Source organism: Apilactobacillus micheneri, from assembly GCF_002993975.1.
In the GTDB taxonomy this organism is placed as follows: Bacteria; Bacillota; Bacilli; order Lactobacillales; family Lactobacillaceae; genus Apilactobacillus; species Apilactobacillus micheneri.
Genome location: NZ_POSO01000001.1, coordinates 346,027 through 403,697 on the forward strand (window position 1 = coordinate 346,027; position 57,671 = coordinate 403,697).

49 protein-coding genes, 2 tRNA genes, 3 rRNA genes and 2 pseudogenes (2 of these 56 only partly in view) are annotated in these 57,671 nt (G+C 33.5%); 11 read left to right on the forward strand and 45 right to left on the reverse strand.

Translation table 11 applies throughout. The annotated features are described in order from the left end of the window. The 3 genes from C7N41_RS01770 to C7N41_RS01780 form a co-directional block, all read left to right on the forward strand. Positions 1-116, forward strand: partial view of a hemolysin family protein gene (locus C7N41_RS01770; RefSeq protein WP_105964014.1) — the end only. The gene continues 1,264 nt to the left of window position 1, outside the view; only the last 116 of its 1,380 coding nucleotides appear in the window; its start codon lies off the left edge, out of view; the stop codon is at positions 114-116. 68 nt (positions 117-184) lie between these two features. Next, positions 185-646 (forward strand): class Ib ribonucleoside-diphosphate reductase assembly flavoprotein NrdI, encoded by a 462-nt coding sequence (gene nrdI, locus C7N41_RS01775; RefSeq protein ID WP_105964015.1) that lies wholly within the window; start codon positions 185-187, stop codon positions 644-646. A gap of 46 nt (positions 647-692) precedes the next feature. Further along, positions 693-1,445 carry a nitroreductase family protein gene (locus tag C7N41_RS01780; protein WP_225362838.1) on the forward strand — a complete coding sequence of 251 codons (753 nt, stop codon included), beginning with the start codon at positions 693-695 and terminating at the stop codon, positions 1,443-1,445. A 39-nt stretch (positions 1,446-1,484) separates the two neighbouring features. Here C7N41_RS01780 and C7N41_RS01785 read toward each other — a convergent pair whose 3' ends face one another. Then, complete coding sequence (locus C7N41_RS01785; protein WP_105964016.1) at positions 1,485-2,654, reverse strand: MDR family MFS transporter; 1,170 nt, start codon at positions 2,652-2,654, stop codon at positions 1,485-1,487. A gap of 246 nt (positions 2,655-2,900) precedes the next feature. Here C7N41_RS01785 and zwf point away from each other — a divergent pair, with 246 nt between their 5' ends. From zwf to C7N41_RS01800, 3 genes are all read left to right on the forward strand, one after another. Beyond that, positions 2,901-4,373 carry a glucose-6-phosphate dehydrogenase gene (zwf, locus tag C7N41_RS01790; RefSeq protein ID WP_105964017.1) on the forward strand — a complete coding sequence of 491 codons (1,473 nt, stop codon included), beginning with the start codon at positions 2,901-2,903 and terminating at the stop codon, positions 4,371-4,373. A gap of 81 nt (positions 4,374-4,454) precedes the next feature. Next, complete coding sequence (gndA, locus tag C7N41_RS01795; RefSeq protein ID WP_105964018.1) at positions 4,455-5,894, forward strand: NADP-dependent phosphogluconate dehydrogenase; 1,440 nt, start codon at positions 4,455-4,457, stop codon at positions 5,892-5,894. A 139-nt stretch (positions 5,895-6,033) separates the two neighbouring features. Continuing rightward, positions 6,034-7,572: a multicopper oxidase family protein gene (locus tag C7N41_RS01800; protein WP_105964019.1), complete on the forward strand. Its 1,539-nt coding sequence runs from the start codon at positions 6,034-6,036 to the stop codon at positions 7,570-7,572. A gap of 575 nt (positions 7,573-8,147) precedes the next feature. On the opposite strand, the gene C7N41_RS01805 is transcribed toward C7N41_RS01800, so the two are convergent. The 19 genes and pseudogenes from C7N41_RS01805 to pth all read right to left on the reverse strand — a co-directional run bounded on the left by C7N41_RS01805 (position 8,148) and on the right by pth (position 29,825). Further along, positions 8,148-9,410 carry a cation:dicarboxylate symporter family transporter gene (locus tag C7N41_RS01805; RefSeq protein WP_105964020.1) on the reverse strand — a complete coding sequence of 421 codons (1,263 nt, stop codon included), beginning with the start codon at positions 9,408-9,410 and terminating at the stop codon, positions 8,148-8,150. 104 nt (positions 9,411-9,514) lie between these two features. Continuing rightward, positions 9,515-9,631: ribosomal RNA gene (rrf, locus tag C7N41_RS01810) — 5S ribosomal RNA — on the reverse strand. Between the two features lie 68 nt (positions 9,632-9,699). Continuing rightward, positions 9,700-12,613 (reverse strand): 23S ribosomal RNA (locus C7N41_RS01815). A 170-nt stretch (positions 12,614-12,783) separates the two neighbouring features. Further along, positions 12,784-12,856: transfer RNA gene (locus C7N41_RS01820), tRNA-Ala, on the reverse strand. A gap of 34 nt (positions 12,857-12,890) precedes the next feature. Beyond that, a tRNA-Ile gene (locus tag C7N41_RS01825) sits at positions 12,891-12,965 on the reverse strand. A gap of 88 nt (positions 12,966-13,053) precedes the next feature. Continuing rightward, positions 13,054-14,625: ribosomal RNA gene (locus tag C7N41_RS01830) — 16S ribosomal RNA — on the reverse strand. The 16S, 23S and 5S rRNA genes sit together here with 2 tRNA genes alongside, the layout of an rRNA operon. Positions 14,626-15,080: 455 nt before the next feature. Then, positions 15,081-16,568: a lysine--tRNA ligase gene (lysS, locus tag C7N41_RS01835; RefSeq protein ID WP_105964086.1), complete on the reverse strand. Its 1,488-nt coding sequence runs from the start codon at positions 16,566-16,568 to the stop codon at positions 15,081-15,083. Between the two features lie 99 nt (positions 16,569-16,667). After that, positions 16,668-17,663 carry a tRNA dihydrouridine synthase DusB gene (gene dusB / locus C7N41_RS01840; protein ID WP_105964021.1) on the reverse strand — a complete coding sequence of 332 codons (996 nt, stop codon included), beginning with the start codon at positions 17,661-17,663 and terminating at the stop codon, positions 16,668-16,670. A gap of 87 nt (positions 17,664-17,750) precedes the next feature. Next, positions 17,751-18,644, reverse strand: a complete 894-nt coding sequence (gene hslO, locus C7N41_RS01845) for an Hsp33 family molecular chaperone HslO (protein ID WP_105964022.1) — start codon at positions 18,642-18,644, stop codon at positions 17,751-17,753. Positions 18,645-18,732: 88 nt separating this feature from the next. Next, a complete protein-coding gene (locus tag C7N41_RS07840; protein ID WP_404799007.1) occupies positions 18,733-19,485 on the reverse strand; it encodes an ATP-dependent metallopeptidase FtsH/Yme1/Tma family protein in 753 nt (250 codons plus the stop codon). A gap of 26 nt (positions 19,486-19,511) precedes the next feature. Further along, positions 19,512-20,732: pseudogene (locus C7N41_RS07845) on the reverse strand (AAA family ATPase); the annotation flags it as partial. 137 nt (positions 20,733-20,869) lie between these two features. Further along, positions 20,870-21,412, reverse strand: a complete 543-nt coding sequence (gene hpt / locus C7N41_RS01855; protein WP_105964023.1) for a hypoxanthine phosphoribosyltransferase — start codon at positions 21,410-21,412, stop codon at positions 20,870-20,872. Next, positions 21,405-22,805 carry a tRNA lysidine(34) synthetase TilS gene (tilS, locus tag C7N41_RS01860; protein ID WP_167390223.1) on the reverse strand — a complete coding sequence of 467 codons (1,401 nt, stop codon included), beginning with the start codon at positions 22,803-22,805 and terminating at the stop codon, positions 21,405-21,407. The genes hpt and tilS overlap by 8 nt, the downstream gene beginning before the upstream one ends. Positions 22,806-22,872: 67 nt before the next feature. Then, on the reverse strand, positions 22,873-23,325 hold the full coding sequence (locus C7N41_RS01865; protein WP_105964025.1) for a S1 domain-containing RNA-binding protein: 453 nt from the start codon (positions 23,323-23,325) through the stop codon (positions 22,873-22,875). A gap of 92 nt (positions 23,326-23,417) precedes the next feature. Next, entirely contained in the window at positions 23,418-23,792 is a 375-nt protein-coding gene (locus C7N41_RS01870) for an FtsB family cell division protein (protein WP_105964026.1), read from the reverse strand. A gap of 82 nt (positions 23,793-23,874) precedes the next feature. After that, positions 23,875-24,147, reverse strand: coding sequence for an RNA-binding S4 domain-containing protein (locus C7N41_RS01875; protein WP_105964027.1), 273 nt, complete (start codon positions 24,145-24,147; stop codon positions 23,875-23,877). A 14-nt stretch (positions 24,148-24,161) separates the two neighbouring features. Then, on the reverse strand, positions 24,162-25,727 hold the full coding sequence (locus C7N41_RS01880) for a putative polysaccharide biosynthesis protein (RefSeq protein ID WP_105964028.1): 1,566 nt from the start codon (positions 25,725-25,727) through the stop codon (positions 24,162-24,164). After that, the gene (mfd, locus tag C7N41_RS01885; RefSeq protein WP_181398766.1) at positions 25,717-29,244 is read right to left on the reverse strand and encodes a transcription-repair coupling factor; all 3,528 of its coding nucleotides are present in this window, start codon (positions 29,242-29,244) and stop codon (positions 25,717-25,719) included. Before mfd ends, C7N41_RS01880 begins: the two co-directional genes overlap by 11 nt. 23 nt (positions 29,245-29,267) lie before the next feature. After that, positions 29,268-29,825 carry an aminoacyl-tRNA hydrolase gene (pth, locus tag C7N41_RS01890; RefSeq protein WP_105964029.1) on the reverse strand — a complete coding sequence of 186 codons (558 nt, stop codon included), beginning with the start codon at positions 29,823-29,825 and terminating at the stop codon, positions 29,268-29,270. Positions 29,826-30,031: 206 nt separating this feature from the next. Here pth and C7N41_RS01895 point away from each other — a divergent pair, with 206 nt between their 5' ends. After that, on the forward strand, positions 30,032-30,982 hold the full coding sequence (locus C7N41_RS01895) for an L-lactate dehydrogenase (protein ID WP_105964030.1): 951 nt from the start codon (positions 30,032-30,034) through the stop codon (positions 30,980-30,982). A 134-nt stretch (positions 30,983-31,116) separates the two neighbouring features. Next, on the forward strand, positions 31,117-31,758 hold the full coding sequence (cbpA, locus tag C7N41_RS01900; protein ID WP_105964031.1) for a cyclic di-AMP binding protein CbpA: 642 nt from the start codon (positions 31,117-31,119) through the stop codon (positions 31,756-31,758). Positions 31,759-31,810: 52 nt separating this feature from the next. Here cbpA and C7N41_RS01905 read toward each other — a convergent pair whose 3' ends face one another. The 6 genes and pseudogenes from C7N41_RS01905 to C7N41_RS01930 all read right to left on the reverse strand — a co-directional run bounded on the left by C7N41_RS01905 (position 31,811) and on the right by C7N41_RS01930 (position 37,627). Then, entirely contained in the window at positions 31,811-32,173 is a 363-nt protein-coding gene (locus C7N41_RS01905) for a type II toxin-antitoxin system PemK/MazF family toxin (protein WP_167387726.1), read from the reverse strand. Between the two features lie 3 nt (positions 32,174-32,176). After that, a complete protein-coding gene (locus C7N41_RS01910; protein ID WP_105964033.1) occupies positions 32,177-32,443 on the reverse strand; it encodes a hypothetical protein in 267 nt (88 codons plus the stop codon). Between the two features lie 37 nt (positions 32,444-32,480). Further along, positions 32,481-33,595: pseudogene (alr, locus tag C7N41_RS01915) on the reverse strand (alanine racemase). 102 nt (positions 33,596-33,697) lie between these two features. Next, positions 33,698-35,224, reverse strand: coding sequence for a DEAD/DEAH box helicase (locus C7N41_RS01920; RefSeq protein WP_105964034.1), 1,527 nt, complete (start codon positions 35,222-35,224; stop codon positions 33,698-33,700). Positions 35,225-35,389: 165 nt separating this feature from the next. Continuing rightward, entirely contained in the window at positions 35,390-36,763 is a 1,374-nt protein-coding gene (locus C7N41_RS01925) for a UDP-N-acetylmuramoyl-tripeptide--D-alanyl-D-alanine ligase (protein ID WP_105964035.1), read from the reverse strand. Between the two features lie 75 nt (positions 36,764-36,838). Then, entirely contained in the window at positions 36,839-37,627 is a 789-nt protein-coding gene (locus tag C7N41_RS01930; RefSeq protein ID WP_105964036.1) for a hypothetical protein, read from the reverse strand. 130 nt (positions 37,628-37,757) lie between these two features. Between C7N41_RS01930 and C7N41_RS01935 the strand changes: the two genes are divergently transcribed. Continuing rightward, positions 37,758-38,219, forward strand: coding sequence for a low molecular weight protein-tyrosine-phosphatase (locus tag C7N41_RS01935; protein ID WP_105964037.1), 462 nt, complete (start codon positions 37,758-37,760; stop codon positions 38,217-38,219). A 37-nt stretch (positions 38,220-38,256) separates the two neighbouring features. Here C7N41_RS01935 and C7N41_RS01940 read toward each other — a convergent pair whose 3' ends face one another. The 5 genes from C7N41_RS01940 to C7N41_RS01960 form a co-directional block, all read right to left on the reverse strand. Then, on the reverse strand, positions 38,257-38,502 hold the full coding sequence (locus C7N41_RS01940; RefSeq protein WP_105957348.1) for a type B 50S ribosomal protein L31: 246 nt from the start codon (positions 38,500-38,502) through the stop codon (positions 38,257-38,259). 105 nt (positions 38,503-38,607) lie between these two features. Further along, positions 38,608-39,882, reverse strand: coding sequence for a UDP-N-acetylglucosamine 1-carboxyvinyltransferase (locus C7N41_RS01945; RefSeq protein ID WP_105964038.1), 1,275 nt, complete (start codon positions 39,880-39,882; stop codon positions 38,608-38,610). A 160-nt stretch (positions 39,883-40,042) separates the two neighbouring features. Beyond that, the gene (locus C7N41_RS01950) at positions 40,043-41,659 is read right to left on the reverse strand and encodes a CTP synthase (protein WP_105964039.1); all 1,617 of its coding nucleotides are present in this window, start codon (positions 41,657-41,659) and stop codon (positions 40,043-40,045) included. 186 nt (positions 41,660-41,845) lie between these two features. After that, entirely contained in the window at positions 41,846-42,376 is a 531-nt protein-coding gene (rpoE, locus tag C7N41_RS01955) for a DNA-directed RNA polymerase subunit delta (protein ID WP_370737857.1), read from the reverse strand. Positions 42,377-42,465: 89 nt separating this feature from the next. Next, positions 42,466-42,900, reverse strand: a complete 435-nt coding sequence (locus C7N41_RS01960; RefSeq protein WP_157944941.1) for a DUF1934 domain-containing protein — start codon at positions 42,898-42,900, stop codon at positions 42,466-42,468. A gap of 155 nt (positions 42,901-43,055) precedes the next feature. On the opposite strand from C7N41_RS01960, the gene C7N41_RS01965 reads away from it, so the two are divergent. After that, a complete protein-coding gene (locus C7N41_RS01965) occupies positions 43,056-44,399 on the forward strand; it encodes an HD domain-containing protein (RefSeq protein ID WP_105964042.1) in 1,344 nt (447 codons plus the stop codon). Positions 44,400-44,417: 18 nt separating this feature from the next. Next, positions 44,418-45,236: a sugar-phosphatase gene (gene yidA / locus C7N41_RS01970; RefSeq protein WP_105964043.1), complete on the forward strand. Its 819-nt coding sequence runs from the start codon at positions 44,418-44,420 to the stop codon at positions 45,234-45,236. A 54-nt stretch (positions 45,237-45,290) separates the two neighbouring features. On the opposite strand, the gene C7N41_RS01975 is transcribed toward yidA, so the two are convergent. From C7N41_RS01975 to C7N41_RS02040, 14 genes are all read right to left on the reverse strand, one after another. Continuing rightward, complete coding sequence (locus C7N41_RS01975) at positions 45,291-45,638, reverse strand: DUF3899 domain-containing protein (RefSeq protein WP_105964044.1); 348 nt, start codon at positions 45,636-45,638, stop codon at positions 45,291-45,293. Further along, positions 45,638-46,618: a ribose-phosphate diphosphokinase gene (locus tag C7N41_RS01980; RefSeq protein WP_105957355.1), complete on the reverse strand. Its 981-nt coding sequence runs from the start codon at positions 46,616-46,618 to the stop codon at positions 45,638-45,640. Before C7N41_RS01980 ends, C7N41_RS01975 begins: the two co-directional genes overlap by 1 nt. 125 nt (positions 46,619-46,743) lie before the next feature. Then, positions 46,744-48,117, reverse strand: coding sequence for a bifunctional UDP-N-acetylglucosamine diphosphorylase/glucosamine-1-phosphate N-acetyltransferase GlmU (gene glmU, locus C7N41_RS01985; RefSeq protein WP_105964045.1), 1,374 nt, complete (start codon positions 48,115-48,117; stop codon positions 46,744-46,746). Between the two features lies 1 nt (position 48,118). After that, positions 48,119-48,964, reverse strand: a complete 846-nt coding sequence (gene purR, locus C7N41_RS01990; protein WP_105964046.1) for a pur operon repressor — start codon at positions 48,962-48,964, stop codon at positions 48,119-48,121. Positions 48,965-49,071: 107 nt separating this feature from the next. Beyond that, on the reverse strand, positions 49,072-49,920 hold the full coding sequence (ispE, locus tag C7N41_RS01995; RefSeq protein ID WP_105964047.1) for a 4-(cytidine 5'-diphospho)-2-C-methyl-D-erythritol kinase: 849 nt from the start codon (positions 49,918-49,920) through the stop codon (positions 49,072-49,074). Positions 49,921-50,045: 125 nt separating this feature from the next. Then, positions 50,046-50,300: a Veg family protein gene (locus tag C7N41_RS02000; protein ID WP_105964048.1), complete on the reverse strand. Its 255-nt coding sequence runs from the start codon at positions 50,298-50,300 to the stop codon at positions 50,046-50,048. 85 nt (positions 50,301-50,385) lie between these two features. Further along, positions 50,386-51,273 carry a 16S rRNA (adenine(1518)-N(6)/adenine(1519)-N(6))-dimethyltransferase RsmA gene (gene rsmA, locus C7N41_RS02005; protein ID WP_105964049.1) on the reverse strand — a complete coding sequence of 296 codons (888 nt, stop codon included), beginning with the start codon at positions 51,271-51,273 and terminating at the stop codon, positions 50,386-50,388. A 10-nt stretch (positions 51,274-51,283) separates the two neighbouring features. Continuing rightward, on the reverse strand, positions 51,284-51,835 hold the full coding sequence (rnmV, locus tag C7N41_RS02010; protein WP_105964050.1) for a ribonuclease M5: 552 nt from the start codon (positions 51,833-51,835) through the stop codon (positions 51,284-51,286). Further along, a complete protein-coding gene (locus tag C7N41_RS02015; RefSeq protein WP_105964051.1) occupies positions 51,835-52,602 on the reverse strand; it encodes a TatD family hydrolase in 768 nt (255 codons plus the stop codon). The genes rnmV and C7N41_RS02015 overlap by 1 nt, the downstream gene beginning before the upstream one ends. 90 nt (positions 52,603-52,692) lie before the next feature. Further along, a complete protein-coding gene (metG, locus tag C7N41_RS02020) occupies positions 52,693-54,735 on the reverse strand; it encodes a methionine--tRNA ligase (RefSeq protein WP_105964052.1) in 2,043 nt (680 codons plus the stop codon). Positions 54,736-54,814: 79 nt separating this feature from the next. Beyond that, on the reverse strand, positions 54,815-55,666 hold the full coding sequence (locus C7N41_RS02025; RefSeq protein ID WP_105964053.1) for a DUF72 domain-containing protein: 852 nt from the start codon (positions 55,664-55,666) through the stop codon (positions 54,815-54,817). A gap of 15 nt (positions 55,667-55,681) precedes the next feature. Continuing rightward, on the reverse strand, positions 55,682-56,389 hold the full coding sequence (locus C7N41_RS02030; protein WP_370737856.1) for an NAD-dependent protein deacylase: 708 nt from the start codon (positions 56,387-56,389) through the stop codon (positions 55,682-55,684). Positions 56,390-56,408: 19 nt separating this feature from the next. After that, a complete protein-coding gene (locus C7N41_RS02035) occupies positions 56,409-57,371 on the reverse strand; it encodes an IpaB/EvcA family protein (RefSeq protein ID WP_105964055.1) in 963 nt (320 codons plus the stop codon). 19 nt (positions 57,372-57,390) lie between these two features. Beyond that, on the reverse strand, positions 57,391-57,671 hold the 3' end of the coding sequence (locus tag C7N41_RS02040) for a hydroxymethylglutaryl-CoA reductase, degradative (RefSeq protein WP_105964056.1). 967 nt of this gene lie beyond the right edge of the window; the window shows 281 of its 1,248 coding nt (coding positions 968-1,248); the start codon falls outside the window, past its right edge — the gene reads right to left on this strand; it ends in the stop codon at positions 57,391-57,393.

Consider the following 57,671-nt stretch of genomic DNA (forward strand, 5'->3'; position numbering starts at 1 on the left):
CATTTAAAGTTCTTCATTTTGAAAATTCATTTATTAATTTATTTGAAGTTAATGTAAATGATGATCTTGATTCCAATAATCAAGAAGAAAAGATTAGTGAAGATAACAAAAAATAATCATTATTATAAAAATCTGTTAGAATTAATTTCTAACAGATTTTTTTGTATTGAAAGGAAGCCTTCCATTGAAACCTATTCGTATTCTATATATATCAATCGCTGGTAACACCAAAAATTTCGTTAATAATTTAACTAATTTTGCCAATGAAGAAAACAAAAAAGACAGTAACAACCCCACTATTGAAGCCACTGAAGTTTCAGATCAAACTGATTTTGCACATGAACATAGTAACTTTTTTGCTTTCGTACCCACCTATTTAGATGGTGGCAACGGTATTGATAATGGTGTGAAAGAAATGATGACCAATGCTTTAGGTGAATATATTGCTTACGACAATAATCGTGATTATTGCATTGGTGTTGTTGGATCAGGAAATAAAAATTTTAATGAACAATACTGCCTATCAGCAAAACGCTACGCTGAGTCTTTTGATTGTCCATTCGTTAGTGATTTTGAGTTACGCGGTACTGACCGTGACTTACCAAGAATATATAATTTACTAAAGCAAACTGCTTTGAAAAACTAAAATTTGCTGATAAACTTTTTTAAAATATCTTAAGGAGTTTTGAATCATGGCAATTGATAATGAAGTTTTAAAAACTATTCAAAATCATCGTAGTATTCGTGATTTTACAGACGAAAAATTAACTGATGAAGAAGTTAATATATTAGTCAATGCTGCTCAAAGAACTTCTAACAGCATGAGTGAACAACAATATTCAATTATCAGTGTAACTGATCCTAAGAAGTTGGCACGTTTAGGCGAAATTACTCTGCACCATTTGCCAGATAAAGCTGGTCATTTTTTCTTATTCATTGCTGATCAGCATCGTAATGCGCAAATTATTAAGCATCACAAACCAGATGCTAATTTAGAAGCTCTTCATTCTGCAGATAAATTTTTAGCCTCAGTACATGATGTTGATTTAGCAGTACAAAATACTTTATTAACAGCTGAAAGTATGGGCTTAGGTGGAACCATTATGGGAAGCATCTATAATAATCCCAAAGAAATTATTGAAATGTTTAACTTGCCTGAACTAACCTTTCCAGTTTTGGGCTTAGCAATTGGTCATCCTGCATCAATGCCTGATTTAAAGCCTCGCATTAACAATGAACTTATTCATTTTGAAAACGGATATCAAGAACCTGACATGCAAATTGTCGAAAAATTTGATAAAACATTGAATGAATATTATAAAAATCGTAAAGGTAGTAAGCGAGATACTAACTTCTTCAAAAATATTTGGTCAGATATTGCAAAAGGAAATTATCGTAAGGACTTATTACCTGCAATTAAATCACAAGGTTTCCTACAAGGATAAACAAAAATGCTTTATGTTTAGAACATAAAGCGTTTTTATTTAAGCAGATTTTTTATTTTTATATATTACAATAAGCCATGTCACCATTATAACGGTAGCTGTGAAGATGAATAATGGATTATATCCTAAATATTCAACAAATAGCCCACCATACAAAGGACTAATTGCCCTTCCAGCTGACATTAAAGCATTAAAGACTCCTTGATATTTTCCCTTTTCAGATTTACTAGATAATTGATCAATCCAAGCAGGCACATCAGGTAGTCCAATCATTTCTCCAAAAGTTAAAAATACCATGATCAATAAAAATCCTGTATAACTTTTTACAAATATTAATCCGTAGAAAGAAATTGCAAATATTAAAATCCCAATAAAGACTTGTGTAGAAATTTTTATTTTAGTTTTTTTACTTAAATAGTTAATCAATGGTTGTCCAATAACAATCATTAAACCGTTAACCGTCCAAAGACTAGAATAACTTTCAAAAGAAATGCCCATATTAACCATATGAACGGACATGACACTTTCCCACAAGGTATAACTTAGATAAACACCGAATACCATCATACAAATAGGATAAATCAAATTAATTTTAGAATGTTCAACCGTTTTAACTGGTTGTTTCTTATCAGCTGGAAGTGATTGGGAATCATTAAAATCAACATTAAAGTAAAAGAAAGTCATTAACCAAAGAGCTACATAAAAAATACCGGCAGCAATAAAGACAGTTGCAACTCCATACTTTAATAAATAACCAACCATTGCAGTTCCAATGACTACTCCTAAGTTTAAGCCAATATATAACAGATTAAAAACTGAACGAACATCACGATCTTTAACCGTAGTTGCATAGGAATTCAGTAATGTCAGGTTAATCCCATCACCAAAACCCAAGAACAATAGTAAAATCGCAAATGTTGGCCACCCGTTGAAGAAAATTAAAGCAAGAATTGCAAAGGTTGAGATTGAAATTCCAATCATCGAAGCCTTATAAGCTGACCATCGATCAAATAAAAATCCTCCTACATAATTACCAATAATCATAAAACTAGACATTAATAATAATGAAACTCCTGAAACCATTAAAGATTTATGTAGATAATCATTTATATACATTGTTACTAACGGCCACATAAATGATGCCCCTGAATTAAGTAACAAAGAATACATAAAGATTAATTTCATCCCTAATCCTTTTCTTTTCTTCATAACGATTCCCCCTTTTATGTAAAATATTCATTTATACAATTATAAAGCTTTTGTTGAACACTTTTCTAAACAATTCGCTTATAAAAATAATAAAGCGTTTTCATATCCATTTTGTGTAGAATTAAAACACTTTTTTAATTTCAATTTGTGTTATATAATAACCATGTATATAGAGCGAAATAAATCGTTTATTTAGTTAGACATTTATTGTAGCTTCGTTCAAATTTTGTATAAGGAGTGACGGTATTGGCAACAGCAACTCGTGCCTTGTTCATGCTTTTTGGTGCAACAGGTGACTTAGCTAAACGTAAACTATACCCTTCAATTTTCAATTTATATAAAAAGGGCTACATTGATCAAGAACATTTTGCATTAATTGGAACTGGTCGTCGTGAATGGAGTGACGACAAATTCCACGAAGTTATTGTGGAATCAGTAAAAGACAATGCTGAAAGTGAAGATGAAGCTAAAGGCTTCGCTAGTCACTTTTACTACATGTCACATGATGTAACTAATCCTGAACATTATGATGCACTAAGTGAATACGCTAACAAATTAGATGATAAATATGATATTCAAGGAAATCGTATTTTCTACATCTCAATGGCTCCTAACTTCTTTGGTACTGTCGCTAAGAATCTAAAAGCACATAATTGCTTATCAGATAATGGCGGTTTCAATCGTTTAATCATCGAAAAACCATTCGGTCGTGATTACGAATCTGCTGAAGAATTAAATAATGCGTTAGGTAAATCATTTAACGAAAACCAAGTTTACAGAATCGACCACTACTTAGGTAAGGAAATGGTTCAAAACATCTTAGCATTACGTTTTGGCAACCCACTTATCGAAGGTATTTGGAATAATAAATACATTAAAAACGTTCAAGTTACCCTAGCAGAAAAATTAGGGGTTGAAGAACGTGCTGGATATTACGATGGTGCTGGTGCCCTTCGTGATATGATTCAAAACCACACTATGCAAATGTTAAGCATCCTTACTATGGAAGATCCAGTTTCATTTAAAGATGTTGATGTTCGTAGTGAAAAGATTCGTGCTTTACGTAGCATGAGAATCTACTCACCAGATGAAGTTCGTGAAAACTTTGTTCGTGGACAATATGGTAAAAATGGTGATCAAGCTGATTATCGCCATGAAGACAATGTTCCTGAAGATTCAAATACAGAAACATACGTTGCAGGTAAAGTAATGTTTGATAATCAACGTTGGGCAAACGTACCATTCTATATCAGAACTGGTAAGATGTTAGCTGATAAGTTTACTCGTATTGACATTGTATTTAAAAAACCTCTTATTGATATCTTTGCTGCTTCAGGCAAACAAGAAGGCGACTTACAAAACAATGTTCTAACATTATTCGTTGACCCTGTTAATAAGGTAATCTTACATCTAAATGGTAAGAAAGCTGGACAAGGTATGGAAATGCAACCACTTGATTTAACTCATGTTCAATCAGATGCTGAAAAAGCTGCTACTCCAGAACCATACGAAAGACTTATTCACGATGCCATCCTAGGCGACGCTACTAACTTTGCTAGTTGGGATGAAGTTGGTCGTGCATGGAAATTTGCTGATGTAATTAGAAATGTTTGGGACAATGACCAACCAGACTTCCCTAACTACACTCCAGGTTCAATGGGACCAAAAACTGCTGATGAATTATTAGCACGCGATGGTAACGAATGGATTAAAAAATAATTTATATGACATTTAATATGTAAAATGTTAAAATTTAAGTGTATATTTATACACAATTTTCTTTAAAAAGGAAGGTTTATAATGGCTGAATCAAAAGCAAACATTGGTGTTGTTGGAATGGCTGTTATGGGTAAGAACTTAGCCCTTAACATTGAAAGCCGAGGCTTCACTGTAGGTATTTATAATCGTTCATCTTCAAAAACTGAAGATGTAATGAAGGATCACGCAGACAAAAACTTGGTTCCAAGTTACTCTGTTGAAGAATTTGTTAAATCTCTAGAAACTCCTCGTCGTATTATGATGATGGTTAAAGCTGGTAAAGCAACTGACGCTGTTATCAGTGAACTATTACCTTTATTAGACAAAGGTGATGTTTTAATCGATGGTGGTAACACTAACTTCCACGATACTATGAAGAGAAATGCTGAATTAGATAAATCTGGTGTTAACTTCATTGGTATGGGTGTTTCTGGTGGTGAACTAGGTGCTCTACGTGGACCATCATTAATGCCAGGTGGCCAAAAAGAAGCTTATGACTTAGTTGAACCAATCTTAACTAAGATTGCTGCTAAGGCTAAAGATGGCAAACCATGTGTTTCATACATTGGACCAAATGGTGCTGGTCACTACGTAAAAATGGTTCATAATGGTATCGAATACGGTGATGAAGAATTAATCGACGAAAGCTACAACATTCTACGTAATGGTGCTGGTATTTCAGTTGATGACCTTGCTGATATCTTCAAGGACTGGAACAAGGGTGAACTTGACAGTTACTTAATCGAAATCACTGGTGATATCTTAACTAGAAAAGATGACTTAGGTTCAGACAAGAGCAAGCCTATCGTTGACATGATCTTAGACCGTGGTGCTAACAAGGGTACTGGTAAATGGTCATCAATGGACGCTATGGAAATTGGTACTGATCAATCAGTTATTTCTGAATCAGTTTATGCTCGTTTCATCTCAATGCTAAAAGACGAACGTCTAAATGCTGCTAAAGTTCTTAATGGACCAAAAGCTGCTGAAGTTATTGGTGAAGATGACAAGAAAGACCTTATCGAAAAAGTACGTAAAGCACTATACTTTGGTAAGATTATGAGTTATGCACAAGGTTTTGAACAACTACGTTTCGCTTCAGAAGACTATGACTGGGACTTGAAGTTCGGTGAATTAGCTCAAATCTGGCGTGAAGGTTGTATCATCCGTGCACAATTCTTACAAAACATTACTGATGCCTTTGAAAAGGATCCTAAGTTAACTAACTTATTACTAGACCCTTACTTCTCAGACATTGCTAACAAGTATCAAAGTGCTGCACGTGATGTTGTTGCTTTAGCAACTAAGGCTGGTATTCCAGTTCCATCACTTTCAGCTGCTGTTACTTACTTTGATTCATACCGTGCTGAAGTATTACCTGCTAACTTACTACAAGCACAACGTGATTACTTCGGTGCTCACACTTATGAACGTACAGACCGTGAAGGTAACTTCCATTACCCATGGTACACTGAACAATAAAATTATTATTGTTGATAATTTAGAGAGACGATTAATTTCGTTTCTCTTTTTTTATACCCAATTTATAATTATTATCATTTGCAAACCTTTATAAATAATCATATTATATAGTTATGTTATCAAGAAAGGATGAACATAAATGTCAGAAGATAAAAATACAATAAATGATTACTTCTTTTATGAACCTGCTTTCAATACTCATGATGGAGGTTATGTTCCATTAGAAGAACCAAATATTCCAGAACAAAAATTAAAGATTCCGGAAGCTTTAAAGCCCGACAAAGAAACTGATACTGATATGTATTACACAGTTATTGCTGAAGCTGGTGAATCTCAAATTATGCCTGGTCAAAAGACTAAGACATGGGGTTATAATCAACCATTATTAGGTAAAACAATCATTTTTAAACGTGGCAAAAATATTCATGTCACTGTTAAAAATGAATTATCTGAATTAACCACTTACCACTGGCATGGTTTAAATGTCCCTGGTGATATCGATGGTGGTTGTCATACCCCTGTTTATCCAGGAGAATCAAAGGTTTTAAACTTTAAATGTGATCAACCTGCTGCTACTTTATGGTTGCATGCTCATCCATGCCCATCAACTGCTGAACAAGTTTGGCATGGTCTAGCTACTGCCGTTGTCGTCAAGGATGAACATGAAGCATCACTACCCCTACCAAGAAATTATGGGGTCGATGATATTCCTTTAATTTTACAAGACCGTAAATTCCATGAAGACAATCAATGGGATTACCATGCTGACTATGATCCTGATGGTGTTCAAGGTCCTACTGCAATGATTAATGGTACTGTTAACCCCTATTTTGATGTAACTACTCAAAAAGTTCGTTTTAGAATTTTAGATGGTGCTAACCGTCGTGAATGGAGATTACACTTCTCAGATAATCTTTCATTTACTCAAGTTGCTGGTGACGGTAGTTTATTAGAACATCCAGTTAATTTTACTCACTTAATGTTAACCTGTGCTGAAAGAGCAGAAATTGTGGTTGATTTCAGTGATTATAAACCTGGCGATGAAGTGACATTGTATTCTGATGATGTTCCAATTGTTCATTTTAGAATTCATGAATTTGCTAAAGACGATTCCACACTTCCAGATACATTATTTAAATTGAATGCACCTGAAGTTACTCCAGATACACCAGTGCATAAAATTGTAATGTCCGGTATGGATGAAGAAGTCGCAATTAATGATAAAAAATTCAATATGCAACGTATTGATTCTAAACAAATATTAGGTAGTTGTGAAATTTGGGAAGTTACTAATTCTAACGACTGTGATGGTGGTATGATTCATCCATATCACATGCACGGTTGCCAATTCCAAGTTCTATCACGTAATGGCAAAACACCATATCCTAATGAAACTGGTTTGAAAGATACTATTGCTGTTGATCCTAATGAAACCGTTAAAATTAAAGTATGGTTCGATCATACTGGTGTATTTATGTACCATTGCCACATTATTGAACATGAAGATGGTGGTATGATGGCACAAATCGAAGTCCAAGACCCTAAGAAGCCACAAAAATTCAATTTAATGGACATGGATACCTTAATGAATGCATTTGCTAAGGAACGTGGCGTTAAACCATCAGAACTTAATTTAGGTGGTATGGAATGCTACGATAAAATGAATATGAAGATGTAATTAACTTGATTGCTTAATCATTTTTGTACTATAATTAAATAGTAAAAGAAATAATTATTGATTTTCAAAGGAGGGAAAACAACTATGGCAGAATTACCTTTTGATCCCGGAGCGTCCAAAGATCATTCTATCAAGGGAAAATTATTGTCAAATGTTGTTTCAATTCTTTAAAAATTGAATTGAGACAACCACTGACAGTTAATTTTCCCGAACTCATATGCTTTATTATTTTTTAGCTATAGATTATTTAAGGAAAAATTAACTGTTGTTGGTTATCTCAGTATCCTTTAATTGCATCGAATGACAGTGAATGGTCAGCAATTAATAACAGTAATTTAAAATTTAATATTATTTAATTAACTATTGATGCTTCACCTTTTAGGGAACTAATTGGGGAGGTATGAACAACAGTTTATACCAAACTTACTATTAATTAGATAAAATGAGTAATTATGAGATTACACAGAAATCTTCGTTGAGTTGTGGGAACATGACTTACGCCAAAGTAATTGCTGTTTATCTACGATAATAAAATAAAAGGACTCAGGAATATATCCTGAGTCCTTTTTGTATCTTTATTTAAGTTTTGCCATATAAGCTTTTTCTTTTTTAGTATCAAATTCATTTTCGGATTTACCAATAATAACAGTTGCCAATGAATTACCAATAACGTTAACAGCAGTACGCGCCATATCGATAAAACGATCGATTCCTGCAATAAAGGTCATTCCAGAGATTGGAATATTAACAGTGGATAAAGTAGCTAGTAATACAACAAATGAAGCTCCTGGTACTCCTGCCATTCCTTTAGAGGTAATCATTAAAGTAATTAATAATGTAATTTGTTGCCCAATTGATAAGTGAATACCATATGCTTGAGCAAGGAATAATGCAGCTAATGATTGATAAATAGCTGAACCATCAAGGTTAAAAGTGTATCCGGTAGGAATAACAAATGATACAATTGATGGACTTACACCAAATTTGGTCATCTTATCAATATTTCTAGGTAAAGCTGCTTCAGAACTTGCAGTTGAAAAGGCCAAAATTGCTTCTTCTTTAACAACTTTTAATAAGTCAAAAATTCTAAAGCCAAAGATTCTCGCAGCAGCTCCCATGACTAGAAGTACAAAAATAGCCATTGTAGCGTAAGTTAATAATACAAAGTAACTTAGAGGTGCAAGTGCCGAAAGTCCTAATTCAGCTAAAGTAACCCCTATTAAAGCACAAACTCCAATAGGTGATAGCTTCATGATCCAACCAGTTATTTTAAACATTACTTGAGAAATAGCTTCCATTAGATCAATGATTACTTTTCCCTTTTCACCAATTGCCGATGTTCCTAAACCAAATAATACTGAAAAGACAATAATTGGCATCATATCGCCACTACTAATCGAATTAAAAACATTAACTGGGATAAGTCCAATCAAGGTGCCCCAAATCCCGCTATGGTTAGCGCTCTTAGCCGTTGCTAAATATTGAGTAATATCAGTTCCATGTAAAGCATGAACATTAATAAAATCTCCTGGATGAAAAATATTACCAATAATTAAACCCAAAATAATGGCTATGGTAGTCATAAGTTCGAAGTATAAAATGGTTTTCCCACCAATTCTACCCAATTTATGAATGTCTCCAATACTTGCAATTCCTACTGTTAAGCAAGAAATAACAATTGGAATAACAATCATTTGGATCAATCGGATAAAAATAGTTCCAATACTTTGCATTGCAGTAATTGCAGTTGCATTTTTATAAAAAATTATCCCCAATATAATTCCCAAAATTAAGCCAACAAGTATCTGCCAACCTAAAGAGATTTTAATTTTTTTCATATAAATTACTCCTTATTTATGTACATTAATTGTTATTTTACCATAAAACACAGAATTTTATATAAAAAAAGAGTTTTCGATAAACATCGAAAACTCTCAAAATTGCGCGGCAACTTCCTACCCTTGCAAGAGGCGATCCTCTAACTACTCTCGGCGTTTAGAAGCTTAACTGCTGTGTTCGGCATGGGAACAGGTGTATCCTTCTAGCTATCGCCACCACACTATTTATCTGAAAGAACTTCGTTCTTTCAAAACTAGATATTATTATTCTTTTAGAGAACAACCTTACTTGGTTAAGTCCTCGACCAATTAGTACTAGTCCGCTCCATACATTGCTGCACTTCCACTTCTAGCCTATCTACCTAATCATCTCTTAGGGGTCTTACTTCCATAAAGGAATGGGAAATTTCATCTTGAGGTGGGTTTCACACTTAGATGCTTTCAGCGTTTATCTCAACCATACATAGCTACCCAGCAGTGCCCCTGGCGGGACAACTGGTACACCAGCGGTATGTCCATCTCGGTCCTCTCGTACTAGAGATAGCTCCCCTCAAATTTCCTCGCCCGCGACGGATAGGGACCGAACTGTCTCACGACGTTCTGAACCCAGCTCGCGTACCGCTTTAATGGGCGAACAGCCCAACCCTTGGGACCAACTACAGCCCCAGGATGCGATGAGCCGACATCGAGGTGCCAAACCTCCGTCGATGTGAACTCTTGGGGGAGATAAGCCTGTTATCCCCAGGGTAGCTTTTATCCGTTGAGCGATGGCCCTTCCATATGGTACCACCGGATCACTAAGCCCGACTTTCGTCCCTGCTCGACCTGTCTGTCTCGCAGTCAAGCTCCCTTGTGCCTTTACACTCTGCGAATGATTTCCAACCATTCTGAGGGAACCTTTGGGCGCCTCCGTTAYTATTTGGGAGGCGACCGCCCCAGTCAAACTGCCAATCAGACACTGTCTCCCACCACGATAAGTGGTGCGGGTTAGAGTGTTAGCACAGCGAGGGTAGTATCCCAACAATGCCTCCACCGAACTAGCGTTCCGGTTTCCACGGCTCCTACCTATCCTGTACAAGCTATGTCAACACCCAATATCAAATTACAGTAAAGCTCCATGGGGTCTTTCCGTCCTGTCGCGGGTAACCTGCTTCTTCACAGGTATCTCAATTTCACCGAGTCTCTTGTTGAGACAGTGCTCAGATCGTTACGCCTTTCGTGCGGGTCGGAACTTACCCGACAAGGAATTTCGCTACCTTAGGACCGTTATAGTTACGGCCGCCGTTTACTGGGGCTTCGTTTCTGAGCTTCGCCGAAGCTAACTCATCCACTTAACCTTCCAGCACCGGGCAGGCGTCAGCCCCTATACTTCATCTTACGATTTTGCAGAAACCTGTGTTTTTGATAAACAGTCGCCTGAGCCTTTTCACTGCGGCTGCACGTTAGTGCAGCACCCCTTCTCCCGAAGTTACGGGGTCATTTTGCCGAGTTCCTTAACAAGAGTTCACTCGCTCACCTTAGGATACTCTCCTCGACTACCTGTGTCGGTTTGCGGTACGGGTAGTTAATTACTCACTAGAAACTTTTCTCGGTAGCGTGACATGGCTCACTTCTCTACTATAATTCGATCCTCATCACAGCTTGTCAACMCGCTGAAAAGCATTTCACTCTTCAACTGACTCACTGCTTGAACACACAATCCAATAGTGTGCACGAGTTAGCCTTCTACGTCCTTCCATCGCTCAAACATAATTAACTAGTACAGGAATTTCAACCTGTTATCCATCGCCTACGCCTCTAGGCCTCGGCTTAGGTCCCGACTTACCCTGGAGGACGAGCCTTCCCCAGGAAACCTTAGTCATTCGGTGGATTAGATTCTCACTAATCTTTCGCTACTCATACCGGCATTCTCACTTCTAAGCGCTCCATCAGTCCTTACGGTCTAACTTCGTTGCCCTTAGAACGCTCTCCTATCACATGACTACGTCATGTCCACAATCTCGGTAATATGCTTAGCCCCGGTAAATTTTCGGCGCAAAATCACTCGACTAGTGAGCTATTACGCACTCTTTAAATGGTGGCTGCTTCTGAGCCAACATCCTAGTTGTCTATGCAACTTCACATCCTTTTCCACTCAGCATATATTTAGGGACCTTAATTGGTGGTCTGGGCTGTTCCCCTTTCGACGGTGGATCTTATCACTCATCGTCTGACTCCCGGACATATAAATCAATGGTATTCGGAGTTTATCTGAATTTAGTAACCCATGACGGGCCCCTCATCCAAACAGTGGCTCTACCTCCATGATTCTAAGTCCGAGGCTAGCCCTAAAGCTATTTCGGAGAGAACCAGCTATCTCCAAGTTCGTTTGGAATTTCACCGCTACCCACATTTCATCTCAGCACTTTTCAACGTACACGAGTTCGGCCCTCCGGTGCGTTTTACCGCACTTTCAGCCTGAACATGGTAGATCACCTGGTTTCGGGTCTATCTCAACATACTCAAACGCCCTATTCAGACTCGCTTTCGCTATGGCTCCAATCTTTTCATCTTAACCTTGCATGTTAACATAACTCGCCGGTTCATTCTACAAGAGGCACGCTATCACCCATTAACGGGCTCTAACTGTTTGTAAGCACATGGTTTCAGGAACTATTTCACTCCCCTTCCGGGGTGCTTTTCAYCTTTCCCTCACGGTACTGGTTCACTATCGGTCACTAGGGAGTATTTAGCTTTGGGAGATGGTCCTCCCGGATTCCAACGACGTTCCACGTGTGTCGCTGTACTCAGGATCCTGAACTGAGGTTAAATGATTTCATCTACGGGGCTATCACCCTGTATCGCTTACCTTCCCAGATAATTCGATTATCGTTTAACTTGGTAACTCAAATGTTCAGTCCTACAACCCCAAAGAGCAAGCTCTTTGGTTTGAGCTGTTCCCCGTTCGCTCGCCGCTACTTAGGGAATCGAAATTTCTTTCTCTTCCTGTGGGTACTTAGATGTTTCAGTTCCCCACGTCTGCCGCCAAATTAGCTAATTAATTCACTAATTGGTGATAACCGATTAAGGTTATCGAGTTTCCTCATTCGGARATCTCCGGATCAAAGCTTACGTACAGCTCCCCGAAGCATATCGGTGTTAGTCCCGTCCTTCATCAGCTCCTAGTGCCAAGGCATCCACCATGCGCCCTTCATAACTTAACCTAATTCATCACTACGTGATGTTTGGTTAATTGAGTATTATACGAATAAAACTATTTAAAAAACTCAAAATAACGCGGTGTTCTCGGTTAAAATTGTATTTAATACAAATTTAATTTAGAAATTAATAATATCTAGTTTTCAAAGAACCAAGTTCGACACTTACGTGTCAATGGAGAATAGCGGAATCGAACCGCTGACCTCCTGCTTGCAAGGCAGGTGCTCTCCCAGCTGAGCTAATTCCCCATATATAAAGTTTCGTGGCAATCCACTAGTCCAATGGGCCTAAATGGACTCGAACCATCGACCTCACGCTTATCAGGCGTGCGCTCTCAACCAACTGAGCTATAGGCCCAAAAAGCATAAGCTTTATGTTTGAGAGTAGACCTCTCAAAACTGAATAAGATTGATCAATCTAATGTAAGTTTCCGTAATATCCTTAGAAAGGAGGTGATCCAGCCGCAGGTTCTCCTACGGCTACCTTGTTACGACTTCACCCTAATCATCTGTCCCACCTTAGACAACTAGCTCCCGAAGGTTACTCCATCGTCTTTGGGTGTTACAAACTCTCATGGTGTGACGGGCGGTGTGTACAAGGCCCGGGAACGTATTCACCGTGGCATGCTGATCCACGATTACTAGTGATTCCAACTTCATGCAGGCGAGTTGCAGCCTGCAATCCGAACTGAGAATGGCTTTAAGAGATTAGCTTGACCTCGCGGTTTCGCRACTCGTTGTACCATCCATTGTAGCACGTGTGTAGCCCAGGTCATAAGGGGCATGATGATTTGACGTCATCCCCACCTTCCTCCGGTTTATCACCGGCAGTCTCACTAGAGTGCCCAACTTAATGCTGGCAACTAATAATAAGGGTTGCGCTCGTTGCGGGACTTAACCCAACATCTCACGACACGAGCTGACGACAACCATGCACCACCTGTCATTCTGTCCCCGAAGGAACGCCTAATCTCTTAGGTTGGCAGAAGATGTCAAGACCTGGTAAGGTTCTTCGCGTAGCATCGAATTAAACCACATGCTCCACCACTTGTGCGGGCCCCCGTCAATTCCTTTGAGTTTCAACCTTGCGGTCGTACTCCCCAGGCGGAATACTTAATGCGTTAGCTGCGGCACTGAAGGGCGGAAACCCTCCAACACCTAGTATTCATCGTTTACGGCATGGACTACCAGGGTATCTAATCCTGTTCGCTACCCATGCTTTCGAGCCTCAGTGTCAGTAACAGACCAGATAGCCGCCTTCGCCACTGGTGTTCTTCCATATATCTACGCATTTCACCGCTACACATGGAGTTCCACTATCCTCTTCTGTACTCAAGTCCTTTAGTTTCCGCTGCACTTCCTCAGTTGAGCTGAGGGCTTTCACAACAGACTTAAAGAACCACCTGCGCTCGCTTTACGCCCAATAAATCCGGACAACGCTTGCCACCTACGTATTACCGCGGCTGCTGGCACGTAGTTAGCCGTGGCTTTCTGGTTAAATACCGTCAAAGCGTAAACAGTTACTCTTACACTTGTTCTTCTTTAACAACAGAGTTTTACGAGCCGAAACCCTTCTTCACTCACGCGGCGTTGCTCCATCAGACTTTCGTCCATTGTGGAAGATTCCCTACTGCTGCCTCCCGTAGGAGTCTGGGCCGTGTCTCAGTCCCAATGTGGCCGATTACCCTCTCAGGTCGGCTACGTATCATCGCCTTGGTGAGCTTTTATCTCACCAACTAGCTAATACGCCGCGGGTCCATCCTAAAGTGATAGCAGAGCCATCTTTCAAGTTGGAACCATGTGGTTCCAACTAATTATACGGTATTAGCATCTGTTTCCAAATGTTATCCCCTACTTCAGGGCAGGTTACCCACGTGTTACTCACCAGTTCGCCACTCGTCCCGAATCCAAAAATCATTTATGCAAGCATAAAATCAAATTGGGAGGACTCGTTCGACTTGCATGTATTAGGCACGCCGCCAGCGTTCGTCCTGAGCCAGGATCAAACTCTCATCTTATAGATGAAAAGCTTTTAACTAGCTCATCAAATTAATTGTTTTTTATAAGCGAATTGACTTCGCAATGTTTAATTYCTTATGATCTAAATCATAAGAATCCTTACACATCATCGATTATCAATCTTGTTCAGTTTTCAAAGATCTACTTATCAGTTAACTACTTTTAACAAGTAGCTCTTTAATTATATCAGGTTATCAACTCAATGTCAACAACTTTTTATAATTAAATTTTTGAATTRATTTGTTGCTCTTTGTCATATCAACAACGCAACATTAATTATTATGCCATTTTAACAAGTGAAAGTCAATAACTTTTTGTAATTATTTTTTAAACACCTTGTAACTTCGTTACTAAAATGACAACAGGAATAATAATATCAATAATGAATGCTTAAGTCAATATACAAATAAAAAAAGTTCCTACAATTATTCATTGTGGGAACTTTTTTTTATTATTATTCTTCAGAATTATCTTCTGGTCTCATAGTTGGGAATAATAAAACATCTCTAATTGATTCCGCATTAGTTAATAGCATAACTAAACGATCAATTCCAATACCTAAACCACCAGTAGGAGGCATTCCGTATTCTAAGGCTTCAACATAATCTAAATCTACAGGTTGAGCTTCATCATTACCTTGAGCTTTTTCTGCAGCTTGAGCTTCAAATCTTGCCTTTTGATCAATAGGATCGTTCAATTCAGAAAATGCATTAGCATATTCCATACCAGATACATATAATTCAAAACGATCAGTAAATCTAGGATCATCAGCATTCTTTTTAGCTAATGGTGAAATTTCAACCGGATGACCATAAATAAATGTAGGATCTTGAATCTTAGGTTGTACTAATTCTTCAAAGAATTCATTTATAATATGTCCAACCTTCCAGAAGTCTTTATATTCAATATGATGTTCATCAGCTAATTTTCTAGCATCTTCTAGACTCATTTCTTGCCAGAAATCAACACCAGTATATTGCTTAATAGCATCAACCATGTGTAAACGAGCGAATGGCTTATTAAAATCTACTTTGTCACCTTGATATTCAATAATGCCATCATCTGAAACAACTTTAGATGCAGCTTTAAAAATACCTTCAGTTTCATCCATTACATCATGAAAATCAAAATATGCAATATATGATTCTAATTCAGTAAATTCAGGATTATGATCTTGGTCCATACCTTCATTTCTAAATACACGACCAATTTCATATACACGTTCCATACCACCAACAATTAATCGTTTAAGATGTAATTCAAGGGCAATACGTAAGTATAAATCAATATCTAGTGCATTATGATGAGTGATAAATGGACGAGCATTAGCACCACCAGCTTGATTATGAAGTACAGGAGTTTCAACTTCTGTACAGTCCATTTGATTATCTAAATAACTACGGATAGCTGAGATAATTTTAGTACGTTTTTGAAAACGATCAAAACTATCACGGTTAGCAATTAAGTCTAAATATCTTTGACGATATTTTTGTTCTTTATTTTGTAAACCATGGTATTTATCTGGTAATGGACGCAATGCTTTTGCTAAGAAAGTTACATGGGTTGCTTTAACTGTTAATTCACCCATATCAGTTTTAATAACTTCACCTTCAAAACCTAAATGATCACCAAGATCAGAACGTTTAAAGATATGATAGTTATCTTCACCAACAACATCTTTTCTAACATAAAGTTGAATTTTACCAGAACGATCTTGTAAATCAGCAAAACCAACTTTACCTTTACCACGTTTTGCAACCATACGACCAGCGATAACAACTTTTTTATCTTTTTCTTCTAGTTCTTCTTTTGTTAAATCATTATATGCATCATGCAATTGTTTAGCTAAATGAGTACGTTCGAAGCGGCCACCAAATGGATCGATGCCTTCTTCTCGTAATTCATTCATCTTTTGGCGACGAACTCGCAATTGATCATTCATTTGCTTTTCTTTTGCCACAGTAATACCTCCATCAGAATAAATTATTTTCTATAATAATAATACCATAAATCAGCTTAACCTATTAACATTAATTAAATTCTATACTCGAGTAGCATTTCTTTTAGCTGTCTTTTCAAGAAAATCATCAAAGATATCAATCATTTCTTGTTCTGTATCAGCTTCATTTAAAGCTGCCTTAGTTCTAGCGGAACGTCTAAGGCCTTTTAGATAGTAAGCAGCTTGCCCTCTGAATTCACGAGGACCAATAAAATCACCCTTAATGCCCACTAATCTATGCAAATGTTCTTTGGCAGTTTTAATTGTTTCTTCAACTGATGGGTCTGGTAACATTTCACCAGTTTCTAAATAATGAGCTGTTTGTTTTAACATAAATGGATTTCCTTCAGCAGCACGTCCAATCATTACTGCATCACATCCCACATAATCAAGCATTTCTTTGGCCTTTTGTGGAGTAGTAACATCACCATTACCCATAAATGGGATAGTCAATTTATCAGCAACCGCTTTTAAGACATCCCAATCAGCGGAACCTTGATACATTTGTTTTCTAGTTCTACCATGCATTGCAACTGCTGAAGCACCTGCTTTTTCAGCCATTAAAGCATTTTCCACAGCATAAATATGATCTTCATCCCAACCAGTTCTCATTTTAACGGTCACTGGTTTGTTAACTGCTGAAGTAACAGCTGAAACCATTTCATAAACTTTATTAGGATCTAATAACCATTTTGAACCAGCATCAGTTTTCACGACTTTATTCACTGGACATCCCATATTAATATCAATAATATCAGCGTCAGTCTTTTGATCAATAAATTTAGCACCTTGTACTAAGGTTTCTTTACTACCACCAAATATTTGAATGCTCATTGGATGTTCCTTAGCATCAACATTGATCATATCTAAAGTTTTTTGATTGTTATACATAATTCCACGATCAGAAATCATTTCACAAACAACCAAACCAGCATTAAATTCCTTACAAATCATTCGAAATGCTGTATTAGTTACTCCCGCCATTGGAGCGACTACCACTTGATTTGGGATTGTAACGTCCCCAATTTTCCATTCCATAATTTTCACCTCATATATAAATCAGTCAGATATTTATTCTGCTAGATATAATAGCACAATAAATGTTAATGGTCATTGTTATAATACTTATTTTTTATCATCTTTAGTTGGTTTTTCTAATTTCTTTAAATCATCTTCACTAAAATTATAAATAGTTTGGCAGAAGTTGCAAACTACCTTTGCACCATGATCTTCATCAATCATTGCTTGAATTTCTTTATTGCCAATTCCAGCAATTTCATCAGCAAATTTTTCTTTAGAACAATCACATTTAAATGCAACTGGTAAATTTTGTAAAATGGTTAAATTATCTTCACCAAAAATAAGTCTTAGAATATCTTCTGGTTTTTGCTTAGATAAGAATAATTCTGAAATCATAGGAATTGATTTCAAGCGTTCCTCTAATTTAGCAATTGCATCATCAGAAGCTCCTGGTAAAACTTGGATTAAATAGCCTCCAGCTGCACCAATCGTTCCATCTTGATTTACATAAACAGAAACACCAACTGCTGAAGGAATTTGTTCTGATTGGGCTAAATAATAGGTGAAATCATCACCTATTTCACCAGATACTAAATCTACATTACTAGTATAAGGTTCAGTCCCACCTTGACTCTTCATTACTTGTAATGTTCCATTATGACCAATTGCTCCACCAACATCTAGCTTATGATGTTTATTTAATGGTATATCAACATAAGGATTATGCATATATCCTTTAACATGCCCCTTTGCATCAGCATCAACTACAATTGTGCCTGCAGGTCCATCACCCATAACTTTAACCGTCATGGATTCATTCCCTTTTAGAACTGAAGAAGATAATAATAAACTAGCAACTAAACTACGACCTAATGCAGCGGAAGAAGTTGGCCAAGTATTATGATCTTTTTGTGCTTCAGCAACTAGTTCAGTGGCTTCCATTGCATAAGCTCTAAACATTCCATCTTTAGTAACACTTTTAGTTAAATAGTCTGACATTATTAAGACCCCTTTTATATTTAAATATTTATAAAAAAACGTGAGTTAAATATTTTATTCAACCCACGCTTTTATTTAATCAAATTTATTATTGATTATTATTTGAATCATCAGAATCATCATGATTATTTCTTTCTTCATCATGTTTTTCTAATTCTTCTTTTGATTCTTCAAAAGATGCATTTTCGTCAACATCATTATTTTCTTCTGGCATCTTACCAGTACGATATAAGCTTAAAATTTGTTTTTCATCTAATGTTTCGTACTTAAGCAAGGCATCAGCAATTGCACGATGTTGTTCACGATGTTGTTCTATAATATCGTGAGCTTCACCATGTGCTTCATTGATAATTCTTCTTACTTCATCATCAATAGTTGCAGCAGTTTTTTCAGAATACTTACGAGCATATGGATCTTGAGTTGGACTTTCTAATTGAACAGTACCTAGTTTTTCACTCATACCATATTGAGTAACCATTGCACGAGCTAAGTTTGTAGCTTGTTCAAAATCATTAGAAGCTCCAGATGATTCTGAATCAAAAATGATTTCTTCAGCAGTACGTCCACCCATTAATCCAGCAAGTTGTTCCATTGCATTCTTCTTGGACATCAATTGTTGATCTTCACGAGGAAGCATAATTGCATATCCTCCAGCACGGCCACGAGGAACAATTGTAACTTTATGAACCACTCGAGCATCATTTAATACTAATCCTACAATTGTATGACCGGCTTCATGATTAGCAACAATGTTTTGTTCTTTCTTGCTAACAACCTTATCTTTCTTAGCTGGACCGGCAATAACACGATCTTCAGCTTCGTCTAATTCATCAGGTCCGATACTATCCTTGTTACGACGAGCAGCTAATAAGGCAGCTTCATTAAGTAAATTAGCTAAATCCGCTCCAACAAATCCTGGAGTTTGCTTAGCAATTTCATGTAAATCAACCTTATCAGAAACAGGTTTATTCTTAGCATGCACTTTTAAGATTGCTTCCCTACCACGTACGTCAGGTTGACCTACTAAGACTTTACGATCAAAACGACCTGGTCTAGTCAAAGCAGGATCTAAGACATCAGAACGGTTAGTAGCAGCAATAACAATGACTCCATCATTACCTGAGAAACCATCCATTTCAACAAGTAATTGATTAAGAGTTTGTTCTCTTTCATCATGCCACCGCCCATACCGTTACCACGTTTTCTACCTACAGCATCAATTTCATCAATGAAAATAATGGCAGGACTGTCTTTTTTAGCTTGAGTAAATAAGTCACGAACACGACTAGCACCAACTCCGACAAACATTTCGACGAAATCAGAACCAGAAATTGAGTAAAATGGTACTGCTGCTTCACCAGAAACAGCCTTAGCTAGTAAAGTTTTACCAGTACCAGGAGGACCCTCTAGTAAAACACCATGAGGAATCTTAGCACCTAATTTAGAATATTTCTTTGGATTCTTTAAGAATTCAACGACTTCAACTAACTCTTGCTTTTCTTCTTCTTCACCAGCAACATCTGAGAACTTAACATTACTATGAGTAGGTTTAGCTTTAGACTTACCTACTCCCATGATGCCACCTTTACCGCCGTTTTTACCGCCGGCTTGATTCATCATGATAAAGAAGAATACTAAAATAATTAGCATAGGTACAACTGAAATTAATAGGTTAGTCCAAAAACCACCATTAGTATCAGCCTCTTTAGCATTCATCTTAACATCATTTTTCTTAGCATAATTAGTAATTTCAGAAATTGTACTATTGTTCTTTAAAACATTAGCTTTAAATGATGAAACTTTGGTAGTCTTTTGGGAATTACCAAATAAGAAACTACCACCACTATTAGACTTGGTTTCTTGTGCTTCTCTATATTGACCAGAGATGTTATAAACACCATCAGAAGGTTGAACAGAAAAGTCTTTTACCTTATTATCTTTTAATTGTTTAACAAACTGACTAGATTGAATCTCTTGATTATGAGTTTCTCCTTTATTACTAGTTGCAAAAAAGAATACTCCCATTAAAATCAAGAAAGCAACAATATAGAACAGACTGTTCTTGAATAATCCTTTATTATTACGCATCAATTGCCTCCTGTTCTTAATGTCTTAGACTATTATTTAATAATTTATTATATCACTTTAAAGTAAATAAAGCTTATTGTGATTTTCAAATTTAAGACACAAAACATATATTATCATTTTTTTATTACATAGACTATCTATTTGTTTGAATAAACTTCTGGTTTTAAAACTCCGACGTATGGTAAATTACGATATTTACCATTGTAATCTAAGCCATAACCAACCACAAATTCATTAGGGACTTCTAATCCTACGTAATCAGCTTTAGCTTCAACCACACGTCCTTCTGGTTTATCCATTAAAGTACATACCTTAATCGATTTGGCTCCACGATCTGATAATAGATCTTCTAAATACTTTAAGGTTCTACCAGTATCAATAATGTCTTCAATAAACAAAACATTACGACCATTTACATCAATATCAACATCCTTCATTAACTCAATTGATCCACTAGATTGAGTGCCACCATGATAACTAGATACATCAATAAAATCAATATCCATATATAAGTCTATATCACGAACAATATCAGTCATAAAGAAGATTGCACCCTTCAAGACTCCAATTACTATCGGATTTTCACCCTGATAGTCTTTTGTGATCTGTTCACCCAATCTTTTACATGCATTTTCAATATCTTCTTCACTATATAAGGTCTTAAGAATGTCGTTATTCATTACGTTCTCCTTCCAAAAGCTTTTGTTTGATGATTAAATTATATCTTTTATTAACAGAATTTAAAATAGTGGATTCACTATACCCAATAATAGATAACACCGCATTCTTTGAATTTACTAACGTCTGTGCAGTTTTTCTAAGTTTATTAGGAATTTTTTTGTTAATAAAGACTCTCTTAGCTGATTGATGACCACCATTTTTTAAAGTAATCTTATCTGAATTTTTAGTCATCCTAACAGATAAAGGAAAGTCCTCTTTTGACAAATTAAATTGGGAAATTCTTTGATATTTCTCGGGATGTTTAATTTCCTGATCAGTGATCATAAATAGCTCCCCATTCAATGTAGAAAACCATTGGTTTAATGTTACCACAAACTCATCTTTCTTTGATAAACTTATAAAATTATTTTTATATTTTTGAATACTAAATTCATTATATGACTTATCAAGATAATAATTATTGTTTAATTTAAACCTTACTTGGGGTTTTTGTCTATTATTTAATAGATAAATAATCTCCAAAATTGTATCTTGATTAGCTAAAGAAGAATTATTAACGGGATTTAGCAGTTCTTCCAAAATTTCAAATTGAATATTATCGCTTTGATTAGTAAACTTTTCTAAATTATATTTATCATTTTTAAGTTTCAAATTTTTGATTAATTTTAATAATAATTCCTTATTAGTTCCTAACAATTGATTCAACTGTTTAGCAAAGGCTCCTAAATGTTCAACTACTTTGGGATTTTCTTTTTCCATCATTGGAAGAATTTGATGGCGAATTCGATTACGTTGTACATCAAGTTCTTGATTAGTTTCGTCTTCAAACCATTTGATGTTGTTATCAATTGCAAACTGTTTTAAAGATGCTTTTTTAAAATCTAACAATGGCCTTAATAAAAAGCCATCATTAAATTTTCTAATCCTGTTAATTCCGCTAACTTGTTTAACGTATGAGCCTCTAATGAGCTTCATTATAATGGTTTCTGCTTGATCATTTAAATGATGTGCAGTTAACAACATTTTAGCATTATACTTTTTCATAACCTTTTTAAAAAAATAATAACGAAAATTACGTGCAGCATTTTCTATTCCATTATTTGGATGATCTGATTTAGGCCAAATGCCAATTTCAACATTTAAATCATTTTGCATACAATAATGATTAATGTATTGTTCTTCTATTTCGCTCTGCGACCTTAACTTGTGATTAACATGTGCAACTACAATCTTAGGCCTTAAATCCATAGGTAAGCTTTTCATTAGATATAATAAGCACATTGAATCAACACCTGCAGAAACACCAATTACAACATATTCATCATTATTCCACCAATGATTTTTAGCTATCAAATTGAAAAAATTTTCGCGCAATGTTTTACCACTTTGCATCATTTTTCTCCTTAAAATTTTATAAAAATAAAATGATTAAGGCCAATGCCTCAATCATTTTTTAGTTTTAGCTACGACGACCACCACGGCCACCACGTTTGCCTTCTGTATTTTTCTTAATTGTTGCTAGTCTGCTTTCACTATCTTTTAAGAAGTTATTCATTAAATCATCAAAACTAGCTTTTTTATGGTTATCGTTATGACGGTGGTTATTACCAAAATCACGTTTAGAATTACCATGATTATTATGATTATGTGAATGATGTTCTGGTTTTCTTTCAGATTCTGGTTTTGCCTTTCTGATTGAAAGAGCAATCTTACCATCATCACCAATCTTCAAAACTTTAACTTTAACTTCATCGCCAACTGTTAAAACATCTTTGATGTCTTTAATATAGCTATCAGAAATTTCACTAATATGAACTAATCCTGTTTTATGATCTCCTAAATCAACGAATGCTCCAAAATTAGTAATTCCTGAGACTTTGCCGGAAATTTTTGATCCAACTTCAATTGCCATAAAAAAAATGTTCCTCCTAAAAAAGTAAGTATCCTAAGTATAGCACCATTATTAGTATTATTGTACAAAAAAAATGGTATTTTTATACCATTTTAATTTTGAGTAACATCTTTAGATACATCCCCAGGTAAACCATAAACTGTTTCACCTGGTTTACTATAATAATACTTTTGTCTAATCAATTTTTCCAAATAATCATTATTATAGAGTTGCTTAACATTTTGCTTTAATTTCTTATTATTATCTTTATTATTTTGCAAAACAACCTGTGTATTATTGGTCTTATTTTCCACTCTACTAGATTCATTTTTTGTTGTTATTATTTGATAAACAAGAACTAAAGCGACAACTAAAAATATCAATATTAAAATAAACGCACGTTTTTTACGAGTACGTAAAATTCTTTGATGCCTAGACATCTTAAGTTTTTCATAATCATTATTTAAGTGACGTACCTTATTAGACATTTTTAGTAACCTCCATAGTTGTTATAAACCAGTATAATCATTATTTGCAAAAAATAAAATCATAAATATAAGTTTTTATAAATTATTCATTAGAAAAATCACGTTCATATTGTTCATCTAAGACTGTGTACATACGATCAGCTTCAGCCTTTTTAGTAGTTTCAAAAAGTTGATTAACTTGTAATGTTAGAGTCTTATTACCAAACTTTATAACTAATTTATCGTTAGATTTAATATCAGTTGAAGACTTAGCAACATTACCATTAACTAAAATTCTACCTTGATCAGCAATACTTTTAGCGACAGTTCTACGTTTAATAATTCTTGAAGTCTTTAAAAATTTATCTAATCTCATAAAACTAATCCCTCTTATCTATTTATAAATTTATTAATTATTGGCACCGATTTCCATTCTTCATCACTCAAAATATTAATTTTTTTGGCAACAAATATAAATGAAAGTGCCCCTATTGGTATTAAAATTAATAATCCAATCAATGCTTTTAATCTAAAATTATTGAATGGAATATGCTTAATAACAATATTCGAAAGCCAAAATTCCATAATAACCATTATCATAGCATTTAACATCAATTTAATAGTAAAAGATAATTTATTATTCATCTTTAATTTAAATTTTGAAAAATATAATTCTAAAATTAATACAAAAAGAAGACTAATAATTGTTGAAATACTAGCACCCATAATGCCAATCTTCGCAGTCAAAAATTCAGTTATTATTAATTTTAATAATAAACCGGCCATTATGGAAAATGCAGCAATCTTAAATTGATCAACACTTTGTAAAATACTACTATAAATTGTGATAATCGTTGTTATCAAAATACTAAAGCAATAAACACTAAGTGTATGGCTTTCAGTTTGACTATTAAATAACAATTGATTAATCATTGGCATTAAACTAATCATTCCTGCAGTAATTGCTACCGTCAAGAAAATACTAACACGCATCATCTCATTAGCAATACCATTAAAACTATCATATGCTTTTTTCTTATATGCTTGACTTAATGAAGGTAAAATTGCTGTTGAAAATGAAGTTGCAAATACTAGCCCCAATTGAACTAAAGTCTGACCACGATCATAAATGCCCTTTGATACTTGTGAATCAATTACTGACAGTCCGGATAATACTAGCCCCTTTCTAACAGTAAATGAATCAACCAACTGTAATAAAACCATAATCGAGGCTAATAAACAAAGAGTTCCACCTTCTAATAATAGTTGCTTAGTTAAATTAGGATAAGCCATTTGTTTAATTTTCGGTAGTTTACCAATGTTTTTGCGATAATACATTAATAAAATCGCTAATGAAAAAGCCTCTGCAATTGGTACTGCTAGCATTGCATATTTTCCTACAGTATAAGGACTTAAATGATTAATAAATCCAATATATGCAGCCAATAAAATTACCGATACACGCATCAGTTGTTCAATTACTTGTGAATAAGCGGTTGGTTTCATAAAAAGAATTGCTTGAAAGTATCCACGAAAGCTAGCCAAGAATGGCATAAATAAAAACATCCAACTAACTGCTTTAATTATGCCTACTAAATTAGGATCCCCCATTAATCGAGCAATCTGAAATGCACTAATCTGTAAGGCCATAAATATAATAAAGCCAAAACAAGACAGTGTAATTAATATCTGCCTCAACAAAGCTTTTTTATTCATTTGACTATCTTGTTCGGCAATCACTCTGGATATAAAAATAGGTAATCCTGTTAATGCAAGTGTCATTCCAATCCCATAGATTGGATAAACCTGTTGATAAATGTAAAAACCAACATTTCCAACCAAATTTTGAAATGGGACTCGATAAAAAGCACTTAATACTTTACTAATCAATGAAGCAATTGATAACAACATTGCTCCTTGCATAAGAGATGATAGTTTATTTTCGCTATTTTTCATTATTCAAATTTCCTGTATGTTCTTTATCTAATGCTAGAACCAATTTCATCAATTCATTCATCCATTTATCTTCAGACATAGTTGGCTGAACGGTTAATGCAATTTGCATTTTACCATCAGCGGTCCCAATCATTGAACGAAATTCAGTTGCTGCAATTGCTTTTAGTACTTGCTTACTATCATAAAATTCAGTTCCAATTTTAGATAATGTAATCACAATTTGTTTAGTGCCTCTGGTAATACTTTGCACTAAAGCAGTACTTGCATACATTTTAATTCTACTAATTGTTAATAAATTGGTAACTGCCTTTGGATAATCACCAAAACGATCAATCATATCAGATTGTAATTCGCGATATTGATCATCGTTACTCATTTGCCTAATTCGTTTGTATAATTCAATCTTTTGTTGTGTATCTTGAATATATTCATCTGGTAAATAAGCTTCAACATTTAAGTCCATATGAGTTTCAACTTTAGCATCCGTCTTACGACCGCGTTTTCTAGCCACTGCATCGGAAAGCATTTCTGTATACATATCATATCCAACTGAATCTACAAATCCGGATTGTTGTTTACCTAATAAATTACCAGCACCACGCAATGATAAATCACGCATAGCAATTTTAAAACCAGAACCCAATTCAGTAAAATCACGAATTGCTTCTAAACGATTTTCAGAAACCTCAGTTAGAACTTTATTAGGCTTATACATAAAGTAAGCATAAGCAACACGGTTAGAACGACCAATGCGTCCACGAATTTGATACAACTGTGATAATCCCATATGATCAGCATTTTCAACGAATAGCGTATTAGCATTTGGAATGTCCACACCAGTTTCAATAATAGTAGTAGTTACCAATACATCATATTCGCCATTTACAAAATCATATAGCACTGATTCCAATTGATTTTCCGTCATTTGGCCATGAATATAACCAATTCTGGCATCTGGAACTAGTGCTTGTAAATGATTCACTGTCTTTTCAATATCGGACACTCGATTATGCATATAAAAGACTTGGCCACCACGACTCATTTCTCGATTAATTCCTTCACGAATTGCACCAGCATTTTCTTCCATTACATATGTCTGAATAGGATAACGATTAGCGGGTGGGGTTTCAATCACTGATAAATCACGTACCCCCATCATCGACATATTCAAAGTTCTAGGAATTGGTGTTGCAGTCAATGTTAAAACATCAACGTTCGATTTTAACTCTTTAATTTTTTCTTTGTGTTTTACACCAAAGCGTTGTTCTTCATCTACTAATAACAATCCCAGGTCTTTAAATTTAATATCTTTAGATAATAAACGATGGGTCCCGACAACAATATCAACACTACCATCCAACAAACCATCTTTAGTAGCATTTAATTGTTTTCGAGTTCTAAATCTTGATAAAACTGAAATATTGATAGGAAATCCTTCAAAGCGATTAAGCATCGTTTCATAATGTTGATGCGCTAAAACAGTTGTTGGTACTAAAAAGGCAACTTGTTTGCCCGCCTCAACTGCTTTAAAAGCAGCATGCAAGGCCACTTCTGTTTTCCCATAACCAACATCCCCTACTAACAAGCGATCCATTGGATGTGGCTGTTCCATATCATTCTTAATTTCTTCCGAACTACGCACTTGATCAGGAGTAGGTTCATATGGAAATGAAGCTTCAAATTTATCTTGATATTCATCATCTTTAGGAAAGGCAAAACCTTTTTGAGCAGATCTTTTAGCATAAAGATCAATTAAATCATCAGCAATATCTTCAATCTTGCCTTGAACCTTACGTTTAGTCTTTTGCCATTCACTACCACCTAATTTGTTGACACGTGGATGCCGATCTTCTGATGAAACATATTTTTGAATTAAATTTAATTGTGTAACCGGAATAAATAATTGTGCATTATCACGATAAGTAATCGTAATGTAATCTTGATGTTTACCATCAACCTCCATTGTCTTCATACCTTCGTATTTACCAATCCCATGATTAGCATGCACAACGTAGTCCCCAGGCTTTAGATCAGTATAACTTTTAATTCTTTGTGCATTCGAAAAAGTTTGTCGACGTGGACGTTTTTTATGCACTTTAGAAAACATTTCTGATTCAGTGATAACAACTAATTGATTAATTGGAATTTCAAATCCATTTTTTAATCTTTCTGGGATAACCTGGACTTTATGTGGCAAAATATTATCAGCAGTATTTTGAACGACTTCAATTTCAAAATCATTTAAAGTTTGCGTAACCTTCTGCATACGATTTTTATCTTTAACTAAAATAATTACGGTTTCACCTTGTTTTGACCACTTATCAATTTCAGTTTTTAACAAGGGCATTTGACCGAAGAATTTTTGCATTGGACGCACTTTGATATCTTGCAATTGGGTTAATTTAATATTACCTAAACCTTTTTGAAATAACGAAAACAATATTTCAGCTTGCTTAACTTTATGAAATTGTTCTTTAAAATCTAAAGTTATTTTATCAGTAGATAATAGTTCGGCATGTTCCAATTTATCTTCAGCCCAATTATTTTCATCAGTCATTAACTGACGATCAGAATCTAACAAACGGCTATAATCATCAAATAATATCGCACCATCATCAGGTACATAATCAAATATTGAATTAGGTTGATTGAATAAGTCCTTGGCATATAAAAGCCAATTACTATCAACAATGCCCTTCTTCATATCATCAATAATTGGTTGAACAGCATTAGACAACTTTTGCTTGTCATCATCATTTTTAATTGAAAGTAATCTTTGATTTAAAGTATCGCTAACTTTATCAGAAGCCTTTTTTCTTTCCTCTGCACTAACTACCATATCATTAGCAGGTAAGACCGAAACTTTTTGTGTATTCTCAATACTACGTTGATTAGAGATATCAAAATATCTTAACGAATCAACCTCAGTATCAAAAAAGTCAATTCTGATAGGATACTCTGAGTTTAATGGATAAATATCAACAATCGAGCCTCTAATAGAAAATTCTCCCGGTGCTGCAACCATCTTTTCAGGATTATATCCCATTTGATAAAGCATTGATCTTAGTTGTTCTATCTCAATGTCCATCCCAGTTTCAATAGTTAATTTAGATTGATTAAAACTATCAACATTAGGTAAATATCTCTTAACTCCAGAGACAGAAGTCACTACTATCTTGGGCTTTTTACTTTGCAAAGCATTTAGTGCTAACACCCTAGCAGCTTTAAACTCTGGTGAACTAGTTGCAATTTCTGCCGCCAAAACTTCTTCAACTGGAAATTCTAAAACATCCTCTGGTGGCAAAATATTTTGCAAATCTTCAACAATATCAGAAACTCGCGATAATGAATCGGTCACAATTAAAAACGTCTTTTGTGTAGCTTGCATCAAAGTTGCAATTAACATTAATTTGGCTGAACCAGAAAGTCCAGTTACCAACTGACGATGATTAGGTTTTAAATCTTCAATTATCGAAGAATATTGTGGTAATTGAGAGAAAAATTGTTTGATTTCCAATTTAGTTTCCCCCTCTTGTAATCTTAATTATATTTATTTTCTAAACGGCTAAATTCTTTACCAGCAACAAAATCTTCTAAGGCTGCAACTGAATTATCAGCTGCTTTGTCAAAATCAGGTTTTTGTTCTGTAGTGAATTTACCTAGTACATAATCGACAACACTTTCTTTTGTTGGATGACCAGTTCCCACTCTGACACGGTTAAATTTATCAGTTTGCAAATGGGCAATTAAACTTTTGATTCCATTATGACCACCAGCTGAACCATGATTTCTTAATCTAATTTTGCCAACCGGTAAATCCATATCATCATAAACTACTACTAGATCTTCTAGCGATAGTTTAAAATATTTCATTAATGGGCCTACTGCTCGACCAGATTCATTCATAAATGTTAAAGGTTCAACTAACATAACCTTTTCACCGTCAATTACTCCTGATCCAAATTTAGCTTCCATTTTTCTAGTAGATAAATCAATATCATGTTTTTCAGCAAATTTATTAACTACTGAAAATCCTGTATTATGTCTAGTTCCATCATATTGTGGACCAATATTTCCTAATCCAACAATCATCTTCATATTTAAGCTCTCCTTATTTTAACTAATTATTATAAATTATATCATAATTAAGGCTTTTTTCTGGAATTCAACAATGCAATATAGGATTAATATATATAGAAAATCTTAAGAAAATACGATTTTTTGAGGGTATATCCTTACGAAATCAAATTTTAATGATATAATTTTCATGTAACTTTAAATATGTTTTTGAAGGGATGATTATTGTGGCTTTGAAACATCAAAAAGTCGTTTTAGTTGGTGACGGTGCCGTAGGTTCATCATACGCATTTGCTATGATGCAACAAGGAATCGGCGAAGAATTCGTCATCGTTGATATTATTAGAGATCGTATTGAAGGAGACGCACTTGATCTAGAAGATGCTCAAGTATTTACTGCTCCTAAGAACATTTACGCTGGTGATTACAGTGACTGTGCAGATGCTAACTTAGTTGTTATCACTGCTGGTGCACCACAAAAACCAGGTGAAACTCGTCTTGACCTAGTTGGTAAGAACTTAAAGATTTTATCTTCAATCGTACCAGAAGTTGTTAAATCTGGTTTTGATGGTATTTTCGTAGTTGCTGCTAACCCAGTTGACGTTTTAACATACGGTGTTCAAAAACTTTCAGGTTGGTCAAAGGAAAAAGTTGTAGGTTCTGGTACTTCACTAGATACAACTCGTTTCCAAGTAGCCGTTGCTAAGAAGATTGGTGTTAACCCTGCTGATGTTAATGCATACATTATGGGTGAACATGGTGATTCAGAATTTGCTGCTATCGACGAAGCAACTGTTGGTTCACGTCCATTATTAGACGTAGCTAAAGATGCTGGAGTAAGCAAAGATGACTTACTAAAACTTGAAGATGAAACTAGAAATAAAGCTTACACTATCATTAACAAGAAAGGTGCTACCTTCTACGGTGTTGCTACTGCATTAATGAGAATTTCACGTGCTATTTTACGTGATGAAAACTCAGTATTGCCTATTGGTGCTCCAATGAATGGTGAATATGGTTTAAACGATATTTACATTGGTACTCCTGCTGTTGTTAATGCTTCAGGTGTAAAACAAGTTATTGAAGTTCCTCTAAGTGATGAAGAAAAAGCTAAGATGGATTCTTCCGCTAAAACTTTAAAGGAAACTGCTGAAAAAGGTATGGAATCTTTAAAGTAATATAATTTAATAAAAGAGCCACGTTGAATTTCTCAACGTGGCTTTTTTTATTTGATAAATAATTAATAAATATTAATTATTTATGCTAAAATGAGAATATTAGACATTTTCTAATATTTAAAGGAGTGACATATATGTTATTAAAATCTTTAGTAAAACCAAAGAGTAGATTAGTTACTGTAACGGAAAATGTATCTTTAAAAGATGCATTAAATGTTTTAGAGGAATCAGGATTTAGATGTGTGCCTATTTTAGATGAAACAGGTACTATCTTTAGAGGAAACATTTATAAAATGCATATTTATCGTCATAAGTCACGTGGCGGTGATATGAATTTGCCTGTAACAACTTTATTAAAAAATGCTACAAAATTTATTAGTGTTGACTCAGCATTTTTCCATGTATTCTTCTCAATTAAAGATTTACCTTATATTGCTGTTTTAAGCAAAGAAAACAAATTTTATGGTATTTTAACCCATACTAGATTGTTAGATATGCTATCACAATCATGGAATGTTAATATTGGTAGTTATGTAATAACTGTCTTAGCTCCTGGTAATCGCGGTGATTTAGAAGCAATCTCTAAAATTATAACAAAGTATACATCTATCGCTAGTGTTATAAGTTTAGACGCACAGGAAGGTGAACTTGTACATAGAATCATGTTTACATTACCTGCAAATGTTGATAAAGACTTATTAAATCGAATTACTTCTGCTCTTGACCGTAAAGCATTTAGGGTTGCAGAAATTGAGGATTTAAATGATGAAAGATAATAAAAAGATGCGATTTTATAAATCGCATCTTTTTTTATTTTATGTATTAAAATTACTGAACCCCAACACTTAACTTCAAAGCTTTATCGATACGTTGCATAAATTTATCACTTAAATGATCAACTCGATCATTTAAACGTTGTTTATCGATTGTTCTGACTTGTTCCAATAAAACAACAGAATTTTTTTCAATTTTTGTTCTATCAGCACTAATGCCTACATGGGTAGGCATTTTAGGCTTTGAAATTTTAGCAGTAATTGCAGCCACAATAACAGTAGGACTGTAATGATTACCAATATTGTTTTGAATAATCAATACTGGTCTCATCCCACCTTGTTCTGAACCAATTACTGGTGATAGGTCAGCATAAAAAATATCGCCACGTTTAATTTCAACGTTTGACAATCTTAACATCCCCTATCTAAATCTCATTCTAATCAATTTATTTTCTGCATCTGCTTCACAAGGTGCAAATTCACGAGATATTTCTTGATTAAGATTACCCATTTCGGTATATCCATTAATCATAGAATTAATTAATAAATAGTCATCAAGCATTGGACTAACTTTAACACTTCTTTGGTTATCTAATTTTGCTGAAATACCATTAGCGATTTCATTTAACTCATATTGAGCTGATGAATCTCTGTTAATGTTAAAATAAGTTCCATTATTCAATACCATATATAAATTACTCCTATTTTTCTAAATTATATTTATATTAGTTAATATAAACTCGTTTCAGACGATTAGTAAATAAACAAGCAACCTCATAATGAATTGTATCACAATAATTAGCAATATCCTGTAAAGTTATCTCTTTATCACCATTTTTACCAACAATTGTAACCTTTGTTCCAACAGGTACTTCTTCAGGTAATTTTATCATTAGTTGATCCATACATACGCGCCCCACAATTGGACATTCATATCCATTTACTAACAATGAAAATCCCTGCATTTTCCTAGTAATACCATCAGCATAGCCAATTGGTACTGTTCCAATCCATTGTTGTTCTTTCGTTGTATAAGTAGCACCATAACCAATAGAATGATTAGGACTTACCAACTTACAATGAACAATCTCGCTAGTTAAAGATAAAGCCGGATATAATTTAAATGGAGGTTTTACATATCCTCCCGAAGGATTTAAACCATAACCCGCAATACCATATCTTACCATATTACCATTACATTGACTATGCCACAAGCTGGTAGCAGTATTTGATACATGTACATACTTAGGTCTAGGATTAACAACTTTCATAAAATCATTAAATCTGCTTACCTGTAAATCAAAATATGTCTTGTCATGTTCATCAGCTGTAGCAAAATGAGTAAAAATCCCTTCAAAATCAAAATTATTGTTTTTTTTCAAATAATCAATAGCAGCTTTTAATTCTGTAGTATTTTGAAAACCAATTCTTCCCATTCCGGTATCTAATCCCAAATGAACATGTAATAATAAATTAGTATTTTTTAATATTTCATTCGCACGTTTTAACCACTCCAAAGAAGCAACAGTTACTGAAATATTTTTTGGGCAATTAATGAGACATCTTCAATTCGACTAATCCCTAAAATTAATATAGGCTGCTTAAAACCAGCATCTCGCAATTCAATACCTTCATCTAACATTGCAACACAAAAACCATCAGCACCGGCTTTAACAGCTGTTTCAGCAACTTGAATTGCCCCATGTCCATATCCATTAGCTTTAACTACCATAAACAAAGCAGCATTATTTTGTAAACGTTGTTTTTCAGCATTAATATTTTTATATATGGCACTTCTATCAATAATTAATTCAGCATTACGATGCTTTGCTACCACCATAATATTTATCCTCCAATTAACACTAGTTATAATTTAATTGTATATCTATGATAACAAAAAAGCTATCGACTTATATTATAAATCGACAGCTTTTATTAAAAATTAATCTTTGTTTTTAATTGTAAAAGACTTATTTGGACGACGCTTTGAAGAATGGTTATCATTGTGATGATTACCACCATTACGGCGCTTACCACCATGATTAAATCCACCACCATTACGATGGTTATTATTTCTTCTAAAGTTACCACGACGACCGCCGCCATGGTGCCCACCACCACGATGGAATCCACCGCCACGATGATGCTTGTTACGACTTGGCAATGGTCTTTCAGATGAGATATGGACTTTAACTTGGTTTCTAGTCATCTTACTTAATAGGACTGAAACTAAATCTTTTGCATCATAATCTTCTAATAATTGATCAGCAGTATCAGCAAACTTTTCAACTTTAGTTTTCTTAATTAATGAACCAATTTGTTTAGTAGCAGCCTTTAATTGTCCCTTCAATGCTTCATCAGCTGAAGGTGGCTTCAATGGTAACATTCTAACTTTAGTTAGCTTTTCAATATCTCTCAAGTAACTAGTTTCGTTAGGTTCAACAAAAGTCATTGAAACCCCATGATTACCGGCACGACCAGTACGACCAATTCTATGAACATAACTTTCTGAATCTTGAGGGATATCATAGTTATAAACATGAGTAACTCCTGAAACATCAATTCCACGAGCTGCAACATCAGTAGCAACTAAGACATCAATTTTATCATTTTTAAATTCACGCATAATTTGTGAACGACGATTTTGAGTTAAATCACCGTGTAATCCAGCAGCACGATAACCTCTCAATAGTAGTCCCTTTGATACTTCATCAACACGACGCTTAGTACGACAAAATACAATTGTTACTTTTGGTGCTTGAATATCAAAGAATCTAGTCATTACATCGAATTTTTCAAATTGCTTTACACGAATATAATATTGATCGATTAAATCAGTAGTTAATTCTTTAGCTTTAATTTTAACTTGCTTAGGATCCTTCATGAACTGAACCCCAACACGTTTGATAGATGGTGGCATTGTAGCTGAGAACAATAATGTTTGTCTTTCTTCAGGAACTTGTTTAATGATATTTTCAATATCTTCCAAGAATCCCATGTCTAACATGTCATCAGCTTCATCTAGAACCAATGTTTTAACATTAGCCAACTTTAAAGTACGACGATTAATATGATCTAATAAACGACCTGGAGTACCAACCACAACTTGTGGATGACGCTTCAAATCCTTAATTTGTCTTCTAATATCTGAACCACCATATACGGCAGTAGTATTTACACCCTTATTTTTACCAAAACGACTAATTTCGCTTTGGGTTTGAATAGCTAATTCACGGGTTGGTGAAATAACTAAAGCTTGAACATTAGGATTTTCTAAATCGATATGTTCGATAATTGGTAAAGCAAAGGCAGCTGTTTTACCAGTACCTGTTTGGGCTTGTCCCAAAACATCTTCACCTTTTAATGTTAAAGGAATAGTTTCAGCTTGGATTGGGGTGGCTTCCTTAAAACCTTTTTCCTCAATTGCTTTTAATAAGTCTTCTGAAAGACCTAACTCTCTAAACTTCAAATATGTTTCCTCCTAAACGAAACATTTTATACAATACCATCACTAACTTGAGAAAAATCCGTTCCCACCATTACGTTAATGATTTGATTATAAAAATTCCGATAATCTAAAAAATGTAACTAGCCTATATTAAACCTTTTATCCACAATTAGCAAATAAATTAACTTAAACTTCAGTTAATTTATTTAGTATTTTTTCCAAATGAATTCCATGACTAGCTTTTAATAATACATCATCATCTTCATAAATTTCTGAATTCAACTGATCAAATAATTGGTCTAAATCACCTGTTTTAAAATAATGTAATGATTGTGGCTCATATTTATTAGATAATTTATCTGCTAAATATTTCATTTCATCACCAATCAAATAAACACTTTTAATAATTGATGGATCTAATGAATCAGCCAATGATTCATGCATTTCTTTTGATTTGTCACCGAGTTCCAACATATCACCTAATACGGCAATTCGAATACCTTTAGTATCACTATTAGCGAATGCTTTTAAAACTAATTTAGCAGCTGTTGGATTAGAATTATAAACATCAGACAAAATCATTTCATGTTTGTTACCTTCTATCCATTCAGTACGATTATTAGTTGCAGAAAAGTCCTTTAATGCTTGAATCATATAATTTTCATGAATACGATATAAATTTCCCACTGATAAGGCAGCTAAAGCATTATTAACGTTATATGAGCCAATCATTGGAATGGTAAATTTAGCATCCCAATTACTAGCAGTGAAACTAGTTTGCTCTTCTTCACTATCAATATTGGTTGAATACAAATCATTATCTTCATTTTTACCAAAAGTTAACATTCTAAATGGTAAATTTTTAGCTCTTTGTCTTAGCAATGGCTCATCTCCATTGTAAATAAAGACACCATCTTCTTTTAAGCCATGAGTAATTTCCATTTTAGCGTCAGCTATCTTGTCACGAGTACCAAAGAACTCAATATGTGCTTCCCCAATAATTGTAATAATTGCTATATCTGGCTCTACTAAGTGACTCAATAAGTCTAATTGGCCAGGACGATCCATGCCCATCTCAATTACTAACATTTCAGTATTAGGTTCCATGGACAAAATAGTAATGGGCACACCAATTTCATTATTAAAATTATCATGCGTTTTAGTAACATTAAATTGGGTAGATAGAATAGATGCAATCATATCCTTAGTAGTAGTTTTTCCATTACTACCGGTAACTGCAACTACTCTAGGATTAATTTTGGCCAAGTAATATTGACTTAAAAATTGAAGTGCACTTAATGTATTATCTACCTTTATTATTGGAAAATCAGACGGTGCATTATCATGATCTGATTGCCATAGAGCAGCCTTTGCCCCATGCTTTATTGCATCTGCAATATAATCATGGCCATCATTTTGACTAACTAATGGGACAAATAACGAACCTGGTTCTAATTTTCGACTATCAAAAGAAACATTAGTAACATTAATATCATCATAATCACTAATATCATTTTGTGCGGAAACTGCTCTTGCGATTTCTGCAAGCGACATTTTCATAACTTTTAATCTCCTATACATTTCTTTTTACAAAAATAATTATTATCATAGTATAACATGAATCAGAAAATTATTTTAATTCAATAATTCATCTACTTCTTTAGGCAACAATTTGCTATTAACATCAATATTCCATGTTGATTTAACAATGTCATATTTCAAATATCCAATATTAATTGTATTACTGTAAATATCACTCTGTGTATGCCAAACATAATGATTTTGTGGCTTATTTTCTAATAACAAAGGGATCCGATACAATCGACGTCTGCCGAGAACTGCATCAAAATTAATAATTAGACCTTCACTACTTAATTTAATTAACAATTTTAATATATCTATAGGTATTGTTTTTAAAGATAAGGGGCGCTTAAACATCCTTCTGCTACTATGTAAATATCTTAAATGACGTTTAATACTAATTTCAAGGATATGATTAAAATCGGAAAAATCACGATAATAGGTAGTTAATAAATTATTTTTATAAGCAAGATAAACATATTTATTCTGTAATTTGGAAGAAAATGGATTGTTCATGGGTGAACCCATATGGCCAAAATACAATAAACTAGCTATTTCTGTATTTAATAGTAGATTTAAATCATAATTACGTTCAAAATCCATAAATTTCTTATTAACAATTTGTTTATCTAATAAAAATTTTTGAATAGAATCTTTTCCATTAATTACACTAAATTTAGTATGTGCATTAACATTATTAGCATTAACACGATCATCATTAAGTAAAATGATGTTTTGAGGCAATCTATCTAATCCGTTAACAAAGTCGTCAGAACTAATACCATGAGTATTAATCATATTACGTAACAAATTAGCATTAATATAAATAAAATTATCACGCATTTTAAATCACTCTTTCAGTTATTACACCCTTAATTGTACAACTATTTGTCAATATTGAATAACTATATAATTTAATATTCTATGAAATCCTGTTAAAATTTATATGAATAAAAAATTGGAGGTCATCAGTTTGAAAAAAGTCTTATTCGTATGTCATGGAAATGTATGTCGTTCTGCGATGGCTGAAGCTATTTTAAAAGATCAAATAAAAAAAGATAATCTATCAAACAAAATTGAAGTAAATTCTGCCGCAACTAGCTCTGAGGAAATTGGTAATCCTCCTCATCCTAATGTTAGAACTATTTTAGATAAACACCATCTAGATTATTCCGGTATGTATGCCACTCAAATTGAGGCAAAAGATTTTGATAAATATGATTACATAATTGGTATGGATAAAGAAAACATGGATAATCTAATGCATTGGTCACCAAAAGATGATTTACAAAAAATTCATTTATATTTGAATATTGATGATCAAAAAAGTGACCATGAAATTCCAGATCCATGGTTTACTGGTAAATTTGAACAAACATTTGAAGTTATTAATAAAATAATGCCCAAATGGATTAATTATATTTTAAAAAATTAATAAAAAAAGCAAGTCCAATTGGACTTGCTTTTTATATTTACTTGAAACCGTATTTCTTGTTGAAACGATCCACAGCACCATCGGCTTGAGTGAATTTTTCACGGCCAGTGTAGAATGGATGAGAATCTGAAGAAATTTCAAGACGTACTAATGGGTATTCATTACCATCGTCCATCTTGATAGTTTCGCTTGAGTTCATAGTTGAACCAGCAACGAATTTAGCACCAGTACTAGTATCTTGGAATACTACTTCGTGGTATTCTGGATGGATTCCTTGTTTCATTATATATCGCTCCTTTGCCCTGTATCATATGTTGATTCAGAGATTATCGATTAGTCGACTTCATTATATTAACATTAAAAAATAATTTCATCAATAGCAAACAAATTATTTTTCATCATTTATAATTTCAACTTCGGCATTTAATTGGGTTAATTTATCAACAATATTATCATAACCACGTAAAATATTATCCGCATTATTTATAACTGTAGTTCCATTAGCCATTAATCCAGCAATCATTTCTGATGCTCCCGCTCTAATTTCGCCTGCCGAAATAGTAGTTCCATTTAAGTCGTCAGTATGACTAACAATAATACTACCATTTCCATCATTATAACGAATCTTAGCACCCATTTTATTCAATTCACTAATGTGCTTAGTTCGCTTAGGATAAATGGTATCAATAATTGTACTATCACCATTAGCTTTTAATAACAATGGAGTGATTGGTTGTTGTAAATCAGTAGCAAATCCTGGATAAGGCATTGTTTTAATTTCAATGCTATTAAGCTTATGACTTTTAGGAACATAAATACTGTCTTCGTTAATTTTTAGATCAATACCCATTTCCAATAGTTTAGCAATAAATGATTCCAAATGTTCTGGAATTACATTATGAATATTAACACCATCACCATAAGCTGATGCCATTGCTAAGTAAGTACCTGCTTCAATGCGATCAGGAATAATAATATGGGTGTTTTGCGCAATAAGCTTTGCAACCCCCTCAATTCTGATTACATCAGTACCAGCACCTCTAATTTTAGCTCCCATATTATTTAAGAAGGTTACAATATCAATGATTTCAGGTTCTTTAGCCGCATTCCTAATTACAGTGTGTCCATTGGCTTTAACAGCTGCTAAAATTGCATTAATTGTAGCACCTACAGATACAACATCTAAAAAGATAGAAGCTCCATGTAAACCTTTTTCATCAGTTGTAATAATAACCTTATCTTTATCATTAACGACTTTAGCTCCCATTGCTTTGAAAGCCTTAATATGTTGATCAATTGGTCTAGGCCCAATATTATCTCCGCCTGGAAAGGTAACTTTAGCTCTACCAAAACGACCTAATAATGCTCCCATGAAATAATATGATGCTCTTAGACTTTTAATTGCCTTACTAGGTAAAGCATTTTCTATTATATTTGTTGGATCAACGTTTAAAATGCCATCGGCAAAATCTGATTTAACATTCATAGATTCCAGAATAACCATTAGATTATGTACATCTAATATGTTAGGAACCATATCGAATTGAACCGGTGTATCTGCTAAAATAGCAGCAGGAATTAAAGCTACCGTACTATTTTTGGCACCACCAATAGTTACATCACCAGATAGTCGATGTCCACCTCTTATTATCATTTTATTCATTATTTAAATTCCTCACTTACGTTTCACTTAATTTAGTGAACAATACATTAATAATCATAAATAATAACATTGAAAAAACAATACTTTATGGCAAATTATACGTATATTTAATTAAAAGTTAATAAAAAAAGGACTAAATAACTATTTAGTCCTTTTTTATCTATTTATTTTTAATATCGTGTTCTTCACCAGCAGCTTTAACAAATGCTTTAAATAAACCTTCTGGTTTAGTTGGTCTAGATAAGAATTCTGGATGATATTGAGCAGCGATAAAGAATTTATTTTCTGGAATTTCAATAACTTCAACTAAATGATTATCAGGTGAAGTACCAGAAATAACTAAACCGTTATCTTCCATTTCTTTTCTATATGCATTGTTATATTCATAACGGTGACGGTGACGTTCTGAAATTTCTTTTTTATTATCATAAGCAGCAGCTGTTTTAGTTCCAGGAATTAATTTACATGGATAAGCACCTAAACGTTGAGTACCACCCATACCATCAATGTCACTTTGGTCTGCCATCAAGTCAATAATCTTATGTGGTGTATCTTGATCAATTTCAGTGGTATTAGCATCCTTATAACCTAGGACATCACGAGCAAATTCAATACTTGCAATTTGCATACCTAAACAAATACCAAAGTAAGGAACATCATTTTCTCTAGCATATTTAACAGCGGTAATCATACCTTCAATTCCACGGTCACCAAAACCACCAGGAACTAAGATACCATCAGCATCACTTAATAAATCTTTTACATTATCTTCATTAACTTTTTCTGAATTTAACATTTTTAGATTAACTTTAGCGTCTAATGGGTATCCAGCATGCTTTAATGATTCAGTAATTGAAATGTAAGCATCCTTCAACTTAACATACTTACCAACCAAAGTAATGTTAATTTCTTTACTTAAGTTTTGTACCTTGTTTTCAAGTTGTTTCCATGCAGTCATATCAGCAGCTGGTGCTTTTACACCAAAATGATCTAACACTTGTTGATCCATTTTTTGATCTTGTAGCATTAATGGAATAGTGTACAAGGTTGGTGCATCTTTAGATTCAACAACTGCTTCTGGCTTAACATCACAGAATAGCGCAATTTTTCTCTTCATATCATCAGTGACATCTTGTTCAGTTCTAACAACCAATAAGTTTGGTTGAATACCTAGTCCGCGTAATTCCTTAACACTGTGTTGAGTTGGCTTAGTTTTCATTTCACCAGCAGCACGTAAGTAAGGAATTAAAGTAGTATGAATGTAAAATACATTTTCATCGCCTACTTCAGCCTTCATTTGACGGATAGCTTCCAAGAATGGAAGGGATTCAATATCACCAACAGTACCACCAATTTCAGTGATTACAATATCGGCATCAGAAACCTTAGCAGCACGCATAATTTTTTCTTTAATCATTCCGGTAATATGAGGAATAACTTGAACAGTAGCTCCTAAGTAATCTCCACGACGTTCTTTACGTAAAACTTCTGAATAAATTTTACCAGTAGTTACGTTTGAGTACTTATTCAAATCATTATCAATAAAACGTTCATAATGTCCAAGATCAAGGTCGGTTTCTGTACCATCATTGGTAACAAAAACTTCCCCATGTTGGTAAGGACTCATTGTACCGGGGTCGACATTAATGTATGGATCAAATTTTTGAATTGTAACATTTAATCCACGATTCTTTAATAAACGGCCTAGTGATGCAGAAACAATTCCTTTTCCTAGTGAAGAAACAACCCCACCAGTAACAAAAACATATTTAGTCATGTGTATATAACTCCTCATAAAATCTATTAGGGTAAAAACGTAAAAACTCCCTATTCACGAGAATAGGGAGTTATTGATTACTTTAATCGATCAATTGTCCTCACAAAACCTTTTGTAAGGAGCCCAAAAATAATAATACATGGTTATATATCTTTAGTCAAGATATATAAAGTAAAATTATTTTAATTAATCTTTAGAATCATCATCATCGTCGTCATCATGCAACTCTGATAATTCTCCTTCGATACCATCTGGAATGTCTTCTTCATTAGTATCGTTTTCTTCGTCAATGTCATCTAAATCTTTATGATATTTATCGGTTTCGTCAGTGCCTTCATCAGCATCTTCAAATTCGTCGTCTTGGTCTTCTGGATCATCGTCATCATAATCAATAACGTCATCATCATCAGAAGCATCAGCAAGGAAAGCATTAACTTTACGACGTTTTTTATTTCTAGGACGATCAATATCTTCATCTTCTGGATGAACAGTAGCTTCATCGATTGATTCGTATGGGTACCATGTTCTTAATCCCCAAAGATTATCACCTAAAGAAATAAAACTACCATCAACGTTCATATCTGTATAGAATTGAACTAATCGTTTACGAATTTCTTCATCAGAATCACCCAAATATTTTTGGATTTCGTTTGCGATATCAGCAAAGGCCATAACATCCCCATGTTCAGCTAAGATAGCATGAGCGACTTCTACCATTGATAATTCTTTCTTGTCTTTACCTTCTAAGGCTTCTAGTTTCAAATCGGTGCACGTCCTTTCAAAATACTAAATAATATAATACTCGTTTAAGCAGAAAAATGCAATTCCATTTTGTACTCACCAATCATCATGTTGCCAGACATTAGTTCATATTTAATATCTAAATCACCTGCTTGTGGAGACTCTTGGTAATTATATAATAAATCTTTAGTATTAACCGCAAGTTTAACAGGTCCATATGGAGTTTGATAAATGGTATCATGTTGTTCTTTATCAGCAAAAATCAATCTTGAATGATGACCCATTTTATCTTGTCTAGTCAATTGAACATGATCATCACTAATTTTAATGGTAACTGATGCGACCTTTTCTTCCTTTTGAGTTTCCTTAAAACGCAAATAAGTTTTATCGCCAACGTTTACTAATGTTCCTAATTCACGAAAAGTAAATTTTTCGCTTTCATCATCTTGCTTAATATAGGTAGTTAAATCTACAACTACACTTTCACTATTGTCGGTCAAATTTATTCACTCCTTTATATTGTGAATTCATATATTTAATTATATATGGTATCTACCTTAAATGCATTAATTTAATAAGTTTAATTTTAATTCTTCATTAATGTTATTTGTTATAATGATAGTTATTAAATATATATTTATAAGGGGGACAATCATTGAAGTTTACAGATAAGTTGTTACCACGAGAAAAAGTTTTTCGTGACCCTGTTCATGATTACATATATGTGCAACATCAAGTCATCTTAGATTTAATTAATACTAAGGAAATGCAAAGACTAAGAAGAGTCAAACAATTGGGGGCTTCATCATTCACATTTCACGGTGCTGAGCATTCTAGATTCACCCATAGTTTAGGTGTTTATGAAATTACACGCAGAATTTGTGATTTATTTTTGAGAAATTATCCTACTGAAAATCCAGGCGATGGACTTTGGAATGATTCTGAAAGATTAGTTGCCCTATGTGCAGCACTATTACATGATATTGGACATGGTGCGTATTCACATACTTTTGAACATATTTTCCATACTAATCATGAAATGATTACACAAGAAATTATTACTTCTCCTAAAACTGAGGTAAATAAGGTCTTACGTAATGTCGATCCCGAATTTCCAAAACAAGTTGCTGCTGTAATTAATCATACTTATAGTAATCCACAAGTTGTCCAAATGATTTCTAGTCAATGTGATGCCGACCGGATGGATTATTTATTAAGGGATGCATATAATACTGGTGCAAGTTATGGTAATTTTGATTTAACTAGAATTCTACGAGTAATGCGTCCATATAGTGGTGGAATTTGCTTCGATATTTCTGGGATGCATGCTGTAGAAGATTATATTATTAGCCGTCTGCAAATGTACATGCAAGTCTACTTTCATCCTGTATCTCGATCAATGGAAGTCATTCTAAGTCATTTGTTAAAACGAGCAAAACAATTAGCCGACAAAATGCCTACTAATGATAGCTCCACCCCTTATCTATTAATGCCATTTTTCCAAAATAATTTTGATATCGACGACTATTTAAAACTAGATGATGGTGTATTAAACACATATTTTATTCACTGGGTAGATTCAAAGGATAGCATTCTTTCTGATTTGGCTGATCGTTTTATTAATCGTCGTCCCCTTAAATCTGTAGAATTTAATAGTGACACTAAAAAATTAATTCCTAAATTACAAGAATTAATCAAGCAGGTTGGATTTGCTCCTGAATACTATACAGATACTAATAATAGTTTTGATTTACCTTATGATGCTTATGATCCTAAAAAGAAACACCATGCAACACAAATTGAATTACGTCGTCCAGATGGTACGATGGTTGAATTATCAAAAGTTTCTCGTTTAGTAAATGCAGTAACCGGTAAACAATTGGGAGATGAAAGATTCTTCTTCCCTAAAGAAATGCTGAATTCTGCAAACAACATCGAAATTTTTCAACCTATATATGAGAAATTTCAAAAACATATAAAAAATAATCAATTAATATAATTACATGGAGGTAAGATTATGAAAGACATTAAATTAATCGCTATCGATATCGATGGCACATTGTTAAATGAAGAAAATAATTTAGCACAAGAAACTATCGATGCTATTACAGAAGCTAGAAAACAAGGTATTAAAGTCGTTTTATGTACTGGCCGTCCATTAACTGGCGTTAAAACTTACCTTAAAGCATTAAATATTTCCGGTCATGATGAATATGCTATTACTTTTAATGGTTCACAAGTACAAGATGCTGATGGAAACATTATTGAAAAGGAAAATATTACTCATGATGAATTTTTAGAACTAGAAAAATTAAGTCATAAATTAGATACTAATTTTCAAATTGAGACTGCTGATTATATTTATGCTACTAACCGTGATTTAAGTCCCTTTTCAATTGCAGAAAGTTATTTAGTTAAAATGCCAATTAAGGTTCGTGAACCCAATGAAATTGATGAAAGTATTGAAGTAGTTAAGGCCATGTTAATTGCTAATCCAGATGTAATTGATAAAGCTTTTGAAGAAATCCCAGAAGATTTGTTTAATCGTTTTTCTGTTGTAAAAAGTACCCCTGTTTTTATTGAATTTATGAATAAAAAATCATCAAAAGGAAATGCTCTTGATAGCTTAGCTAAAGATTTAAATTTAACTGCTGATAATGTAATGGCAATTGGTGATCAAAATAACGATATGACTATGGTTAAATATGCTGGCACCGGTGTAGCCATGGGTAATGCTGTAGATGAACTAAAGGCAATTGCTAATAAAGTTACTAAGACTAATAAAGAAAATGGTGTTGCATATGCCATTCGCAATTTTGCATTAAACAAAAAATAATAATTAACAAAAAGTTCCCCTTAACATTGAAAAATGCTAAGGGGAACTTTTTTATTATAAAGTAATTAAAATTGCGATTAAAATCCATATAATCCCCACTGTTAAAAACAGCTTTGCAAAATCATTTATTACTATTGATTCATTCTTCTTGCGACCAATTTCTTTAGCCGGAATTTTTTCATTTTCAAAACGCTCATTATCACCTTTGCGATGAAAAATACGCCAACCAGTAAATAAATGACCTTTAGCAATTATCATAACGGCTCCTATTATGACCAACAATAAGCCTAATATAAAGAAGACATTACTCATTGCAATAATCTGTATATTAAATATATAGATTATTAAGCCAATAATTATACTCACAGCAGAAATAATTAGACCAAAAAATCTTTTATTCATTATTTATCATCAGTTCTAAAACGATTACTGAATAAAGGACTAACAGCACGATCTTCATTGATACGTTTAATTGCATCTCCAATTAGTGGAGCAACAGAAATTTGTTCAATCTTATCAATTTGTTTTTCTTTTGGTAAACGGATTGTATCAGTAACTACCAATTTTTTAATTGGTGATTTTTCAATTCGATCAATGGCTGGACCAGATAATACTGGATGTGTACAACAAGCATATACTTCTTTAGCTCCAGCTTCCATTAAAGCTTGAGCACCTAGAGTAATAGTACCAGCAGTATCAATCATATCATCAACCATCAAACATGATTTACCTTTTACATCACCAATAATATTCATAATTTCAGCAACATTTGCTTGTGGACGGCGTTTATCAATGATAGAAATTGGTGATTTCAAGAATTCTGCTAATGCACGAGCACGAACTACCCCACCATGATCAGGAGAAACTACAACTGCATCAGAATTCCATCCATGATTCATAAAATGGTCAGCCAATAATGGTGCACCCATTAAATGATCAACTGGAACATCAAAGAAACCTTGAATTTGAGCAGCATGTAAGTCTAATGCAACTACTCGATTAATTCCAGCAGTTTCTAACATGTTAGCAACTAACTTAGCAGTAATTGGTTCTCTTGAACGAGCCTTACGATCTTGTCTTGCATAACCATAGTAAGGAATTACAACATTAATAGTTTTTGCACTAGCACGTCTTAATGCATCAATCATAATCATCAATTCCATTAAATTATCATTTACTGGAGCAGATGTAGATTGAATGATGTAACAGTTATCTCCACGGATACTTTCTTCAATGTTAATTTTGATTTCTCCATCACTAAATCTATCTACAGATGTTTTACCTAAATCTACTCCAACACGATCAGCAATTTTTTCAGCTAATGGGATGTTTGAATTTAATGCAAAAATCTTTAATTTAGGATCAGAATATTTTTCAGCCATAAAGTTCCTCCACCTAACAATAAAATATTATTCGTCAGTTCAATATAAATCATTCAACATTATTTTACACTAAAACCATATTTTTTTCACTCAAAAGTTATAGGAATTATAAATAAACGTTTTAATTATCCATTATATGGTAATTTTTTGTAATAGCCTGGCTTGTTAGTCTGACGTTGTCTAGCAATGGCCATATCATATTGTTTAACATCATCAGTAATTGTAGAACCTGCAGCAATAAATGAATGATCATCAATATTTACAGGCGCAATTAAATTGGCATTACTACCAATGAATGATGCATCTCCAACGTTAGTTTCATGTTTGTTTTTACCATCATAGTTAGCAAAAATAACTCCACAACCAACATTAATATTCTTACCTAGATGAGCATTTCCAACATAAGTTAAATGTCCAACCTTAGTTCCTTCATCAATTTGAGCTTTTTTGACTTCAACAAAGTTGCCAAGATGAACGTTTTTACCAATAACTGCATGTGGTCTTAAATGACTGTAAGGACCAATATCAGAACCTTCCATCATTTCAGATTCTTGAAGGTAAGATGAGGTTATTGTAACACCATCATGAATCACACAATCATGAATTTCTGAATTAGCACCAATTTTACAATTTTGGCCAATTTTAGTGTGCCCGTGAATTTGTACACCTGGTTCAATAACAGTGTCTTGACCAATTTGAATATCAAAATCAATATAAGTATTTGAAGGATTAATCATTGATACTCCATTAGCCATATGTTCTTCGTTAATGCGTCTTTGCATAACTTGATTAGCATTAGATAAAGCAATACGGTCATTTACACCCATGGATTCATTAAAATCATCCATTTGATATGCACCAATTTTTTTATTTTGTTCTTTGAAAATACCAATAACATCTGGTAAGTAATATTCGCCTTGAGCATTATCATTATTAACTTGATTTAAGGCATTGAATAACTCTTTGTTATCAAATACATATACACCGGTATTAATTTCGTCAATTTTCTTTTCCGCTTCACTAGCATCTTTTTGTTCAACAATCTTATTAACGTTGCCTTCTGAATCACGAATAACTCTTCCATAGCCGAAAGGATTAGGTGCCTTAGAAGTTAAAACGGTCGCAACAGCATTACTTTCTTCGTGATAATCGAATAATTTTTGGAATGTATCGGCTTTAAATAAAGGTGTATCTCCACTAACTACCATAGTAGAGCCATCTAAATCACTTAAAATAGGTGCAGTCTTTTTAACTGCATCACCAGTACCCAATTGTTTTTCTTGAAGCACATATTGGCTCCTTTTACCTAACTGTTCTTCAACAGAATCAGCGCCATAACCTACTACCGTTACAACATTATCCATATTAATTTTTTCAACTTGAGTTAATACACAGTCCACCATAGTTCTACCGCAAACTTTATGAAGGACTTTATACAACTTAGATTTCATACGGGTACCTTTGCCCGCAGCTAAAATAATTGTATTTCTAGTGTTCATGCTAATTCCCCTTCTTACTAAAATTATCAAATGGTTTCCAATCAAAATTACCTTGTGAAACCTTTATCTCATCGCTGTTAGTATCAATTTTAAATAAAGATGTATATTGATCACTGCTGATTTTACGTTCACCATCATAATCGCGTTCAGCAACAAAAGAAATACCAGCAACCTTACTATCAAATTCATTAATTAAACTGCAAAGGCCAGCTGCAGATCCACCACCACGTAGAAAATCATCCACGATTAAAACGTTGGAATTAGCAGGTAAACTTCTTTTAGACAATACCATTTTTTCAATCCGACGTTGCGATCCAGAAACATAATTAACACTAATGGTAGAACCATCAGTAATTCTGGAATCATGTCTGGCAATGATAAATGGCACATTTAACAAAGTAGCTACACTTTGGGCAACCGGAATTCCCTTAGTAGCAACTGTTAAAACTGCATCAATCTTTTTATTTTTATACATTGTAGCAATCAATCTACCAATTTGTCTTAAAATCGATGGACGGTTTAATAAATCGTTCATATAAACATATCCACCAGGTAACATTCTTGTATTGTCATCTAAAAATGATTGTAGTTCTTCAATAAAACGAACTGCCTCATCTTTTTCGATACTTGGAATAAATTTACTTCCACCAGCAGCGCCTGGAATTGTTTCCAATATTCCAGTCCCACTTTCTTGGAAAGTTTTTCTTAGAATTGTTAAATCTTCACTAATTGATGACTTCGCAGATTCATATCTATGTGCAAAAAATGTTAATGGAACCACTGTATTAGGATTTTCCATTAAGAATCTAGTCATATCAACTAATCTAGTACTACGTTTGGCTTTCATTTTTTCACCTCGTAAAAGTAAAAACTACAAGTAAATTTTATCATAATGTTCGGATTTAAGACACAATTTTGTTAGTTTTAATTACAACTAACTAAAAAATATCGTTTTTACATGGACTTAACAATGTATACTTCCGAACAAAAACCACGAATACTATTAAAAATATGTTTAGCATGTCGCTCACTTTTACATAGACCAAAAACACTAGGACCAGTGCCACTCATTTGAGCATTATCAGCACCATATTTAATAAATTTAGCTTTTATTTTAAAAATATCTTGGTATTTTTTAGAAGAAATAGGCTCTAAAACATTCCCTATATTCTTTGCAATTTGCGGATAATCTTGCTTTTTAACTGCATCGATTAATCCATTAATATTAACGTGTTTTATATTATCATAATTAATGTTACTCAAGATTTCAGGAGTGGAAACACTAATTCTGGGTTTTACTAATACAAAATACATATTAGGTAATTTCGGCATTAATTTAATAATTTCACCCTTGCCAGTTACCTGCGCAGTTTTACTATAGATACAATATGGAACGTCAGAATCCAACTTTAAACCAAGAACTGCCATTTCTTTTAATGATAGGTTCAAATTCCAAATCCTATTCAATCCTCGAATAACAGCGGCAGCATCAGAAGACCCACCGCCTAATCCAGCAGATACTGGAATATTTTTCTTAATATTAATAGTAATCTTTTCTTTGATATCAAATGTATTTTTCATTAATAGCGCCGCTTGATATGCTAAATTTCGTTGATCATGAGGCAGAAAAACTTGACTTGAACTAACATGAATACTGTTCCCCTGAGTAGTTATAATTTCTACATAATCAGATAAATCAATTGAAGTCATTATCATATTCCATTCAGGACTACCATCTTTATGTCGATACAAAGTATCTAAGCCTAAATTAAGCTTGGCTCTTGCTTTTTCTACAATTCTCAAGCATCACACCTCGTTTCATATCATTTATTTATTTAATATTATACTAAAATAAAATATAAAAGTCAGTGAAACTTTTTATAGGTAATTATGTAAATAAAAAAAGCTAATATAAAATATTAGCTTAATTATACTTCTTCTGTTTTATTGTCATCTTCAAAGTCAACATCGATATTTTTAGTCAAAATATCAGTATAACTATAAGATACTCGTTTTAAATTTTCATCTTTTTCTAAATCAACAATAAAGACTGCTGGAAAAATTTCAGATAGTTTTCCATGACGCTTTAATGTTTTATTTCTTCCTACTTGAACGGTCACCACGACCTTTTGGCCAAGACGATCTTCCAACTCACTTTTGATTGTGTTCAAACTTGTTGGCATAATCATTCACCTCACTTTAATGATTATACCATGAAAAATAAATAAATTCAAATTATATCACAACCAATATAAAATAACAATTATTTTATATCATATTTTTAGAATGAAAAGCATTTGCCATTTCAACATATTTATCAACCGAAATTTTTTCCGGACGAATACTAGGTTTAATGTTTAAATTATCTAGCACTGCTTGAACTTGTTCTTTAGTAGCTGGTTCTTTACCAAACAGTCCCTGCATATTATTCCAGAAGGTTTTACGACGATGAGCAAAACATGCTCTTACAAAACTAGAAAATGCTTTAACATCAAAAACTTCATTTTCAATTGATTCTTTTTTAGCTAAAGTAACAATTGCAGAATCAACATTAGGTGCTGGAATAAATGATTTGCGAGGTACTTCAAAAGCAATTTCAACGTTATTCATATATTGAATAATTACAGATAATGAACCATAATCACGGTTACCAGGATCAGCAACTAATCTTTGAGCGACTTCTTTTTGCATCATAACTGTAATATTATCAAATTCAGAATTGCCTTTTAATAAATCTAAAATAATTGGGGTAGTAATATAATAAGGTAAATTAGCAACAACTTTAATTGGATGTTCATCATTAAAGTCATCTTTAATAATTTTAGGCAAATTAGCCTGTAATATATCTTCATTAATAATTTTTACATTATTATAAGGTGATAAAGTATCATCTAAAACTGGTAATAAATTTTGGTCAATTTCAAAAGCCAAAACTCTTTTTGCACTTCTTGCTAAGTATTCAGTTAATCCACCAATTCCAGGGCCAATTTCAATAACATTATCTGCATCAGTTAAATTAGCAGCTTTAACTATGTTATTTAAAACATTTAAATCAGTCAGAAAATTTTGTCCTAGACTTTTCTTAGCTGATAAGTGGTAACGATTCAAAATGGCTTGGGTTCTTGCTGGACTAGCAATATCTGGATTATTTGTCATAGTTACTCCTTTAGTTTAATTCTTTCACTGCATTTAAAAATTGTTCTTTAGAAATAGAAAACATGGCTAAACGTTTAGGTAACTGTTTCCCATTTACATATCCAATTTGTAAAATATTGCAGAATTTAGTTCTTCTAATTTTAGCTTGATCATCATTAATCAAGCGCGCCCCTTCTAGATCATCATGACTAATAGCGTCCATATGATTTTCTAAATCAGATGTATAGACATTTTTTAAAGCTTCTTTAATTGTATTAACGCTAGCATGTTCAACACCTAGCGAACCATCACTTTTAGTAGGTACCGATTTTTTACGATCTACAAAGGCATGTTTAGCATTGGGTACAGCTTCTGAAACAATTCGACGAATCCGTTCACCAGAAAAATCAGGATCAGTAAAAATGATAATTCCTCTTTTTTGGGCGGCCTTTTTAATCAACGCTAAAGTAGATTCATCAATTGCCGATCCCCTTGTTTCAATTGTATCAGCATTCACGGCTCTTTTAATTCGCTTTGTGTCGTCTTTACCTTCAACAACGATTACTTCTTTAATTTTTTCCATTATTCATCCAATCCAAAAATTTTCATCGCATTATTATAAGTAGCATCCGCGATCTTATCAGGGGTTGTATCCCTAAAACGCGCAACTGCTTCAACTGTATATAACGTATATGCTGGTTCATTTTGATGACCACGTAATGGTTCTGGAGATAGATAAGGTGCATCCGTTTCGACTAACATTCGATCAATAGGCGTTTGTCTAACTGCATCATGCACTTCATGAGTTTTTTTGAAACTTGCAACTCCAGAATATGAAACATACATCCCTAGATTAATAAATTTTTTCAACCATTCTGGATCACCATTAAAACTATGAATAATTCCATTGTGCACGCCTTCTTCACTTAAAATTTTATAAGTATCTTCAAAAGCTTCGCGATTATGAACAGAAATGGGCATATTCATGGCTTTAGCTAGTCTGATTTGACGTCTAAAAACATGAAATTGGCATTTTTTAGGTGCGACTGATTGAAAATAATCTAAACCAATTTCACCTAAAGCAACAACTTTATCATCTTTTAATTGTTCTTTTAAAATAGCTTCTTGTTCGTCATCATACTTTAATGAATCTTCTGGATGCCAACCAACAATCGCATACAAATTATCATATTTATGAGCTAACTCAATGGCTTCTTGATTCATTTCAGTATTCGAACCAACAATTGCCATTTTATCTACACCTAGTCGATGCGCATGTTCAATGTAAGCATCCACATTATCACGAAATGCGTCATCATTTAAATGTGTATGCGAATCAAAAATTTTCATATACTAATTACACTCCATTTCACTAAAATAGCCATTAATTCTTTATTGAATTAATGGCTATTATTCAATTATCTAGTTATTAAATAACCATTATTCTAAGGTTGAACCATTTTCAAATTGACTGCCAACGGTTACCAATTCAACATTACCATCTTTATGTTCAACTGATAGTAACATTCCTTGACTTAATTCACCGCGCATCTTTCTAGGTTTCAAGTTTGAAACGATGATTACTTTTTTACCAATTAATTTATCAAAATCAGGATACCATTTAGCAATACCAGAAAGAATTTGAGTATCTTCTTGCTTACCAGCATCTAAAGTAAACTTAAGTAACTTATCAGCACCTTCAACTTTAGCTACTGATTTCACTTGAGCTACTTTTAATTCAACTTTTTCAAAGGCATCAAAGCGAATTTCTTTCTTATCATTAGCTTCTAATGGTTTATCTGCATCCAATTTAGCTTGTGCTTTTTGCTTAGCTTCTTCTTTTACAGCACGACCTTTTTTCTTATCAGACTTAGTCATTTGACCTTTAATAAATGCAACTTCTTCTTCCTTATCTAAACGTGGGAAAATTGGAGTTCCTTTGGCAACAACTTTATGTCCAGTTCCTAAATCTGACAATTTAGGATCAGTTAAATCTAAGTCTTGATCATCCAAGCCTAATTGAGTAAAGATTTGTTTTGGTGCATTAGTCATAATTGGACTAATTAGTAATGCAATCAAACGTAAACTAGCTGCCAAGTGTGCCATAACAGCTGATAGTTGTTCGGCATCCCCTTCATTTTGTTGCTTAGCTAAAATCCAAGGAGTTGTTTGGTCAATATACTTATTAGTTTGTGAAACTAATTTCCAAATAGCTGATAATGCATCAGAGAAATGAGCACTATTCATTTTTTCTTTGTATTCAGCAATTACATTAGTTGCAATTGATTCCAATTCTTTATCGGCAGGAGTAACTTCTGATTGATAATCTGGAATTACACCATCTTCATACTTGTTAATCATTGAAACAGTACGATTTAATAAGTTACCTAAATCGTTAGCTAGATCGTAATTAATCCGATCAATGAAGTCTTCTGGAGTAAAAATTCCATCATTTCCAAATGGAACTGCCTTTAATAAGTAATATCTAACTGCATCCAAACCATATTTTTCACATAATGTTTCAGGGTAAATAACATTGCCCTTTGACTTGGACATTTTACCATCTTTCATAGTTAACCAACCATGACCAATAATATGTTTTGGTAGTGTTAAACCAAGTGCATGTAAAATAATAGGCCAGTAAATAGTATGGAAACGTACAATTTCTTTACCAACCATTTGAATATCTGCAGGCCAGAATTTATTAAATAGTGATTCATCATCACTACCATATCCTAAAGCAGTAATATAGTTGCTTAATGCATCAATCCAAACATAAATAACATGCTTAGGATCTGATTTAACGGGAACTCCCCATTTAAAAGAAGTTCTAGAAACAGCTAAATCTTCCAAACCGGGTTTAATAAAGTTATTAATCATTTCATTCATTCGAGATTCAGGTTGAATAAAATCTGGATGATCTTTATAGTATTGAACTAACCAATCAGCATATTTACTCATCTTAAAGAAATATGATTGTTCATGGACCATTTGAACTTCATGTCCTGAAGGGGCTTTTCCACCGGTTACATTACCCTGGTCATCTTTATAGACTTCTGCTAATTGAGATTCAGTAAAGAATTCTTCATCTGATACTGAATACCAACCTTTATATTCACCAAGATAAATATCACCTTGGTCTAACAATCTTTGGAAAATTTTTTGTACAGCTTTTTCATGGTCTTCATCAGTTGTACGAATGAATTTATCATTTGTAATATCTAAAGTCTTCCAAAGTTGTTTAATTTGTTTAGCCATTTTATCCACGTAAGCTTGTGGACTCATGTCTAGTTTTTCCGCTTTTTCTTCAATTTTTAAACCATGTTCATCGGTTCCAGTTAAGAAAAAGACATCGTATCCTTCAGAACGTTTATAACGTGCCAAGGCATCACATGCAATAGTTGTATATGAGTTACCAATGTGTAGACGTCCAGATGGATAATAAATTGGAGTTGTAACATAAAATGTATTGTTATCAGCCATTTAAATCATCCTTTCAACCTGTATTTATATAATATTATTAATAAGTATATCATATTTAGTTATGCAAAAATATTCCTCATTAGAACAAATCTAGCTGTTTAGGTGCTAAATTTTTGAAATGTAAATTTAGTAAGTCTTTTAGATTTAACGCATTCGGAGCAGCATCTTTACCTGAATTATTATTAAAGATAATACATACTTCATCAACTTGTTTTTCAAGGTCTTTAATACTATCAGCAAAAGCTTTAAGTTCAGAATCATTATAACGATAGAGTGTCCTTTGACTGCGCCAATCTTTACCTTGATGAAACCAACCATCTTCGTTGCGTCCATGTAACCTTAAAAAAGCTAATTTTTTAGTAGTAATCACCGGTTTAAATGCAATACCATTATTTAAATTATGCGGTTCATCAACAATTGCTAAGGTCATATTAAAACGTTTTAAGTATTGAAGCACTGACGAATAAACACCATCTTCAGTCCAACTAGGATTTCTAAATTCAACTGTAATTGGCATTTTTTTGCCTAATAATTTTCGTATCTTAATTAAATACCTAATATTATCATTATTTCTCTGAAAATAAGGTGGAAATTGAAATAATATCGTCTTTAATTGACCAGCATCCAATAATGGTTGCATGGCTGTCTTAAAGTTAACAAATGCTTGTAGTCTTTGTTCATCATTTGCTGGCATTAATGATTTTAAATCGTGTTTAGTCATTAACTTATTAGCCTTAATCACAAATTGAAAGTCTTTAGGCACTTGATGCTGCCATTGCTTAATCGTTGTTAAACGTGGAATGCCATAAAATGGATTATCGACTTCAACTGTCGGAAAAAATCCTGTATACTCATTTAATTTAACTTTACGTTGCTCATCATTAATTAAGGCTGGATGATCAGACCAAGTTGTTAAACCAATCGTTATCATAAAATCATCCCACTTTTAAACTTTTAATTCACTAAAGAACTTAGTAGCATCTGCTTTAATCATCTTAAATGGAAAACTAAAATTAAGTTCTTCTTGATTAACTGCCAATACCTGTGCTTTTGGATTACGATAATCCAATAATCCAGCAAATGGATAGACACGCATTGAAGTTCCAACAATTACAACTAAATCAGCTTGTTCCATTAAGTTAACACTATTCATAATGTTTTCTTGATTTAAACCTTCATCATATAAAACAATGCCTGGTCTTAACGTTCCACCACAATCTTTATGAATTGGGCTTTGCATATATTCATGCCAGTCAACTGATTGGTGACACTTTTGACAATAAACATTGTATAAATTACCGTGAAATTCAATTAGATTTTTAGCATCTGCTTTTTTATAAAGATCATCAACATTTTGTGTAACAATTGATGCTCGTTTTTGACGAGTTAGTTCCGCTTGTTTCTCATGAATTGCGTTAGGTTTGGCATCCGGATAATACATATTTTCTTTTACAAAAGTATAAAAGGTATCTGGTTCATTATTTAAACAAGCATGGCTTAAATAATATTCAGCTGGTTTACCAGTAGTATCAGTTGTGTATAATCCATTTTTAGATCGGTAATCTGGAATCCCTGATGCTGTTGAAACTCCAGCTCCTGTTAAAAATACAATATGTTTTGCGTTATCAAATAATGATTGAATTTCTTCATTCATTATAAAAAGCCTCCCAAAATTATTTTCTAATGATGTATGGCATCTTTAATTCTTTAAATAAATCTTTAACTTTTAGTGCATATAACTTTTTGAAGTATGCAGGACTATCATCCATTCCTGTTGGTGATGGCACCACAAATGAGTTTTGATCATCACTCTTGTTAAAACCAACATATGCACGACGGTTAGTATTACTTTCATGCATTTCTGAATGAAAAATTTCAAACATTTGTTGAACATTCAAGTTTAATTGACGTTCTGAAACTACACTAGAAATCGTAGCATATTCAGTATTATGCAATGCAGGTAATCCCCACTCTATTAATTGTTTATCAAATGCTTTAAATAATTTTACAACATTACGACGTAAACCAAATGGTGAATCAGTAGGTTTTTCAGTAATGATTTCATAAATTTTATCAGCTGCTTTTAAAGCCACCGGATAGTCTTTTTCTAAAGTGGCACGAACTTTCTTATCAAAAGTATCACCATAAAAGACACGGGCATCAATAAGTGTTAGTAAACGTAATTCCATTGAATTATCTAATTCATCTGATTCAGGTTCAATCGTATTTTGAACACCCTTTAAATACATTGCTTCAATATCATCATTAATTAAATTATGCTTACGTTGCTCTGAAACTACGACAAAATGTGAAACGATATCAAAAAGTTCAGTACCCATTACTTGTAATTGTTCATCGATTTTTTCATTACCAGTTGATAGTGAGAAAAATAGTTGTGGAAAACCACGTAAAGTCATTAATAAGTGAATTAGTTCATGTGAAGCAGTATAATCAGGCGCAGATAAGTCAGAGATTTGCACAAAAAGATTTTTGCCATCTTGAACTACTTGGGCTTGATCATGACGAACATATCCTGATTGTAATTGACCGATAAATTGTACTTCAATTTTACCAGGAAAATATTTGTTTACTACGTTAATTAGTCCTTGTGTTTCTTTATTTAATTGAATATCCATTTTGTTTTCACCTTCGTTATTATTTTCTTAATTTTTTAATGATTGTTTGGGCATCTTGCAAATTAGGATTAGCTAATTGTCGAAGTTTATCTACAACATGCGCTAGTTCTTCATCATTGGCTCCAGCACTCATCGCTAAAGATTTTAGTTGTAAATTCATATGCCCCTTTTGAATTCCTTCAGTGACCAAGGCCTTTAAAGCTGCTAAATTTTGAGATAACCCAACTGCTGCAGCCATTTGCATTAATTCATTTTTAGATTGAACTTTGGCAATTTTTTGGTTAACTTTAACTTTGGGTA

Excerpts from the sequence above, each read along its gene's own strand:
- C7N41_RS01780 (WP_225362838.1), top strand. The coding sequence starts at position 693 with ATGGCAATTGATAATGAAGTTTTAAAAACTATTCAAAATCATCGTAGT.
- C7N41_RS01785 (WP_105964016.1), bottom strand. The coding sequence starts at position 2,654 with ATGAAGAAAAGAAAAGGATTAGGGATGAAATTAATCTTTATGTATTCT.
- gndA (WP_105964018.1), top strand. The coding sequence starts at position 4,455 with ATGGCTGAATCAAAAGCAAACATTGGTGTTGTTGGAATGGCTGTTATG.
- C7N41_RS01800 (WP_105964019.1), top strand. The coding sequence starts at position 6,034 with ATGTCAGAAGATAAAAATACAATAAATGATTACTTCTTTTATGAACCT.
- C7N41_RS01805 (WP_105964020.1), bottom strand. The coding sequence starts at position 9,410 with ATGAAAAAAATTAAAATCTCTTTAGGTTGGCAGATACTTGTTGGCTTA.
- lysS (WP_105964086.1), bottom strand. The coding sequence starts at position 16,568 with ATGAATGATCAATTGCGAGTTCGTCGCCAAAAGATGAATGAATTACGA.
- dusB (WP_105964021.1), bottom strand. The coding sequence starts at position 17,663 with ATGGAATGGAAAATTGGGGACGTTACAATCCCAAATCAAGTGGTAGTC.
- hslO (WP_105964022.1), bottom strand. The coding sequence starts at position 18,644 with ATGTCAGACTATTTAACTAAAAGTGTTACTAAAGATGGAATGTTTAGA.
- hpt (WP_105964023.1), bottom strand. The coding sequence starts at position 21,412 with ATGAATAACGACATTCTTAAGACCTTATATAGTGAAGAAGATATTGAA.
- tilS (WP_167390223.1), bottom strand. The coding sequence starts at position 22,805 with ATGCAAAGTGGTAAAACATTGCGCGAAAATTTTTTCAATTTGATAGCT.
- C7N41_RS01865 (WP_105964025.1), bottom strand. The coding sequence starts at position 23,325 with ATGGCAATTGAAGTTGGATCAAAAATTTCCGGCAAAGTCTCAGGAATT.
- C7N41_RS01870 (WP_105964026.1), bottom strand. The coding sequence starts at position 23,792 with ATGTCTAATAAGGTACGTCACTTAAATAATGATTATGAAAAACTTAAG.
- C7N41_RS01875 (WP_105964027.1), bottom strand. The coding sequence starts at position 24,147 with ATGAGATTAGATAAATTTTTAAAGACTTCAAGAATTATTAAACGTAGA.
- C7N41_RS01880 (WP_105964028.1), bottom strand. The coding sequence starts at position 25,727 with ATGAAAAATAGCGAAAATAAACTATCATCTCTTATGCAAGGAGCAATG.
- pth (WP_105964029.1), bottom strand. The coding sequence starts at position 29,825 with ATGAAGATGATTGTTGGATTAGGAAATATTGGTCCACAATATGATGGA.
- cbpA (WP_105964031.1), top strand. The coding sequence starts at position 31,117 with ATGTTATTAAAATCTTTAGTAAAACCAAAGAGTAGATTAGTTACTGTA.
- C7N41_RS01905 (WP_167387726.1), bottom strand. The coding sequence starts at position 32,173 with ATGTTAAGATTGTCAAACGTTGAAATTAAACGTGGCGATATTTTTTAT.
- C7N41_RS01910 (WP_105964033.1), bottom strand. The coding sequence starts at position 32,443 with ATGGTATTGAATAATGGAACTTATTTTAACATTAACAGAGATTCATCA.
- C7N41_RS01925 (WP_105964035.1), bottom strand. The coding sequence starts at position 36,763 with ATGAAAATGTCGCTTGCAGAAATCGCAAGAGCAGTTTCCGCACAAAAT.
- C7N41_RS01930 (WP_105964036.1), bottom strand. The coding sequence starts at position 37,627 with ATGCGTGATAATTTTATTTATATTAATGCTAATTTGTTACGTAATATG.
- C7N41_RS01940 (WP_105957348.1), bottom strand. The coding sequence starts at position 38,502 with ATGAAACAAGGAATCCATCCAGAATACCACGAAGTAGTATTCCAAGAT.
- C7N41_RS01945 (WP_105964038.1), bottom strand. The coding sequence starts at position 39,882 with ATGAATAAAATGATAATAAGAGGTGGACATCGACTATCTGGTGATGTA.
- C7N41_RS01950 (WP_105964039.1), bottom strand. The coding sequence starts at position 41,659 with ATGACTAAATATGTTTTTGTTACTGGTGGGGTTGTTTCTTCACTAGGA.
- rpoE (WP_370737857.1), bottom strand. The coding sequence starts at position 42,376 with ATGGTAGAAGTCGCTCATGCTATCTTAGCTGAACATGGGGATGTTATG.
- yidA (WP_105964043.1), top strand. The coding sequence starts at position 44,418 with ATGAAAGACATTAAATTAATCGCTATCGATATCGATGGCACATTGTTA.
- C7N41_RS01975 (WP_105964044.1), bottom strand. The coding sequence starts at position 45,638 with ATGAATAAAAGATTTTTTGGTCTAATTATTTCTGCTGTGAGTATAATT.
- C7N41_RS01980 (WP_105957355.1), bottom strand. The coding sequence starts at position 46,618 with ATGGCTGAAAAATATTCTGATCCTAAATTAAAGATTTTTGCATTAAAT.
- glmU (WP_105964045.1), bottom strand. The coding sequence starts at position 48,117 with ATGAACACTAGAAATACAATTATTTTAGCTGCGGGCAAAGGTACCCGT.
- purR (WP_105964046.1), bottom strand. The coding sequence starts at position 48,964 with ATGAAAGCCAAACGTAGTACTAGATTAGTTGATATGACTAGATTCTTA.
- C7N41_RS02000 (WP_105964048.1), bottom strand. The coding sequence starts at position 50,300 with ATGCCAACAAGTTTGAACACAATCAAAAGTGAGTTGGAAGATCGTCTT.
- rsmA (WP_105964049.1), bottom strand. The coding sequence starts at position 51,273 with ATGACAAATAATCCAGATATTGCTAGTCCAGCAAGAACCCAAGCCATT.
- rnmV (WP_105964050.1), bottom strand. The coding sequence starts at position 51,835 with ATGGAAAAAATTAAAGAAGTAATCGTTGTTGAAGGTAAAGACGACACA.
- C7N41_RS02015 (WP_105964051.1), bottom strand. The coding sequence starts at position 52,602 with ATGAAAATTTTTGATTCGCATACACATTTAAATGATGACGCATTTCGT.
- metG (WP_105964052.1), bottom strand. The coding sequence starts at position 54,735 with ATGGCTGATAACAATACATTTTATGTTACAACTCCAATTTATTATCCA.
- C7N41_RS02025 (WP_105964053.1), bottom strand. The coding sequence starts at position 55,666 with ATGATAACGATTGGTTTAACAACTTGGTCTGATCATCCAGCCTTAATT.
- C7N41_RS02030 (WP_370737856.1), bottom strand. The coding sequence starts at position 56,389 with ATGAATGAAGAAATTCAATCATTATTTGATAACGCAAAACATATTGTA.
- C7N41_RS02035 (WP_105964055.1), bottom strand. The coding sequence starts at position 57,371 with ATGGATATTCAATTAAATAAAGAAACACAAGGACTAATTAACGTAGTA.